This window comes from Streptomyces sp. CA189, from assembly GCF_056428985.1.
Genome location: NZ_JBWJVM010000001.1, coordinates 1 through 56897 on the forward strand (window position 1 = coordinate 1; position 56897 = coordinate 56897).

At 71.6% G+C, this 56897-nt stretch carries 51 protein-coding genes and 1 pseudogene (1 of these 52 running past the window's edge); 22 read left to right on the forward strand and 30 right to left on the reverse strand.

Annotated elements, in window-relative coordinates; genetic code table 11:
* Positions 1-206 precede the first annotated feature (206 nt).
* Both AC061S_RS00005 and AC061S_RS00010 read left to right on the forward strand, forming a co-directional pair.
* Positions 207-1331, forward strand: coding sequence for a DUF5937 family protein (locus tag AC061S_RS00005; protein ID WP_478683685.1), 1125 nt, complete (start codon positions 207-209; stop codon positions 1329-1331).
* Between the two features lie 284 nt (positions 1332-1615).
* The gene (locus AC061S_RS00010) at positions 1616-3172 is read left to right on the forward strand and encodes a M28 family metallopeptidase (RefSeq protein WP_478683686.1); all 1557 of its coding nucleotides are present in this window, start codon (positions 1616-1618) and stop codon (positions 3170-3172) included.
* A 226-nt stretch (positions 3173-3398) separates the two neighbouring features.
* Here the strand turns inward: AC061S_RS00010 and AC061S_RS00015 are convergent, their stop codons facing one another.
* Complete coding sequence (locus tag AC061S_RS00015; protein WP_478683687.1) at positions 3399-4415, reverse strand: SAM-dependent methyltransferase; 1017 nt, start codon at positions 4413-4415, stop codon at positions 3399-3401.
* A gap of 106 nt (positions 4416-4521) precedes the next feature.
* Here AC061S_RS00015 and AC061S_RS00020 point away from each other — a divergent pair, with 106 nt between their 5' ends.
* The 3 genes from AC061S_RS00020 to AC061S_RS00030 all read left to right on the forward strand — a co-directional run bounded on the left by AC061S_RS00020 (position 4522) and on the right by AC061S_RS00030 (position 7568).
* On the forward strand, positions 4522-5721 hold the full coding sequence (locus AC061S_RS00020; protein WP_478683688.1) for a sensor histidine kinase: 1200 nt from the start codon (positions 4522-4524) through the stop codon (positions 5719-5721).
* A gap of 2 nt (positions 5722-5723) precedes the next feature.
* Entirely contained in the window at positions 5724-6416 is a 693-nt protein-coding gene (locus AC061S_RS00025; protein ID WP_478683689.1) for a response regulator, read from the forward strand.
* A 93-nt stretch (positions 6417-6509) separates the two neighbouring features.
* Entirely contained in the window at positions 6510-7568 is a 1059-nt protein-coding gene (locus AC061S_RS00030; protein ID WP_478683690.1) for an endonuclease/exonuclease/phosphatase family protein, read from the forward strand.
* 47 nt (positions 7569-7615) lie between these two features.
* Here AC061S_RS00030 and AC061S_RS00035 read toward each other — a convergent pair whose 3' ends face one another.
* Entirely contained in the window at positions 7616-9046 is a 1431-nt protein-coding gene (locus tag AC061S_RS00035) for a PH domain-containing protein (protein WP_478683691.1), read from the reverse strand.
* Positions 9043-9534 carry a PH domain-containing protein gene (locus AC061S_RS00040; RefSeq protein WP_478683692.1) on the reverse strand — a complete coding sequence of 164 codons (492 nt, stop codon included), beginning with the start codon at positions 9532-9534 and terminating at the stop codon, positions 9043-9045. Before AC061S_RS00040 ends, AC061S_RS00035 begins: the two co-directional genes overlap by 4 nt.
* Before the next feature lie 124 nt (positions 9535-9658).
* Here AC061S_RS00040 and AC061S_RS00045 point away from each other — a divergent pair, with 124 nt between their 5' ends.
* The 3 genes from AC061S_RS00045 (at position 9659) to AC061S_RS00055 (ending at position 12033) form a co-directional block, all read left to right on the forward strand.
* Positions 9659-10801, forward strand: coding sequence for an NADH-quinone oxidoreductase subunit D (locus AC061S_RS00045; RefSeq protein WP_243339796.1), 1143 nt, complete (start codon positions 9659-9661; stop codon positions 10799-10801).
* A gap of 38 nt (positions 10802-10839) precedes the next feature.
* A complete protein-coding gene (locus tag AC061S_RS00050) occupies positions 10840-11739 on the forward strand; it encodes an arylamine N-acetyltransferase family protein (RefSeq protein WP_478683693.1) in 900 nt (299 codons plus the stop codon).
* Between the two features lie 78 nt (positions 11740-11817).
* Complete coding sequence (locus AC061S_RS00055) at positions 11818-12033, forward strand: hypothetical protein (RefSeq protein WP_266905946.1); 216 nt, start codon at positions 11818-11820, stop codon at positions 12031-12033.
* 57 nt (positions 12034-12090) lie between these two features.
* Here AC061S_RS00055 and AC061S_RS00060 read toward each other — a convergent pair whose 3' ends face one another.
* The 4 genes from AC061S_RS00060 to AC061S_RS00075 all read right to left on the reverse strand — a co-directional run bounded on the left by AC061S_RS00060 (position 12091) and on the right by AC061S_RS00075 (position 15781).
* Complete coding sequence (locus AC061S_RS00060; RefSeq protein WP_478683694.1) at positions 12091-13239, reverse strand: hypothetical protein; 1149 nt, start codon at positions 13237-13239, stop codon at positions 12091-12093.
* A 97-nt stretch (positions 13240-13336) separates the two neighbouring features.
* Entirely contained in the window at positions 13337-14329 is a 993-nt protein-coding gene (locus AC061S_RS00065) for an ABC transporter substrate-binding protein (protein WP_478683695.1), read from the reverse strand.
* Between the two features lie 61 nt (positions 14330-14390).
* On the reverse strand, positions 14391-15056 hold the full coding sequence (locus tag AC061S_RS00070) for an ABC transporter permease (RefSeq protein ID WP_478683696.1): 666 nt from the start codon (positions 15054-15056) through the stop codon (positions 14391-14393).
* The gene (locus AC061S_RS00075) at positions 15056-15781 is read right to left on the reverse strand and encodes an ABC transporter permease (protein WP_478683697.1); all 726 of its coding nucleotides are present in this window, start codon (positions 15779-15781) and stop codon (positions 15056-15058) included. The genes AC061S_RS00070 and AC061S_RS00075 overlap by 1 nt, the downstream gene beginning before the upstream one ends.
* Positions 15782-16085: 304 nt before the next feature.
* Here AC061S_RS00075 and AC061S_RS00080 point away from each other — a divergent pair, with 304 nt between their 5' ends.
* Together AC061S_RS00080 and AC061S_RS00085 are read left to right on the forward strand one after the other, a co-directional pair.
* Positions 16086-17741, forward strand: coding sequence for a hypothetical protein (locus AC061S_RS00080; RefSeq protein WP_478683698.1), 1656 nt, complete (start codon positions 16086-16088; stop codon positions 17739-17741).
* Between the two features lie 23 nt (positions 17742-17764).
* Positions 17765-18745, forward strand: coding sequence for an ABC transporter ATP-binding protein (locus AC061S_RS00085; RefSeq protein WP_478683699.1), 981 nt, complete (start codon positions 17765-17767; stop codon positions 18743-18745).
* A gap of 35 nt (positions 18746-18780) precedes the next feature.
* Here the strand turns inward: AC061S_RS00085 and AC061S_RS00090 are convergent, their stop codons facing one another.
* On the reverse strand, positions 18781-19887 hold the full coding sequence (locus AC061S_RS00090; protein WP_478683700.1) for an alpha/beta hydrolase: 1107 nt from the start codon (positions 19885-19887) through the stop codon (positions 18781-18783).
* Positions 19888-20039: 152 nt separating this feature from the next.
* Here AC061S_RS00090 and AC061S_RS00095 point away from each other — a divergent pair, with 152 nt between their 5' ends.
* From AC061S_RS00095 to AC061S_RS00120, 6 genes are all read left to right on the forward strand, one after another.
* Complete coding sequence (locus AC061S_RS00095) at positions 20040-21890, forward strand: phosphatidylglycerol lysyltransferase domain-containing protein (protein ID WP_478683701.1); 1851 nt, start codon at positions 20040-20042, stop codon at positions 21888-21890.
* Positions 21891-22001: 111 nt separating this feature from the next.
* Positions 22002-22907, forward strand: coding sequence for a dihydropteroate synthase (gene folP / locus AC061S_RS00100; protein ID WP_478683702.1), 906 nt, complete (start codon positions 22002-22004; stop codon positions 22905-22907).
* Positions 22904-23347 (forward strand): nuclear transport factor 2 family protein, encoded by a 444-nt coding sequence (locus AC061S_RS00105; RefSeq protein ID WP_478683703.1) that lies wholly within the window; start codon positions 22904-22906, stop codon positions 23345-23347. Before folP ends, AC061S_RS00105 begins: the two co-directional genes overlap by 4 nt.
* A gap of 131 nt (positions 23348-23478) precedes the next feature.
* The gene (gene folB, locus AC061S_RS00110) at positions 23479-23838 is read left to right on the forward strand and encodes a dihydroneopterin aldolase (RefSeq protein ID WP_030010912.1); all 360 of its coding nucleotides are present in this window, start codon (positions 23479-23481) and stop codon (positions 23836-23838) included.
* 8 nt (positions 23839-23846) lie between these two features.
* Positions 23847-24443 (forward strand): 2-amino-4-hydroxy-6-hydroxymethyldihydropteridine diphosphokinase, encoded by a 597-nt coding sequence (folK, locus tag AC061S_RS00115; RefSeq protein WP_478684074.1) that lies wholly within the window; start codon positions 23847-23849, stop codon positions 24441-24443.
* Positions 24444-24537: 94 nt separating this feature from the next.
* Positions 24538-25026, forward strand: a complete 489-nt coding sequence (locus tag AC061S_RS00120) for a DUF3180 domain-containing protein (RefSeq protein ID WP_478683704.1) — start codon at positions 24538-24540, stop codon at positions 25024-25026.
* 4 nt (positions 25027-25030) lie between these two features.
* Here the strand turns inward: AC061S_RS00120 and AC061S_RS00125 are convergent, their stop codons facing one another.
* The 8 genes from AC061S_RS00125 to dacB all read right to left on the reverse strand — a co-directional run bounded on the left by AC061S_RS00125 (position 25031) and on the right by dacB (position 33436).
* Complete coding sequence (locus AC061S_RS00125) at positions 25031-25285, reverse strand: hypothetical protein (RefSeq protein WP_478683705.1); 255 nt, start codon at positions 25283-25285, stop codon at positions 25031-25033.
* Positions 25282-25518 carry a hypothetical protein gene (locus tag AC061S_RS00130; RefSeq protein WP_478683706.1) on the reverse strand — a complete coding sequence of 79 codons (237 nt, stop codon included), beginning with the start codon at positions 25516-25518 and terminating at the stop codon, positions 25282-25284. Before AC061S_RS00130 ends, AC061S_RS00125 begins: the two co-directional genes overlap by 4 nt.
* Positions 25519-25879: 361 nt before the next feature.
* Positions 25880-26488, reverse strand: coding sequence for a GTP cyclohydrolase I FolE (gene folE, locus AC061S_RS00135; protein WP_478683707.1), 609 nt, complete (start codon positions 26486-26488; stop codon positions 25880-25882).
* A 95-nt stretch (positions 26489-26583) separates the two neighbouring features.
* Positions 26584-28617, reverse strand: a complete 2034-nt coding sequence (ftsH, locus tag AC061S_RS00140) for an ATP-dependent zinc metalloprotease FtsH (protein ID WP_478683708.1) — start codon at positions 28615-28617, stop codon at positions 26584-26586.
* Positions 28618-28799: 182 nt separating this feature from the next.
* Complete coding sequence (gene hpt, locus AC061S_RS00145; RefSeq protein WP_030158549.1) at positions 28800-29360, reverse strand: hypoxanthine phosphoribosyltransferase; 561 nt, start codon at positions 29358-29360, stop codon at positions 28800-28802.
* Between the two features lie 66 nt (positions 29361-29426).
* Positions 29427-30560: a tRNA lysidine(34) synthetase TilS gene (gene tilS / locus AC061S_RS00150; protein ID WP_478683709.1), complete on the reverse strand. Its 1134-nt coding sequence runs from the start codon at positions 30558-30560 to the stop codon at positions 29427-29429.
* Positions 30561-30793: 233 nt separating this feature from the next.
* A complete protein-coding gene (locus AC061S_RS00155; RefSeq protein ID WP_478683710.1) occupies positions 30794-31945 on the reverse strand; it encodes a zinc-dependent metalloprotease in 1152 nt (383 codons plus the stop codon).
* 48 nt (positions 31946-31993) lie between these two features.
* Positions 31994-33436, reverse strand: coding sequence for a D-alanyl-D-alanine carboxypeptidase/D-alanyl-D-alanine endopeptidase (gene dacB, locus AC061S_RS00160; RefSeq protein ID WP_478683711.1), 1443 nt, complete (start codon positions 33434-33436; stop codon positions 31994-31996).
* A 160-nt stretch (positions 33437-33596) separates the two neighbouring features.
* On the opposite strand from dacB, the gene AC061S_RS00165 reads away from it, so the two are divergent.
* Entirely contained in the window at positions 33597-34091 is a 495-nt protein-coding gene (locus tag AC061S_RS00165; protein ID WP_214947725.1) for an inorganic diphosphatase, read from the forward strand.
* A 210-nt stretch (positions 34092-34301) separates the two neighbouring features.
* Positions 34302-36011: a threonine/serine exporter family protein gene (locus AC061S_RS00170; protein WP_478683712.1), complete on the forward strand. Its 1710-nt coding sequence runs from the start codon at positions 34302-34304 to the stop codon at positions 36009-36011.
* A gap of 81 nt (positions 36012-36092) precedes the next feature.
* Here AC061S_RS00170 and AC061S_RS00175 read toward each other — a convergent pair whose 3' ends face one another.
* The 6 genes and pseudogenes from AC061S_RS00175 to AC061S_RS00200 form a co-directional block, all read right to left on the reverse strand.
* On the reverse strand, positions 36093-36800 hold the full coding sequence (locus tag AC061S_RS00175) for a DedA family protein (RefSeq protein WP_478683713.1): 708 nt from the start codon (positions 36798-36800) through the stop codon (positions 36093-36095).
* Positions 36801-36885: 85 nt separating this feature from the next.
* On the reverse strand, positions 36886-37638 hold the full coding sequence (locus AC061S_RS00180) for a MerR family transcriptional regulator (RefSeq protein WP_478683714.1): 753 nt from the start codon (positions 37636-37638) through the stop codon (positions 36886-36888).
* Between the two features lie 70 nt (positions 37639-37708).
* On the reverse strand, positions 37709-38263 hold the full coding sequence (locus tag AC061S_RS00185) for a DinB family protein (RefSeq protein ID WP_478683715.1): 555 nt from the start codon (positions 38261-38263) through the stop codon (positions 37709-37711).
* 116 nt (positions 38264-38379) lie between these two features.
* Positions 38380-40449 (reverse strand): annotated as a pseudogene (mrdA, locus tag AC061S_RS00190) (penicillin-binding protein 2); the annotation flags it as partial.
* A gap of 60 nt (positions 40450-40509) precedes the next feature.
* The gene (locus AC061S_RS00195) at positions 40510-41967 is read right to left on the reverse strand and encodes an aldehyde dehydrogenase family protein (protein WP_478683716.1); all 1458 of its coding nucleotides are present in this window, start codon (positions 41965-41967) and stop codon (positions 40510-40512) included.
* 110 nt (positions 41968-42077) lie between these two features.
* Entirely contained in the window at positions 42078-42938 is an 861-nt protein-coding gene (locus AC061S_RS00200; RefSeq protein WP_478683717.1) for a helix-turn-helix domain-containing protein, read from the reverse strand.
* A gap of 364 nt (positions 42939-43302) precedes the next feature.
* On the opposite strand from AC061S_RS00200, the gene AC061S_RS00205 reads away from it, so the two are divergent.
* Complete coding sequence (locus AC061S_RS00205; protein ID WP_478683718.1) at positions 43303-43791, forward strand: ATP-binding protein; 489 nt, start codon at positions 43303-43305, stop codon at positions 43789-43791.
* Positions 43792-43878: 87 nt separating this feature from the next.
* Here AC061S_RS00205 and AC061S_RS00210 read toward each other — a convergent pair whose 3' ends face one another.
* The 4 genes from AC061S_RS00210 to AC061S_RS00225 all read right to left on the reverse strand — a co-directional run bounded on the left by AC061S_RS00210 (position 43879) and on the right by AC061S_RS00225 (position 49409).
* Positions 43879-44115 (reverse strand): DUF397 domain-containing protein, encoded by a 237-nt coding sequence (locus AC061S_RS00210; RefSeq protein WP_215011402.1) that lies wholly within the window; start codon positions 44113-44115, stop codon positions 43879-43881.
* Positions 44116-44219: 104 nt separating this feature from the next.
* On the reverse strand, positions 44220-46301 hold the full coding sequence (locus AC061S_RS00215; protein ID WP_478683719.1) for an FUSC family protein: 2082 nt from the start codon (positions 46299-46301) through the stop codon (positions 44220-44222).
* Between the two features lie 273 nt (positions 46302-46574).
* Complete coding sequence (locus AC061S_RS00220) at positions 46575-47753, reverse strand: DUF2786 domain-containing protein (RefSeq protein ID WP_478683720.1); 1179 nt, start codon at positions 47751-47753, stop codon at positions 46575-46577.
* A 9-nt stretch (positions 47754-47762) separates the two neighbouring features.
* Complete coding sequence (locus tag AC061S_RS00225; RefSeq protein WP_478683721.1) at positions 47763-49409, reverse strand: nuclease/transposase family protein; 1647 nt, start codon at positions 49407-49409, stop codon at positions 47763-47765.
* 354 nt (positions 49410-49763) lie between these two features.
* Between AC061S_RS00225 and AC061S_RS00230 the strand changes: the two genes are divergently transcribed.
* Positions 49764-51431, forward strand: a complete 1668-nt coding sequence (locus AC061S_RS00230) for a bifunctional 3'-5' exonuclease/DNA polymerase (protein ID WP_478683722.1) — start codon at positions 49764-49766, stop codon at positions 51429-51431.
* Positions 51432-51486: 55 nt separating this feature from the next.
* On the opposite strand, the gene AC061S_RS00235 is transcribed toward AC061S_RS00230, so the two are convergent.
* The 3 genes from AC061S_RS00235 to AC061S_RS00245 form a co-directional block, all read right to left on the reverse strand.
* Positions 51487-52761, reverse strand: a complete 1275-nt coding sequence (locus AC061S_RS00235) for a hypothetical protein (protein ID WP_478683723.1) — start codon at positions 52759-52761, stop codon at positions 51487-51489.
* Between the two features lie 80 nt (positions 52762-52841).
* Positions 52842-53351: a SigE family RNA polymerase sigma factor gene (locus AC061S_RS00240; RefSeq protein WP_478684075.1), complete on the reverse strand. Its 510-nt coding sequence runs from the start codon at positions 53349-53351 to the stop codon at positions 52842-52844.
* 64 nt (positions 53352-53415) lie between these two features.
* Positions 53416-53937 carry an N-acetyltransferase family protein gene (locus tag AC061S_RS00245; protein ID WP_478683724.1) on the reverse strand — a complete coding sequence of 174 codons (522 nt, stop codon included), beginning with the start codon at positions 53935-53937 and terminating at the stop codon, positions 53416-53418.
* Between the two features lie 124 nt (positions 53938-54061).
* Here AC061S_RS00245 and AC061S_RS00250 point away from each other — a divergent pair, with 124 nt between their 5' ends.
* Complete coding sequence (locus AC061S_RS00250) at positions 54062-54625, forward strand: LemA family protein (RefSeq protein WP_478683725.1); 564 nt, start codon at positions 54062-54064, stop codon at positions 54623-54625.
* The gene (locus tag AC061S_RS00255) at positions 54626-56665 is read left to right on the forward strand and encodes a DUF2207 family protein (protein WP_478683726.1); all 2040 of its coding nucleotides are present in this window, start codon (positions 54626-54628) and stop codon (positions 56663-56665) included. It begins immediately after the preceding gene.
* Here the strand turns inward: AC061S_RS00255 and AC061S_RS00260 are convergent.
* Positions 56643-56897: the end of a serine hydrolase domain-containing protein gene (locus AC061S_RS00260; RefSeq protein ID WP_478684076.1), read on the reverse strand. It continues 909 nt past the right edge of the window; 255 of the gene's 1164 nt are visible here — the last part of the coding sequence; its start codon lies off the right edge, out of view; the stop codon is at positions 56643-56645. The two genes, AC061S_RS00255 and AC061S_RS00260, sit on opposite strands and share 23 nt — an antisense overlap.

The window sequence follows — 56897 nt, forward strand, 5'->3', positions numbered from 1 at the left end:
CCAGGCCGACACCCCACCCCGCCCCCGGCACCGTCCCCGCACGCAGCCCCCACCACCCCAGCCCCGCCGGCGTTTGAGGCGCAGGGGCCCGGGGACTGGTCCCCGGCAACGGCGCCGCGCCGCGCCGCGCCGCACCTGCTCGGCCGGGTGGGCGAAGGCCGCGTGGCCTGGCAGGCGCATGCACGTCGCGGCGGCAGAATGATCCGGTGAGCGTCACCATCGACATCAAAGGGCTCCCCGCGGAGCGGATCGGCTTCGCGCCGTCCCCGCTCGCAGAGCTCTGCATGGCGTTGCACGCGCTCTCCCAGCCCGGCCATCACCCCGGGCTCGCCTCCTGGACCTCCACCACCGCGGCCACCCTCGACCCCGGCCTCGCGGACCGGCTGCTGGAGGGCGATTTCATGTGGCGCAGCTCCTTCGCCGACCTGTTCATGGCCTTCGCCGGGATTCCCGGCGGCACCGGGCTGCCCGCCGCCACGCTGGCCGCCGAGCTCGACGTACTCGACCGGCTGGACGACGAGCGGTTCGTGACGGCGGCCCTGGAGCACTGCCGGCTGGCCCTCTACAACGACGGCGGCGGGCCGTCCCCGCTCTCGGATCCGCTCGCCCGGGCGAAGGCCCTGGAGACGGCCTCCGCGCGCGGACCGCAGCAGTTGGCCTTCGCCGTGCGCGTGCTCGACGACACCGCCGGCGTCCGAGTCTGGCTGCGCCGCCTGCTGGAGGACTGCGACGAGGCCTTCTTCGCGGAGACCTGGCGCCGCGTCGAGCCCCGCCAGAGCGCGGACGCCCGGCACAAGACGGAGGTGCTCCGGCGCAAGGGGCTGCCGGCCGTGCTGAAGGAGGTCTCCTCGGCGCTGAGCGTCGACGAGGGGCTGACCACGGTCACGGTGGACAAGATGGTCCACGGGTCCACGACCGCCACCGATCCCCGAATAGGTGACGGCCTGCTGTTCGTGCCCACGAACTTCGGCTGGCCCCACCTGCTGGTACTGCACGCCCCCGGCTGGCGCCCGGTGGTCCACTACCCGCTCGGCTCTCCCGAACTGGCCTCCTCCCCGGGGTCGTTGGAGCTGATGCAGCGGCGCATGGAGGCGCTGGCCCATCCGATGCGGATGCGGCTGTGCCGCAGTCTGGCGCGCGCTCCCTACACGACCGGCGAGTTGGCGGCCGCGTACGGGATCACCGCCCCGGAGGTGTCCCGCCAGCTGGCGGTCTTGAAGAAGGCCGGTCTGATCCAGACCCGCCGGCAAGGGCGGTACGTCCAGCACCAGCTCGATCTGGCGGCGGTCGCACGGATCGGCTCCGACTTCATCGAGGGCATCCTGCGGTAGGCCGGGCGCGGAGAGCGGGCACTGGCCCGTTTTCGACGGCTCAGATACTCCGATATACGGATTTCACAAACCGGAATCAGTGAAAAGTCTGGCCATGGCCGCCACTTGGTGTCTAACGTGCGTCCACCGCTCCCCCACTCGGCGCGCAACGCACATGACCTGCGTCTGCATCCACGCCTCCGCACGTCTGTACGCCTGCACCCCTGTACGCATATGCCTCACGCAACACGCCTCACGCCATACGCATACGCATGCGCACGCGCATCTGCCGTGGAAGGACTTTCATGCCCTCACGCCGTATAGCCGCAGCCACCGCCGCCCTGGCGGCCGCGGCCCTCGTCTCCCCGCTGCTCCTCGCCGGGCCCGCCGGAGCCACCGGCAGCCCGCAGAGCGACGCCGCCCGGGGTGACGCGCTGGCCCGAAAGCTGGTCAAGGACTCCACCGGCAAGGGTGCCAACAACCACCTGAAGGTCTTCCAGGCCATCGCCGACCACAACGACGGCAACCGCGTGGCAGGTTCCAAGGGCCACGTCCAGTCGGCCCAGTACGTCGAGCTCGTCATGCGCGCGGCCGGCTACAAGGTCACCAAGAACGAGTTCGAGTTCGTCTTCGTCAAGACGGTCGCCGAGACCCTGAAGGTCAACGGCCCGGCCGGCCGCGACGTCCCGATCAAGCTGATGACGTACACCGCCAGCGGCCCGGCGAACGGCGTGACGGCGCAGATCGCCGCCGCCCCGGTCGACGCCGACGGCACGAACGGCTGCGAGCCCGGCGACTTCGCCGCGGGCGCCTTCACCGGCAAGGTCGCGCTGATCAAGCGCGGCGGCTGCGCCTTCGCGGTCAAGCAGCAGAACGCGGCGGCGGCCGGCGCGGTCGGCGCGGTGATCTACAACAACGCCGACGGCGCCCTGAACGGCACCATAGGTTCGGCGGACGCGGGCAAGATCCCGACCGGCGGCGTCACGCTGGCCGAGGGCCAGCGGCTCGCCGCCGACGCGGCTGCGGGACCGGTCGAGGTCACCCTCGACATCCGCGAGTTCCGGGAGAACCGCAAGACGTACAACGTCGTCGCGGAGACGCGGGGAGGCGACGAGAACAACACCGTCTTCCTCGGCGCGCACCTCGACTCCGTCGCGGACGGCCCGGGCATCAACGACAACGGCTCCGGCTCGGCCGGCATCCTCCAGGTCGCGCAGAAGCTCGCGCACAGCCAGGGCAAGATCAAGAACAAGGTCAAGTTCGCCTGGTGGTCGGCGGAGGAGTTCGGCCTGCTCGGCTCCGAGGCGTACGTCGCCGGCCTGACGGAGGAGCAGAAGAAGCAGATCAAGCTCTACTTGAACTTCGACATGATCGCCTCGCCGAACGCCGCGTACTTCGTCTACGACGGCGACGACTCGGACAAGGTCGGCGCGGGCCCCGGCCCCGAGGGCTCGGCCCAGCTGGAGAAGGGGATCAACGACTTCCTCGACTCCAAGAACATCCCGCGCGAGGGCACCGACTTCTCGGGCCGCTCGGACTACGGCCCGTTCATCGAGGTCGGCATCCCCTCGGGCGGTACGTTCACGGGCGCCGAGGGCATCAAGACGGCTGAGCAGGCGGCGAAGTTCGGCGGGCAGGCCGGGGTCGCGTACGACGTGAACTACCACGGCAAGGGCGACACCATCGCGAACATCGACCAGAAGGCGCTCGACATCAACGTCGACGTCATCGCGGACGCGGTGGGGCACTACGCGTTCGACCTGGCGCCGCTGGGCCGGCCGGTCGTCTCGGAGCCGACCACCGGTGGCGGCAGTGGCGGTGGCCTCCACGAGGGCCACGACCACGTCGGCGACACGGAGTAGTCCGTCCGGGGGGCGGGTCGGGGGCAGCCGCTGCGCGGCGCCGAGTCCCCTACCCTCCCCCAGACTCCGTCCGGGGGGAACCCCGGTTCGCCCGTTCCCCGGGCTCCGCCCGGACCCGTTGCACGTGCGGCGCCGTTCCCGGGGGCCAGCCCCCGGACCCCCGCTCCTCAAACGCCGGAGGGGCTGGATTCGGCCTGGTAGGGACGACCCCGCGCAGCGGCTGCCGTTACCCCGGCCAGGGGCCCACACCGACCGGCTGGACCAGCCAGCCGAAGTCGCCGAGGCCGCCCCGCGCGGTGAGTTCCGCGGCCTCGCCCACCCCCGACAGGGCCCGGACGTACACCGCCGGATCAGTGGAGGCCAGGGCCAGCGGGGGCCGGGCCCCCGAGACGCCCAGGGCGGCCAGCGCGTCCCGCTGGGTCAGCAGCACCGCCCCCGGCCCCGCGCACGCGTCGAGCGCCACGTGCGCGGTGACGTCGCAGCTCCCGTCCGGCACCGGGGCCGTCTCCCGCCCGGCGCGGAATCCGGTCAGCGTGCCGAAGGGCGGCCGGGCGTCCCTGGTGTGGGCGTAGTCGACGGCGACCGCGAGGCCGCGCTCCACCGCCGCGACGGCTCCCGCCCAGGCCTCGTCGCGCGGCCGGCCGATCTCCGCCCGGCCCCCGCCCGCCTCCTCGTCAGCGCCCGCGTCAGCGCCCGCGTCCGGCCACCACCGCTCCAGCCAGGCCCGGTCCGGCCCGTCCAGGAGGCCGCCCGGGTGCTCCGTACCGTCCCGCGCGACCTCCACGTAGCGCCCGTCCTCGGCGAGGTCCAGCGGGACGTTGTCGAGCCATTCGTTGGCGAAGAGCAGCCCCCGGATCCCCCGGGGCGGCTCGCCCAGCCACGTGATCCGCCCGTCGAGCCCCTCGGGCCGCCCCGCGCGCTCCACCCCGTACGGCCGCACCCGCTCGGCCGTCTCCGGCGGCAGCGCCGCCAGCACCCCGGCCAGCAGCTCCCCGCGTCCGGCCCCTACGTCGACCAGGTCCAGCTCCTCCGGACGACCGAGCTCCCCGTCCACCCACAGGAGCAGCCGGGCCACGGCCCGCGCGTAGAGCGGCGAGGCATGCACGGACGTGCGGAAATGCCCTGCGGGGCCGGGCCCGCCGGGGCGTACGTAGAAGCCGTCGGGCCCGTACAGCGCCCGCTCCATCGCCGTCCGCCAGCGGACGGGCCCCTCCTGCTCCGTACCTTCACCCTGAGTGCTCATCGCTGAAAGGTTATGGCCGCCTCCACCTCCGGTAGTACTCACCGGTCACCTGGATCGCCCCTCTGGTTGACTCCAGCACCCATCGGCCTTCCCTACTCTGGGTTACGTGCAGCGCCTCTACGATTTCCTCCGCAGACACCCGACGGGCGTCGACAGCTTCTGGGCTGTCCTCTTCTTCGGGTTCTCGATGGCCATCGTCGCCTCGGAGCACCAGGGCACCGGCTCCGCGCTGCTCGCCACCCCCTGTGTGGTCGCGCTGAGCACTGCCGTGGGACTGCGCCGCAGGCGGACCGTGCAGGCGTTCTGGCTCACCGTCGCCACCGGCCTGTACCAGCTGGCCATCGGCGCGCAGGTGAGCTTCTACGACTTCGCGATGCTCGTCGTCCTCTTCACCGTCGCCGCCGCCGACGTGCCGCGCTGGGTCTCGCGCACCGCGCTCGGCTGGGGGCTGCTCGCGTCCCCGCTCTACTTCCTGCGCGTCGGCGTGGACAAGAACTCCTCCACCACGGACAGCGTGCTCTTCGTCGTGTTCATGATGATCCCGTTCGCCCTCGCCTGGGTGACGGGCGACTCCCTGCGCACCCGCCGGGCCTATTACGCCCAGCTCGTCGAGCGCAACCAGCGCCTGGAACAGGAGCGCGCGGCCCAGGCCAAGGTGGCCGTCGCCGCCGAGCGGGCCCGGATCGCCCGCGAGCTGCACGACGTCGTCGCGCACAACGTCTCGGTGATGGTGGTCCAGGCCGACGGCGCCGCCTACGTGATGGACGCGGCCCCCGACCAGGCCAAGGAGGCCCTGCAGACCATCTCCGGCACCGGGCGCCTGGCCCTCGCCGAGATGCGCCGACTGCTGGGCGTCCTGCGCACCGGCGAGCCGCAGGAGTCCGAGGACTACGTGCCGCAGCCCGACGTGGAGCAGATCGAGGTGCTGGTCGAGCAGGTGCGGGCGGCCGGGCTCACGGTGGACTTCGAGGTCGAGGGCGCCCCGCGCACACTGCCCAGCGGCGTGGAGCTGACGGCGTACCGGATCGTCCAGGAGGCGCTGACGAACACGCGCAAGCACGGCGGCCCCGACGCGAAGGCCAGCGTGCGGCTCGTCTACTTCGACGACGGGCTCGGCCTGCTCGTCGAGGACGACGGCCGGGGCGCGGCCCACGAGCTGTACACGGACGGCGGCGCGGACGGCGCCGGACACGGGCTGATCGGCATGCGCGAACGCATCGGTATGGTCGGAGGCACCCTCGACGCGGGCCCCAGGCCCGGTGGCGGCTTCCGGATCAGCGCCCTGCTCCCCCTGAAGAAAAGGTGACCATGTCCTTCCCCACCGGCCCCTCCATCCGCGTGATGCTGGTCGACGACCAAGTACTGCTGCGCACCGGTTTCCGGATGGTGCTCGCCGCACAGCCCGACATGGAGGTCGTCGCCGAGGCCGGCGACGGCCTGGAGGCGCTGGAGGTGCTGCGCGCCACCAAGGTGGACGTGGTGCTGATGGACGTCCGCATGCCCCGCCTCGACGGGGTCGAGGCGACGCGCCGCATCTGCGAGCCCGAGGAACACCCCAAGGTCATCATCCTGACCACCTTCGACCTCGACGAGTACGCCTTCTCGGGCCTGAAGGCGGGCGCGAGCGGGTTCATGCTCAAGGACGTCCCGCCGGGCGAGCTGCTGGCCGCGATCCGCTCGGTGCACAGCGGGGACGCGGTCGTCGCCCCGTCCACGACGCGCCGACTGCTGGACCGGTTCGCGCCGATGCTCCCGTCGACCTCGGCGGAACCGCGGAACAAGGACGTCGAGCGGCTGACGGAGCGCGAGCGCGAGGTCATGCTGCTGGTCGCCCAGGGCCTGTCGAACGGCGAGATCGCCGCCCGCCTGGTCCTGTCGGAGGCCACGGTCAAGACCCACGTGGGCCGCATCCTGACCAAGCTGAACCTGCGCGACCGGGTCCAGGTCGTGGTCCTGGCGTACGAGACCGGCCTGGTCCGCGCGGGCGGCGGGGCGGGGTAACCCGGCCCCGGCCGTCGCCGGAAGACCTGATCATGGAATGCTCCTCGTCGGGGCGGCGGGCATCAGGCCCCCGCCCAGGGGAGGAAAATCACCATGAGATCCATCAAGCGGGCGGCTGCCGCCGCCGCGCTGGCACTGGCCGCCGTCTTCGCCTCGGGCGCTGCTGCGCCGGCGGGTGCCGCCACGACCGCCGAGACGTACACGGTGTGGCACTGGAACGTAGCCGGACACAAGATCAACAAGGGGTCGGCCACCACCGGGATGGTCGCCGAGGCAGTCGGCTCGATCAAGTCCCAGGACCCGAGCCCGGACTTCGTCTCCTTCAACGAGATCTGCTACTCGCAGTACAAGGCGATCCGCGACCAGCTGAACGACGCCCCCAACGCCTGGACCCAGGCGACGAACTACGCCCGCTTCTCCGCCACCCACAAGCCCGACCCGGCGGCCGAGCCCGGCACCGGCGTCTGCAAGGGCGAGGAGTTCGGCAACGCCCTGTTCAGCAAGGCGCAGCTGCGCACGTCGCAGAACTTCGTCCTGCCCGCCGACTACACGCAGGCGGAGGTGGACAGCGGCGCCTACCATGAGGACCGCACCATGCTCTGCGCGCAGCTCGAGGCCCAGCAGAGCATGAAGTTCTGCACGACGCACATCACCACCTCGAACAGGCGCCTGCCCGATCCGGTCAACTCGGCGAAGATCAACACCCAGCAGCTCGGCGCCGTCCGGGACATCCTCAAGGGATTCACGGACAACGGTGAGTCGTACCTGGTGGCGGGCGACTTCAACGCCGAGCCCGACATGTCCCGCATGGCCTCGCTGATGACGACGCACACGGAGCTCGACAGCACCGATACCCGCTGCCTGAACTACGGCGAGTGGACCGCGATCGACAATCCGGCGATCAACGACCCCGACACCGGCCTGGCTCCGTGCGCCGCCAACGAGGGCAATCCGAAGATCGACCTGATCCTCGCCCGGACCGACAAGCTCGCCGACCCCGTCCAGGGCTTCACCGCCGACTCCAAGTCGATCCCGACGACCTGCGCGCCCGGCGACGGTACGACGAACCAGCTGTGCTCCGACCACCGCGTTCTGATCGGCAACGCCACCATCACGGTGACGGTACCCACCACGCTGCCCGCCGCCCCCTGACGGCTGACAGCTGACAGCTGACAGCTGACGGCGCGGCCCGCCCGGCCTCAGGTCATCCAGCGGTCCGGGCGGGCCGCGGCCCGGGAGGTGCGGGAGCGGGCCGCCTGGGCGTGCAGGAGTTCGGCGGCCTCCGCCGCGCCGCGCAGGCGGGCCGTGACCGTACCGTTCGCGCCGGTGTCCACGTGGACGTCGGCCACGCCGCGGGCGCGCTCCCACGGTCCCTGGGAGCGGCGCACGCTCTGCACCTTGGCGTGCGGGACGATCTCCGTACGCCGGCACAGGCGGCCGTGGCGGGCCGCGAACACGTCCGCGGAGACGGCCAGGCCGTACCCCTTCCACCACACCGGCACCACCCAGCGCGATCCGCTCCGGGGCGAGGGCTCGAAGACGAGGCCGCCCAGGTCGACGCCGGGCAGCACCCGGGCGACGACGGCGTGGGCCGCGGCCCGGGTGGCCACCGGAACCAGGACGTTGTTCTTCGAGCCGGCCACCGCCAGCTCCACCCGCACCCAGCCGCGCCGGCGCCACAGCAGCGGCTCGACGATCCGTACGGTCTGCACGCGCCCCGGCGGCACCGTCTCGTGGGCCCGGTCGAGCATTCCGTGGTCGAGCCGGAGCCCGTCCGGGGACTCGGCGACCCGCCAGTCGTACTCGGTGAGGAACCGGCCCGCGCTCCCCGCCCACATCGCGCCCAGCACCGGGAGCAGGGTGGCGATGGCCACCCACGGGCTGGAGCTGAACCACCACACCAGCAGGGGGCCGGCGATCCCGCCGGCCAGGATCGCCCAGGTCGTCAGGGTCAACAGCAGGGATATCGCCAGATCGCGCGGCCCCACGCGGAGCAGCTCCCGCTCGGGTGCCTCGCCCAGGAGCGGTGCCTCGGCCGGGGTGAAACCGGCCGCGCGGGCCAGCAGCTCGGCCCGGAGCGAGACGGCGTCCTTCTCCGAGAGGAAGGCCAGCTCGTCCTTGGCCTCGGTGCCGATGACGTCGAGCCGCAGCTTGGCGACACCGGCGATGCGGCCCAGCAGGGGGCGGGTGACGTCGACCGCCTGGATCCGGTCGAGGCGGATGTGCGCCGTGCGGCGGAAGAGGAGGCCGCTGCGGATGCGCAGTTCGGTGTCGGTGACGGCGTAGTGCGTGAACCACCAGCTGAGGAAGCCGTACGTGCCGAAGACGAGGACCAGCGCGATGAGCGCGAGGACCCGCAGGGCGGTGGAGACGTCCGTCACCCACTCGGCGACGTTCTCGCTCTGCTGGGCGAGGAGGCCGATGGTCGCCGCGATCGGCACCCAGGCACGGCGCAGCGGGGTGAGGACGTGCAGCCGCCGCTCCTGGGCGGGGCCGGCCACCGGCGCCGGGGGCTCCGCCCCGACCGCGGACCCGGCGGGCCCGGTTCCGGCCGCGGACGCGGCCTCGGGTGCGGCCCCGGCCTCCGACCCGGCCCCGGCCCCGGCCCCTGCTCCCACCGGCGGCGTCACAGGCCCGCCGACCTTGCCTCGCCGAGCTCCGTCAGCCGGTCGCGCAGCCGTTCCGCCTCCTCGGGCGCGAGCCCGGGGATCCTGGCGTCGGTCGCCGCCGCGGCCGTGTGGAGCTGTACGGAGGCCAGCCCGAAGCGGCGCTCCAGCGGGCCCGAGGTCACCTCGACCAGCTGCATCCGCCCGTACGGGACCACGGTCTGCTCCCGCCACATCACGCCGCGGCTGATCAGCAGGTCGTCCGCGCGCTCCGCGTACCGCCAGGAGCGCCAGTTCCGTCCGAGCATCACCCAGCCCCAGGCCAGTACCAGCAGCCAGAACCCGCCGACCGCCGCCCACTCCGGTCCGACGGCCAGCCCCAGCACGACGGCCGTCACCGCCGCGAAGAGGGACATCCACAGCGCCAGCACCAGCCTGCGCAGAGTCAGCAGCCCGCCCGGCAGGCCCACCCACTCGGGCAGAACCGTCTCACCCTCTGTCCCCGTGTCCATCCCCCCAGCGTAGGGGCGCGGCCCGTCCCGCGGGCCGGGCTCGCGACGGCTGTCGGCCGCCGCTCTCCGATCCGCGATCCGGACCGAGCGACAGGTCACCCCCGCCGGCTGAGACAATGCCGCCATGACGGAGACCACGGTCGGCATCGGCGGCGCGGCGGAGAGCACCGACATGGTGCTCAACATCGGCCCCCAGCACCCTTCCACGCACGGCGTGCTGCGCCTGCGCCTCGTCCTGGACGGCGAGCGCATCGTGAGCGCCGAGCCGGTGGTCGGCTACATGCACCGCGGCGCGGAGAAGCTCTTCGAGGCCCGCGACTACCGGCAGATCGTGATGCTCGCGAACCGCCACGACTGGCTGTCCGCGTTCTCCAACGAGCTGGGCGTCGTCATGGCCGTCGAGCGGATGCTCGGCATGGAGGTGCCCGAGCGGGCCGTGTGGATGCGGACCCTGCTCGCCGAGCTGAACCGGGTGCTGAACCACCTGATGTTCCTCGGCTCGTACCCCCTGGAGCTGGGCGGCATCACCCCGATCTTCCACGCGTTCCGCGAGCGCGAGGAGCTGCAGGCCGTCATGGAGGAGATCTCCGGCGGCCGCATGCACTACATGTTCAACCGGGTCGGCGGCCTCAAGGAGGACCTCCCGGCCGGCTGGCTCGGCCGGGCCCGCGCCGCCATCGCCGACGTCAACACCCGCATGCACGTCTACGACGACCTGGTGCGCGGCAACGAGATCTTCCGCGCCCGCACCCGCGGCGTCGGCGTCCTGTCGGCCGAGGCCGTGCACGCGTACGGGGTCTCCGGCCCGATCGCCCGCGCCTCCGGCGTCGACTTCGACCTGCGCCGCGACGAGCCGTACCTGGCCTACGGCGAGCTCCAGGACGTCCTGAAGGTCGTCACCCGCACCGAGGGCGACTGCCTGGCCCGCTTCGAGGTGCTGCTGGAGCAGACCCACAACGCGCTGGACATCGCCGTCGCCTGCCTGGACCGGATGGCGGAGCTGGCGCCCGGCCCGATCAACCAGCGGCTCCCGAAGGTGCTGAAGGCGCCCGAGGGCGAGACGTACGCGTGGACCGAGAACCCCCTCGGGATCAACGGCTACTACCTGGTCTCCAAGGGCGAGAAGACCCCGTACCGGCTCAAGCTGCGCTCGGCCTCCTACAACAACATCCAGGCGCTGGCGGTACTGCTCCCCGGGCAGCTCGTCGCGGACATGGTCGCGATCCTCGGCTCGCTGTTCTTCGTCGTCGGCGACATCGACAAGTGACCGGGCTCGCGGCGGAGGGCACGGCCTAGGCTGCCCGCATGACCTCCGGCACATCAGCAGGCCCGCACCCCGGCATATACGCCGCCTACCTGCGGCGGCTCGGCATCGAGGAGCACGGCGCGCCGTCCGTGGAGGGGCTGTTCGCCCTCCAGCGGGCGCACCTGGAGCGCGTCCCGTACGAGAACGTCGACATCCAACTCGGCCGCGCCCCCGGCATCGACCCCGAGCTGTCGGCACGCCGCTTCGCCGCCGGGCGCGGAGGCTACTGCTTCCACCTCAACGGGGCCTTCGCGGCGCTCCTCGGCCACCTCGGCTACGAGGTCACCCGCCATGTGGGCGGCGTGTACAAGGAATCCCAGTCCGAGGCCGCCGCACGCGGCGTGAGCGGCGACCACCTGGCGCTCACCGTGCGCGTGCCGGAGCCCGGGACCTCCGGCTCCACCGATTTCTACGTGGACACCGGGCTCGGCGACGGCCCGTACGAGCCGCTGCCGCTGCGCGAAGGCTCGTACCGCCAGGGGGCCTTCGCCTACTCCCTGGAGATGCTGCCCGGCACCGGCTGGCTCTACCGCCACCCGGGCAGCTCCGCCCCGCTCGTGAACTTCCGCACGGAGCCCGCCGGGACGGCCGCAGCGGCCGGCTTCGAGGCCGAGCACGTCCGGCTGTCCACCTCCGAGGACTCCGGTTTCGTACGGACCTTCGCGGCCCTGCGGCGCGACGCCGACGGCATCGACGCCCTGCGGGGACGGGTGCTGAGCCGGATCGACCCGGTGAAGGGGACCACGGAGCGCGTGCTCGACGGCCCGGAGGAGTTCTACGCCGCGCTGGAGGGCGTCTTCGGCCGCGAGCTCGACGACCTGACGCCGACCGACCGCACGTCCCTGTGGACCCGGGTGAGCCGGGCCCACGAGAGCTGGGCGGCCGCCCGGGGGGACTGACCCCGGAGCGCCCGGCCCGCCCGGCCGGGGCCGCCGGCCGGGCGGGCCGATGTCCGCGGGGCAGGGCAGACTTGGGGGATGTCCCTCTCACCCCGCCGGGCCTGCCCCTCCTGCGGCCGCGACTGCGCCGTCACCGCCGGGCGGATCGCCCGCCACGACCCGCCCGCCGGGCGGGGCCGCGGGGACCTCGTCTCCTGCCCCGGATCCCGCGCCCGCGTGACCCTCGGCGCCGCCGCCCCCACCCTGGACGGCTTCACCCTGTCCCCGCTGCCGGGCCAACTCCCGCTGTTCTAGGGCGGGGTTCCGTCAGAACGCCGCGGCCGAGATCTTCGCGGCGAATGCCCCGCTGCGCTAGGAGATCGCGGTGCGGAGCTGGACCACGTCGATCGGCTCGGTCTCGTCGTGGGCGGTGAGGTCGATGACCTGGCCCACGGCGCGTGGCTCGGCGGTGGGCGCCTTGACGGTGCCGACCAGGGCCGCCGGCTCCGTCCCGCCCTGAGCGGACTCCGCCTTGTGGACGGCGAGGGCCTCGGCGCCGACGACATCGGCGAGGTCCTCGTTCTGGACGGACTCGATGACCGCGCGGGCCTGCGCCGCGGTCTTCGTACCGAAGAAGTCGAAGCCGCCCTCGACGCGCGAGGCGGGCCGGCGGTGGGCGGCGTACGGGGCCACCGCGGCCGCGAGCCGGCGCGCGGGGACGGCGGCCGCCGGGCCCACGGGCACCGGGCCGGTGAGCGCGGGGCGGGAGTGCGACTCCAGCTCGGCGGGCTTCGCCGGGACGGCGGGCGCGGCGGAGCCGACGGGCGCGGCGGGGAGGGCGGAGGCCGCCGCGGGGAGGGCGGGAGAGCCCGTCCGCGCCTTCGGGGCGGACGGGGACGCGGCCGCGTCGGCGGCCTTGGCCGTCTTGTCCGCCAGCGCCGCCAGCGCGGCGTGGGCGCGGGCGAAGCCCACCGAGGTGGCCGCGCCGGCGCTGGTGCGCTCCTCGGAGACCGCGGGAAGTTCCTTCGGACCCGCCTCGGCCGATGCGGCCCGGGCCGCCGGGGCCGCGGCCTCGATGGCCAGCAGCCGGCGCCCCTCCAGGGCGCTCGCCCGCTCGGTCTCGGCGGTGGCGTACCGGCGCAGCAGCGACGCGTGCTCCCCGCGCAGGCCCGCGAGTTCGACCCGCTTGGCGCGCAGTTTGGCGTCGAGCTTGCCGCGCAGCACCCGGGCCTCTTCGAGGTCGGATTCGAGCTCGGCTATCCGCTCTTCCGTCCGCCACTCGTCCTTGACCCGCTCGCGCGCGAGCTCGGTGACCCGGCGGCCGGCCGCCAGGTCCCACGAGCGCATGACGACGGCGCCGGCCAGGCCGGCGGCCGCGGTGAGGGCCACGAGCAGGCGCAGCGCCATCGGTTCCGCGAGCAGCCAGGCGGCGCCGGCGCCGGCGACGGACACACCGGCGACGGCCGTCGGCGTGAGCAGCCGGTGAAGGGGTTCGGGATTGCGGTGGCGTCCACGGGGCATGGCCTGAAATTTACAGGGCGTGGACAGGGTGTGGGGTAGCCGCCCGGGAATCTGTTCCCGAGCAGTTACCGCACCTTGCTCCCGAAAGGCGCAACTCCTACTTCTTCAGCAGGCCCTTGGACTCCAGATAGGCCTTCGCGACATCCGCCGGCTTGGCCCGCTCGGCGTCGACCTTGCGGTTCAGCTCGACCAGGTCGGCCGTGGTGAGCGCCTTGGTGATCTTGTCGAGGGCGGCCGCGATCTCGGGAGCTCCGGCGTCCTTGGCGTTGACCACCGGGAGCACGTTGTCGGCGTTCTGGAGCTTCTTGTCGTCGTCCAGCAGGACCAGGCCGAAGCTGTCGAGGGTGGCGTCCGTGGTGGTGGTGAGGACGAGCTGGTCCGCGCCGTCCTTCACCGCCTGCTTGGCCTGCGGGGTTCCGACGCCCTTGGGGTCAATACCGGAAACGTCGATTCCGTATGTCGTCTTCAATCCGGGAGCGCAGAAGGGCCGCACCGCGCATTCGTCACCCGCCGCGATCTTCACCTTCAGACCGGACGTGCCCAGATCGGAAAGGGTCTTGAGATTGTTCTTCGCGGCGAATTCCTTGCTCACCGCGAAGGCGTTCTGGTCGACCGCCGAACCGGCGGGCAGCGCCTTCAGCCCCAGCGGGGCCGCCAGCTTCTCCAGGGCCGCCACGGTCGTCGTCACATCGCTCGACGCGACCGGCTTCTCGGTCGGCGCCTTGGAGCCGTTCACCTTGGCGTTGAGGAACTCCGCGAGGGTCGCCGCGTACTCCGGGACGACGTCGATCTCGCCCTTCTCCAGCGAGGGTTCGTACAGCTCGCGGTTGTTCACCGTGGTGATCGAGGTGCTGTAGCCGGCGTCCGCCAGGATCTGCGCGTACAGCTCGGCCAGCACGTTGGACTCGGTGAATCCGGCGGCGCCGATCACCAGCTTGCCGCCCTTGCCGCCCTCGGACGACCCGGAGGCGGCCGCGGAGGAGCCCCCGTCCTTGGTCTTCTCCAGGCTGTCGCCGCCGCACGCGGCGAGCGATGCGGTCAGGGCGACGGCACCCAGGGCCGCGCCGAGGGCGCGCGTGGACTTGCTCATCTCAATCTCCTTCAGGGGGTGGGGAAACGTATCGGGGGCCTCGCTCGGCGGGCAGCCTCGCTCAGCGGGCGGCCGCACCCGGCAGCAGCCGGTCGGCCGCCACCAGCGCGCCCTCCACGAGCAGCGCCAGCGCCGCGACCAGCAGGGCGCCCGCGACGACCTGCGGGGTGTTGTACGTGTTGAAGCCGGCGGTGATGATCCGGCCGAGCCCGCCCTGGCCGACCATGGCGGCGATGGTGGCCGTGGCGATGACCTGGACGGCGCCCGAGCGCAGTCCCGTCATCACCAGCCCGCGCGCGAGCGGCAGTTCCACCCGCCAGAAGAGCTGGCGGCCGGACATCCCCATGCCCCGCGCGGCCTCCACCACCGAGCGGTCGACCTCGCGCATGCCGACGTAGGCGTTGGTCAGCAGCGGCGGGATGGCGAAGAGCACCAGCGCGGCGATGGTGGGCACGTACCCGGCGTTGCGCAGCGGGGAGACCATGAACAGCGCCAGCACCGCGAAGACCGGGACGGCCCGCCCGATGTTGGAGACGTTGACGGCGAGGCCGCCGCCCTTGCCGAGGTGGCCGAGCAGCAGTCCGACCGGCAGGGCCACCGCGCAGGCCAGCGCGAGGGCGATCCCGCTGACGTACACGTGCTCTCCGAGCCGGTGCCAGACCCCGCTCTCCCCGGACCAGTTGGCCCCGTCGGCCAGCCAGTCCCCGGCCTGTCCCAGCACTCCCATCAGACGGCTCCCGCGCTGACGTCGGCGGTGCGGGCGGCGCGCGTCTTCCGGGTGGCCCGGGTCGCGCGGGTCCAGGGCGTCAGCAGCCGCTGGAGGCCGAGCAGGAGCAGGTCCGCGACGAGCGCGAGGAGCACGCACAGCACCGAGGCGGTGAGCACCTGGGCCTTGAAGGAGCTGTTCACGGCGGGTGCGATGAGGTTGCCGAGGCCGCCCTTGCCCACGATGGAGCCCACGGTGGTCAGCGCGACGGTGGAGACGGTCGCGATCCGTACGCCGGCCAGCAGGGCGGGCAGCGCCAGCGGCAGCTCGACCTGCCACAGCAGCCGGCCCGGGCCGTACCCCATCCCGCGCGCGGCTTCCCGTACCTCCTCGGGCACCGCTTCGAGACCGGCCAGCACGTTGCGCACGAGGATGGTCAGCGAATACAGCACCAGGCCGGTCACCACCAGCGCCGCCGAGAGCCCGAAGACCGGCAGCAGCAGCGAGAACATGGCGAGCGAGGGGACCGTGTAGAGCAGGGTGGTGATGCCCAGGACGGGGGCCGCCCAGTGGCGGCCGCGGCGGGCCAGCAGGGCGAGCGGGACGGACACCGCGATGCCGATCAGCACCGACACGCCCGTGATCCACACGTGTTCGAGGGTGGCGTCGGTGAGCTCCTGGGAGCGGGACGTGACGTACTCCCAGCAGACCCAGTCGTTCGCCACCAGGCAGCTCTGCCCGGCCATCACCCCTCACCCCCCGTCACCTCGCACGTAGGAGCGACCATAACCCCCGGCACCCACCATGGCCGGAATCCTTCGCACACGGGCAACACGCCCTTCACAAACGGACCCCGCGGGTAGGGAACTGTTGATTCGGTTGTGGGTCGTATTGGTCATCGAGTAGCTCTTATGGGTGAACGTGAGGTGCTGCGGGCACACGGTCTTGGCGGGGACGTCAGTGTCGGTGGGGAACGTTGGTGCCGCCGTGGGGACGGGGAGGGGGTGGCTGGTGGTGCGTGGTGGCGGTCGTCGAAGGCGTGCGCTGCGCGTGCTGGCTGTTCCGTTCACGGTGTCGGCGCCTGCGGGTGCGCGGATCCGGGATCGTCTGCGCCTGACCATCCGCGATGCCGAGGTTTTGCAGATGGTCGGTGAACATCTGGGCCGGTATGCCCGCGCTGATCTGGCTGAGCGGATCCGCATCGGCACGGTGCCGGTGAAAGAGAACAGGCGGGTGGACCGCAAACGCGTGCTGACGAGGGTGTCGTCGTCCCGGTGGGCGGGAGCGATCACACGCGCCAGCGAGGATCAGTACCAGCTGTCCGTGCGGTGCCTGTTCGACGAGCGGACCTCGCTGCGCCGGGCCATCGCAAAGATCGGCCAACGTCTGGCCGTCCCCTGCGGCCGCCGGGTGGGTGGAGTGCGCGGATATCCGAGCCGGGCTGAGCGGGCACAGAAGCAGCGTCGGTCGCAGGTCCTCACGGGGCGCCTGGCGGAGGTGGAGCGGCGTATCAAAACCGGGCATCCGGCGATCGTGGTCGGCGGCCGAAGGCTCGCCAAGACCCGGCACAACCTTGCCGACGCCGATCTCACCGAAGCCCAGTGGCGGGAACAGTGGGACGCGCAGCGCTTGTTCCTCACCGCTGATGGGGAGTCCGGGGCGCCGCACGGGAACTACACGATCACCGTCGATCCCGCTGACGGCTCGGTCACACTCGTCCTGCCCGAACCCCTCAGGCACCTCACCAACGCACCCCGGGGCCGCTACCGGCTCGCCTGCACCATCACCTTTAACCACCAGCGAGACGAGTGGCTGGACCGGATCACCGCCAACCGTTCCGTCCGCTACGACATCGTGTGCGACCCCGAACGCGGCCGCTGGTACCTCGACGCCTCCTGGTCCACCCCGACAACACCGCTCCCGACCCCTGCTGTGCTGGCCGCAACCGGTGCCCGGCTGCTGGCAGTGGACCTCAACGCCGGCCATCTCGCCGCCTGCGTCGTAGACGCCCACGGCAACCCCGTCGGCCCGCCGATCACCATCCCCACCGACCTGACCGGCCCCACCTCCCAGCGCGACGGACGTCTGCGCACCGCCATCAGCGAACTCATCCGCCTCGCCCACCAACACGGCTGCGCCGGTCTGGCGATCGAGAACCTCGGCTTCACCGACGCTCGTGCCACCGGCCGCGAGACCATGGGCCGGGGCAAACGCGGCAAGACATTCCGCCGCACCGTCTCAGGCTTTCCGACCGCACGATTCCGGGTACGGCTGTCCGGTATGGCCCACCACGCGGGCCTCATCGTCATCGCCGTCGACCCCGCCTACACCAGCCGCTGGGGAGCCCAGCACTGGAAGGATCCGCTTCAGCAGCAATCCAAGACCACGCTCGTCACCGGCCACCACGCGGCCTCGGTGGCGATCGGCAGACGCGCCCTCGGACACGGGACACGGCGTCGGCCAGGTGTGACCGCACACGACCAGAGGATCGTCGCGCGGAGAACTACCGGCCAGACCGTCACCGCACCGAGGACGCGCGGAACCGCGAGCCCGCCAAGGACCACAGGCACACCCCACCAAGGTGGCAAGACCTGCCGGGACCAAAGCGACCAACTCGCACTGTTCCCTGCTTCCCAAGACCGTTCGGGGAGACAACCGGCTAGCCCGGTTTACAGCGATTCAGCCAACAGTGGCCAACATCGCTAGGAGCGGTAGGGAAAGATGGCCGGGTGATCCGATTCGAGCACGTGACCAAGCGCTACCCCGACGGGACCACGGCCGTCGCGGACCTGTCCTTCGAGGTCGCCGAGGGCGAACTGGTCACCCTGGTGGGCCCGTCCGGCTGCGGCAAGACGACCACCATGAAGATGGTCAACCGGCTCATCGAGCCCACCTCCGGCCGGATCCTGCTGAACGGCGAGGACATCGCCGCCGCCGACCCGGTCGAACTGCGCCGCCGCATCGGCTACGTCATCCAGCAGGTCGGGCTGTTCCCGCACAAGACGGTGCTGGAGAACACGGCCACCGTGCCGCAGCTCATCGGCACCCCGAAGGCCAAGGCCCGCGCGCGGGCCGCGGAACTCCTCGACCTGGTCGGGCTGGACCCGGCCGTCTACGGGGGCCGCTACCCGGAGCAGCTCTCCGGCGGCCAGCGCCAGCGCGTCGGCGTGGCCCGGGCGCTCGCCGCGGACCCGCCGGTGCTGCTGATGGACGAGCCGTTCGGCGCGGTGGACCCGGTGGTGCGCGAACGGCTGCAGAACGAGTTCCTGACGCTCCAGCAGACCGTGCGCAAAACGATCCTGCTGGTCACGCACGACCTGGAGGAGGCGGTCCGGCTCGGGGACCGCATCGCGGTCTACGGAGCGGGCACCATCGAGCAGTTCGCCCGCCCCGCGCAGGTGCTGGGCGCCCCCGCGACCGATTACGTGGCCGGCTTCGTCGGCGCCGACCGCGGGCTGAAGCGGCTCGCGGTCACCGCGGTGGCGCGGGCCGACCTGGCCGACCTCGCCGACCCGGCCGCCGGGGACGGAAAGGCCCCCACCGCCGAAGTGGCGCTGGGGGCCAGTCTGCGCGAGGCGCTCGCGCTGCTGCTCCAGGAGGACTCGGGCCGGATCGGGGTCACGGACCCCGACTCCGGCGCGCTGATCGGCGTACTCACCCCGGAAGGGGTGCACCGGGCCCTGCGCCGGGCCCAGCTCCAGGAGGCCTGAGCGAGGAGGGCCCGGGGCTTCGGCCCCGACCCCCCTTACGCCTGGATCCGGCCGCTCATCCACACCAGCATCGGCGGGATCTCGCGGCGCCAGGTGTTGAAGTTGTGGCCGCCGCTGTCGAGGATGATCGAGGAGACCCGGTCCGGGCCCTTGACCAGCTTGATGAACTTCTTCGTGTCGGCGAGGTTCGGCTCGCCCTTCTCGCTGCTGGTGACCAGGAACGACGTCCCGGACGGCTGCTTCGCCTTCACCGACTCCAGCACGTTCGCGCGCGCCTTCAGCTTCGCGTCCCCGTGGAAGAGGTCACCGGTCGTCGGGTCGTCCGCGGCCTCGTAGTACGCGGACAGCCCCGCGGCGGCGCCGAAGGTCTGCGGGTAGTGCGCGGTGATCTTCAGGGCGCAGTAACCACCCGTGGAGTTGCCGATGAAGCCCATGTTCTCGGGCTTCTTGCCGACCCGGAAGGTGCTCTGGACGGCCTGCGGAAGGTCCTGGCCGTAGAAGGTCTCGGTCTGCGGGCCACCGGGTATGTCCACGCACTCGGTGTCGCGCGCGCCGGGGGTCGGACGGAGCATGACCAAGATCATCGGCTTCATCTTGCCCAGCTTGACCTGCTTGTAGGCCGTCATCGGGTAGTCCAGCCCCTTGACCAGGTTCTCCGCCATGCCCGGGTAGCCCGTGAGGACGATGGAGGCCGGGAAGTTCTGGTCCTTGTGCTGCGGCTGGAAGTACTCCGGCGGCAGCCACACGTAGCCCTGGGTCGTTATCTTCGACTTCTGGCCGGTTATGGCCACTTTCAGGATCTGCCCGCCGACCTGCGGCTTGGCACCGCCGGGCACGTCCAGCTCCTGCTTGTCGACGACCTTGATGTCGGCGCTGCTCATCGAATGGTCGACGACCTTGCCGATCGAGGTCTCCTGGCCGAAGAGGTCGGCCCAGGACCCGTAGAAGAGGAACGACTTGTTCGCGCCGAGACCGATCGCCGCGAACAGCGCAAGCTGCGTCGCCAGCAGGAGGCCGATCCGGCCGAGGACCGAGCGCCAGGAGCGGCCCGAGAGCTTCGGCCAGAACCACACCGTGGCCGCGAACAGCAGCACACCGGCAAGGATGGCCAGCGCCAGAACCGTATTACTGGTGAGACCCATGAGCAGTCAGTCGACTTTCTATGGCAGGACTAGTTTTTTCTCGACGGAAGAGTGAACCCGCTCCCCCTCGATGTCGTCCTAGTGGACGCACCACCCAACGGAGGCTCCAGCGGCCTTCGGCCACATGATCTCTCGCGGAGCAACGGGAAGCGATGTCTAGCAGGATAGATGGCGATAAGTCGGGACAGGTTCCGAAGCCGCTCAGCCGAATCCTCCGAGGCCCACGACCGGAGTCCGTCCCCGGGATCGTGGGCACCGCCGTCACGGTCGTCGGCCTGCTGGACATCGCCGCGGGAGTCTTCCCGCGGTTCCGGCACAGCCGCATCCACGCGGTCACCGAAGTGCTGCCCGGCTCCTTCGGCCCCTTCGCGGCCGCCCTGGCCCTCAGCGCCGGCGTCCTGCTGCTGCTGCTCGCCCACGGGCTCAAGCGCCGCAAGCGCCGCGCCTGGCGGGCCGCGGTGGTGCTGCTGCCGGCCGGCGCCGTCGCGCAGTTCACGTACCGCCACTCGATCCTCGGCGTGGTCATCGCGGCGGTGCTCCTCGCGCTGCTGCTGCGCCACCAGAGCGAGTTCAAGGCGCTGCCCGACCCGCGCAGCCGGTGGAAGGCGCTCGCCAACTTCGTGCTGATGAGCGCGGGCTCCATCGGCCTCGGTCTGGTCATCGTCAACTCGCACCCCGGCCGCGTCGTAGGCAATCCGGGTGTTTATGAGCAGATCAGCCACGTCGTCTACGGGCTCTTCGGTTTCGAGGGCCCCGTCGACTACGCCGGCCGGGTGTCCTGGACCGTCGGCTACTCGCTGGGCGCCCTCGGCATGCTCACCGCCGTCACCACCATCTACCTGGCCTTCCGCCCCGAACACCCGGCCGCCCGGCTCACCGCCGACGACGAGCTCAAGCTCCGCGAACTGCTCGCCCGGCACGGCGGCCGCGACTCGCTCGGCCACTTCGCGCTCCGGCGCGACAAGGCCGTCGTCTTCTCCCCCAGCGGCAAGGCCGCCGTCACCTACCGCGTCGTCTCCGGCGTGATGCTCGCCTCCGGCGACCCGGTCGGAGACGTCGAGGCCTGGCCCGGCGCCATCGAACGGTTCATGGAGGAGGCCAAGACCCACTCCTGGACCCCCGCCGTCATGGGCTGCAGCGAGACCGGAGGCGAGGTCTGGACCCGCGAGACCGGGCTCGACGCCCTGGAGCTCGGGGACGAGGCGATCGTCGACGTCAAAGACTTCTCCCTCTCCGGGCGGGCGATGCGCAACGTCCGGCAGATGGTGAAGCGCATCGAGCGCAACGGCTACACCACCAAGGTCCGCCGGGTCAGCGAGCTGACCGAGACCGAGCTCGAACAGGTGCGCGGCGCGGCCGAGGCCTGGCGCGGCACCGACACCGAGCGCGGCTTCTCCATGGCGCTCGGCCGCGTCGGCGACCCCGGCGACGGCGACTGCTACATCGCCACCGCGCACCGCGTCGAAGAGGGCGACACCTCCCCCTTCGGCGACCTCAAAGCCGTCCTGCACTTCGTCCCGTGGGGCAAGGACGGCATGTCGCTGGAGCTGATGCGCCGCGACCGCGCCGCCGACCCCGGCATGAACGAACTCCTCATCGTCGCCTCCCTGGAGGCCTCCCCGGCGCTCGGCATCGAGAAGGTCTCCCTGAACTTCGCGATGTTCCGCTCGGCCCTGGCCCGCGGCGAGAAGATCGGCGCCGGTCCGGTCCTGCGGATGTGGCGCAGCCTGCTGGTGTTCCTCTCGCGCTGGTTCCAGATCGAGTCGCTGTACAAGTTCAACGCGAAGTTCCGCCCCCGCTGGGAGCCCCGATTCGTGGTCTTCCGCACCACCCGGGACCTGCCCCGCATCGGCTTCGCCGCGATGCAGGCCGAGGGGTTCGTCACGCTGGCCCTGCCCCGGCTGTTCGCCGGCCGCCGACGCCCCAAGCCGGTCCGCACCTGCGCCCACCACCGGGTGCCGGCCGTCCCCGCCCAGTCGGAGCGCGAGGTCCAGGCCGCCTGAGCCGGCGTTCCCCGTACGCCCGGCCCGTACGCCCGGCCCCGTACGCCGCCCCGTACGCGGGCCCTGGACGCCGTCCAGGGCCCCTTCCGGACCAGCCCATACCCTGGAGTCATGAACAACGAGCGCGGAGCCGCCGACAGGGGCCGGGTCACAGGGCTGCCGGAATGGGACCGCTGCGGGGTCATGGGCGTCGTCAACGTCACCCCCGACTCCTTCTCCGACGGCGGCCGCTGGTTCGACACCACGGCGGCCGTCAAGCGCGGCCTCGACCTCGTCGCCCAGGGCGCCGACCTCGTGGACGTCGGCGGCGAGTCCACCCGCCCCGGCGCCTCCCGCGTCGACGAGGAGGAGGAGCTGCGCCGGGTCGTCCCCGTCGTCCGCGGCCTCGCCTCCGAGGGGGTCGTCGTCTCGGTCGACACGATGCGCGCCTCCGTGGCCGCCCGGGCCGTGGCCGCCGGCGCCACCCTGGTCAACGACGTCAGCGGCGGCCTCGCCGACCCCGGCATGATCCCGGCCGTCGCCGCCGCCGAAGTGCCCTTCGTCGTCATGCACTGGCGCGGCTTCAGCGACGGCATGAACAGCCTCGCCGTCTACGAGGACGTCCTCGCCGAGGTCACCGCCGAACTCCGCACCCGGATCGACGCCGTCGTCACCGGCGGCATCGCCCCCGAACGCCTGCTGGTCGACCCCGGTCTGGGCTTCGCCAAGAACGCCGAGCACGACCTGGCCCTGGTCGCCCACCTCTCCGAGCTGCGCGCACTGGGCTTCCCGCTGCTGGTGGCCGCGTCGAGGAAGCGTTTCCTCGGCCGGGTGCTGGCCGGCGCCGACGACGCCTCCCCGCCGCCCGCCCGCGAACGCGACGCCGCCACCGCCGCCGTCTCCGCCCTCGCCGCCGCGCGGGGCGCCTGGGCCGTACGGGTCCACGAGGTACGGGCGAGCGCCGACGCGGTTCGGGTGGCCCGCGCCGTGGAAGGGGCACTGCGTACGACCCGTAGCAACGAGGAAGGGGCACGGTGAGCCGTACCGACATCGAATCCGTCGAAGAGGTCAACACGGCCTTCTACGAGGCCATGGAGCGGGGGGACTTCGACACGCTGTCGGCGCTCTGGCTCGAAGACGAGATCTCCTGCGTGCACCCGGGCTGGCCGGTGCTGTCGGGACGCGGCGAGGTGCTGCGCTCCTACGCGCTGATCATGTCGCACACCGAGTACATCCAGTTCTTCCTCACCGACACCAAGGTCACCGTCATGGGCGACACCGCCCTGGTGACCTGCACCGAGAACATCCTCAGCGGCGGACCCGCCGAGGACGGCGGTGAACTGGGCCCGCTCGTGGGCCAGCTCGTCGTCGCCACGAATGTGTTCCGACGCACACCGGAGGGCTGGCGGCTCTGGTCGCACCACGGTTCTCCCGTCCTCACGGACTCCGACGAGGACGAGGACGAGGAGCCCTCCTGACCCCCTCCGTCGGGCTCCGAGGTATTTCGCAGGTAAATTCGAAGGTGGACGACGCCGACCGCACTCGGCTCCGGCCATGGATCCGGGGAGTCCCGGACCGGAAGCACCTACGAAAAGCAGGAGTGATTCGCGTGGATCGTGTCGCGCTGCGCGGCCTCAAGGCTCGCGGGCACCATGGCGTCTTCCCCCGGGAACGCGAGGAGGGCCAGACCTTCATCGTCGACCTCGTGCTGCACCTCGACACCCGTCCCGCGGCGGCGGGCGACGACCTGGCTAAGACCGTGCACTACGGGGTAGTCGCGGAAGAAGTCGTCGACGTGGTCCAGGGCGAGCCCGTGGACCTGATCGAGACGCTCGCCGAGCGGATCGCCCAGCAGTGCCTCAAGCACGAGGCGGTCGCCCAGGTGGAGGTCGTCGTCCACAAACCGGACGCGCCGATCACCGTCCCCTTCGACGACGTGACCATCACGATCACCCGGAGCCGCGCGTGAACAACGGAATGAACGCCCAGAGCGACCCCACCGTCCAGCCGGTACCCGCCTCCGTGGTCGAGGCCGTGGACGCGGCGGACGTCACCCTGTCCAACCCCAAGTGGGCCGTCGTCGCGCTCGGCGCGAACCTGGGCAACCGACTGGAGACCCTCCAGGGCGCCATCGACGCCCTCGGCGACACCCCGGGCCTGCGGGTCAAGGCCGTCTCCCCCGTGTACGAGACGGAGCCGTGGGGCGTGGACCCGGGCTCGCAGCCCTCGTACCTCAACGCCGTCATCTCGGTGAAGACCACCCTGCCCCCCAGCTCCCTGCTGGAGCGCGGCCACGCCATCGAGGAAGCCTTCGACCGCGTCCGCGAGGAGCGCTGGGGACCCCGGACGATCGACGTCGACATCATCTCCTACGCCGACGTGGTCTCCGCCGACCCCGTCCTCACCCTCCCGCACCCGCGCGCCCACCAGCGCGCCTTCGTGCTGGCCCCCTGGAACGACATCGACCCCGAAGCGCAGATCCCGGGCCACGGGCCCGTCGCCGCGCTCCTGGCCGCACTCGGCCACCAGGGGCTCACCCAGCGCACGGACCTGGAACTGCGCCTCCCCGAGTGAGCCGCGCCCGCGGGGCGGGGCCGTCGAACACTTAGGATCACGGGATACGCACGCACGGAGAGCGGGCGCGGCGGGAATGGCGGGAGAAGCGCACGTGAAGCAACTGAGGCCGGCGGTCCTGGCGGGCATTTTCGCGATCGCCGCGGTGCTGTCCTGGGCCGGAGCCCGGCTGTGGAACGCCTACGGCTCGCTCCCCGGCGTCCCGGTGGCCGCGCCCATCGTGCTCGGAGCGATCGCGGTGGTCCTGCTGGCGACGGCCCTGTCGCTGCGCTCCCGCCTGAAGGCCCAGCGCGACCGGGTACCCGGCGCCAAGGGCGTGGAGCCCCTGATGGCGGCCCGCGCGGTGGTCTTCGGCCAGGCGAGCGCCCTGGTGGCGGCCCTGGTCGCGGGCGCCTACGGCGGCGTCGGCGTCTTCCTGCTCACCACCGCCATGGACGTCCCCGCCCGCCGCGACCAGACCTGGTACGCCGGCTTCTCGGTCCTGGCGGGCGCGGCGGTCGTAGCGGCGGCCCTCTTCCTGGAACACGTCCTCAAACTCCCGGACGACGAAGACCCCACCCCGGAGGCCCGAGCCCGGGCCTGAGCCATCACCCGGGAGCGCGCACGAGGTGCCCGCTCACCAGGAACCCGGGGTGGGGGTCGAGGTCGTAGGTGTAGAGGGTGAAGGGCTTCGCACCGGTGGCGGTGTGAGGCCGGATCTCGGACACCGTCACCGACTGGCGCTCCACGAGGTGCATGGCGTGCTCCTCAGCCACGAAGGTGCCACGCCGCTGCCAACGGTCGGTGACGACCAGCTGCGATGCCTTCCCGCTCAGCGGCGCGAAGCGGGCTCCGATGATCACGGCCAACTCCGCCAGGAACGGAACATTGGCACTGGTGATCGTCCGCGCGCCCCAGCGTTTGATTCGGCAGCCGTCGCCGTCCGCGTATCCATCCAGGAAGCCTTCGAAAGTGGCGAGGTCGCCGCGAAGCCCTCGTCGTTCACGACCAGGGACGTGTAGTTCTTGCCGACCGTGCCGTCGGCACAGGTGGCACCCACCAGGTAGCCGAACTCGTAGCCGGGCAGGATCGTCAAGCGTCCGACAGAGTTTGCGCGGCGGGAGTCCAAGCCACGACGCTGCCAGCGGCGTCCGCGGCAGCAACCCACCCATCGCCTGTACCAAGTAGCCGGTCCGGCGCCAAGGTGAACGTCTGCCCGTCCGTGACGACGTCCACGACCTCGCGGGCCTTCACGGCCGTCACCGCCCGAACGGCCGTGTGAACTGTCCTGTCCCCATCCAGTGTCCAGAGCCGGTCGCCCACACCTACAGTTCTCGCCTGGGCCGGCCCGTCCACCCGTGCACCATCTGCTTGCTCGGCAGCCCGCCCATCCCGCCCCCTGATCAGCGCGTGAATCACCTGATCGACGACGTTATCGGGCGGGTCTGACAATCCGGCTAGCGAGCGATGATCAGGCTCATGGCCTCGTTGCGGGTCGCGGGGTCGCGGAGCTGGCCGCGGACGGCCGAGGTGATGGTCTTCGCGCCGGGCTTGCGGACGCCGCGCATGGTCATGCACATGTGCTCGCACTCGATGACCACGATGACCCCGCGCGGGTCCAGGATCTCCATCAGCGAGTCCGCGATCTGGGTGGTCAGCCTCTCCTGGACCTGGGGGCGGCGCGCGAACACGTCCACCAGCCGGGCCAGCTTCGACAGCCCGGTGATCTTGCCATCAACGGACGGAATGTACCCAACATGGGCAACTCCGACAAATGGCACCAAATGATGTTCACAGGAGCTCATGACCTCGATGTCCTTCACCAGGACCATCTCGTCGTGGCCGAGGTCGAACGTCGTGGTCAGCACCTCTTCGGGCTTCTGCCACAGGCCCCCGAATATCTCCCTGTACGCCCGCGCCACCCGCGCCGGCGTCTCCCGCAGCCCCTCGCGGTCCGGGTCCTCGCCGACCGCGATCAGGAGCTCGCGGACCGCCTCCTCGGCGCGCTTCTCGTCGAACTCGCCGATCGTGCCCTCGCCACCGGTCAGGGTCACTGGGTCGGTCATCTCTTCCTCGTTCCTGTCTGTGCAGTCGCGGGCATGTGAAAGTGCCGCGCCCCCCAGGCTAGAACCTGGGGGGCGCGGCATCCATTCCGGGAGGGTCAGGCTTCCGGGTGCTCCTCCGGGGAGGGCTCCGGGGTCTTCTCCACCGAGACGGCCGGCGAGGAGATCGCCGACGTGCCGTTCGCCGCGTTCGTCAGCTGGAGCTCCTTGGGAGAGAGCACCGGCGGACGGGTGGACGGCGTGCGGTGCGAGGAGCCGGTCCACGCCGGACGTGCCGGACGCTTCACGATCGTCGAGAAGACCTCGGCGATCTGCTCCTTGTTGAGCGTCTCCTTCTCCAGGAGGGCGAGGACCAGGTTGTCGAGAACGTCGCGGTTCTCGACCAGGATCTCCCAGGCCTCGTTGTGCGCGGTCTCGATGAGCTTCTTGACCTCTTCGTCGACCAGCGCGGCAACCTCCTCCGAGTAGTCCCTCGGGTGCGACATCTCGCGGCCCAGGAACGGCTCGGTGTTGTCCCCGCCGAACTTGATCGCGCCGAGGCGCTCGGTCATGCCGTACTGGGTGACCATCGCGCGGGCCGTTGCCGTGGCCTTCTCGATGTCGTTCGCGGCGCCCGTGGTCGGGTCGTGGAAGACCAGCTCCTCGGCCGCGCGCCCGCCCAGCATGTACGCGAGCTGGTCGAGCATCTCGTTGCGCGTGGTCGAGTACCTGTCCTCGTCGGGCAGGACCATGGTGTAACCCAGGGCCCGGCCGCGGGACAGGATCGTGATCTTGTGGACCGGGTCGGAGTTCGGGGAAGCAGCCGCGACCAGGGCGTGTCCGCCCTCGTGGTACGCGGTGATCTTCTTTTCCCGGTCCGACATGATCCGGGTCCGCTTCTGCGGACCCGCCACGACGCGGTCGATCGCCTCGTCCAGCGCGTGGTTGTCGATCAGCTTCCCGTCCGAGCGGGCCGTGAGCAGCGCGGCCTCGTTCAGGACGTTGGCGAGATCGGCACCCGTGAAGCCGGGCGTGCGGCGGGCGACGGCGCCCAGGTCGACGTCCGGTGCGGTCGGCTTGCCCTTCTGGTGAACCTTGAGGATCTCCAGACGGCCCTGCATGTCCGGACGGTCGACCGCGATCTGGCGGTCGAAGCGGCCGGGGCGCAGGAGGGCCGGGTCGAGGATGTCGGGACGGTTCGTGGCGGCGATCAGGATGACCCCGCCCTTCACGTCGAAGCCGTCCATCTCGACGAGCAGCTGGTTGAGGGTCTGCTCGCGCTCGTCGTGACCGCCGCCCAGGCCCGCACCGCGGTGCCGGCCCACTGCGTCGATCTCGTCGACGAAGACGATCGCCGGGGCGTTGGCCTTGGCCTGTTCGAACAGGTCGCGGACACGCGAGGCACCGACACCGACGAACATCTCGACGAAGTCGGATCCGGAGATCGAGTAGAAGGGGACACCGGCCTCGCCCGCGACGGCACGCGCGAGCAGGGTCTTACCGGTGCCGGGCGGGCCGTAGAGCAGCACGCCCTTGGGGATCTTGGCGCCGACGGCCTGGAACTTCGCCGGCTCCTGGAGGAACTCCTTGATCTCGTGGAGCTCCTCGACGGCCTCGTCCGAACCCGCGACATCGGCGAACGTCGTCTTCGGGGTGTCCTTGGTGATGAGCTTGGCCTTGGACTTCCCGAACTGCATGACCCGGGAACCACCGCCCTGCATCTGGTTCATCAGGAACAGGAAGACGACGACGATGAGGACGAACGGCAGCAGCGAGAGCAGCACGCTCAGGAACGGGCTGGTCTTGTCCGGCGTGACGGAGTATCCGTCAGGGATCTGACCGGCTTCGTACTTGGTCTGGAGGCTCTGGGCGAGCTGTACGCCCTGGTCCCCGATGTAGTTGGCCTGGAACTTGGTGCCGTCGTTGTCGCCGAGCTTCTGGTCCTTCTTCAGCTCGATCTTGATCATCTGGCTGTCACCGGTGGTGAGCTTGGCGCTGTCCACCTGGCCACTGTTGATCGCCTTGATGACCTCGCTGGTCTCCACCGACTTGTAGCCGCCGCCGGAGCCGACGACGTTCATCAACACGACCACGGCGAGGACGGCCAGCACGATCCACATAACCGGCCCACGGAAGTATCGCTTCACGTCCATCCATACGGGGCGCTAGGCACCCCGTCCCTCCTGCCCGTAGGTAAATGCTGCTGTGAGTAAAGACTGTTCTTCGGAATGTACCCCTGCATTGTCACCCGCGGCCTCATGGGACGGCTGACAGACCCGCCTTTCCATGCTCCAACGGCGGGAATCGCTCCAGGGTTCCCCTGTCGGGCTCTGGATCAGCCGCCGTAGACGTGGGGAGCGAGGGTGCCGACGAACGGCAGGTTGCGGTACTTCTCGGCGTAGTCGAGGCCGTAGCCGACGACGAACTCGTTCGGGATGTCGAAGCCGACCCACTTCACGTCGATGGCGACCTTGGCGGCGTCGGGCTTGCGCAGCAGCGTGACGACCTCCAGGGAGGCCGGCTGGCGGGAGCCGAGGTTCGACAGCAGCCAGGACAGGGTCAGGCCCGAGTCGATGATGTCCTCGACGATCAGGACGTGCTTGTCCTTGATGTCGGTGTCCAGGTCCTTGAGGATCCGCACCACGCCCGAGGACTGGGTTCCGGCGCCGTACGAGGACACCGCCATCCAGTCCATGGTGAGCGGGGTGGACAAGGCACGCGCCAGGTCCGCCATCACCATCACCGCGCCCTTGAGGACGCCGACGATGAGCAGGTCCTTGCCCGCGTACTCCGCGTCGATCTTCGCGGCCAGCTCGGCCAGCTTCGCGTCGATCTCTTCCTTGGTGATGAGCACCGACTGGAGGTCGCTGCCCATGTCCTTCTCGTCCACCCGCATCACTTTCGTTGTCGGCTGGGGCTCCGGGGGGTGACCCCGGAGGTCTCAGCCGTGTTTCAGCACCAATCAGCCCTGCCGGATGACCAGTCTGCCACCCTGCCGCTGGGCCTCGACCCGGCCGGGCAGGTTGATGGCTCCCTGACCGCGCCATCCGGTGATGAGCCGGTCGACTTCCTCGATGTGGCGGGCGAAGAGGGAGCCTGCGGGGGAACCGGCGGCGACGACCGCCCGGCGCAGTACGCGGCGGCGGACCGCGGGGGGCAGCGCGTACAGCTTGGCGCACTCCAGGCGGCCGTCTTCGTCGCGTACGCCGCTCTCGGCCTCGGCGGCCCAGGCGTCCAGGGCGTCGGCGTCGTCGCGGGAGAGCTGGGCGGTGCGGGCGAGCGCCTCCACGACCCCCTTGCCGAGCGCCTTCTCCAGGGCGGGCAGGCCCTCGTGGCGCAGCCGGGAGCGGGTGTAGGCGGGGTCGATGTTGTGCGGGTCGTCCCAGACGGCGAGGGACTGGACCATGCAGGCCTTGCGGGCGGTCTGCCGGTCGACCTGGAGGAAGGGCCGGCGGTACCGGTGGCTGCGCTTGCGGGTGCCGGGGTCTCCGGGGCCTCCGGAGACCTCCGCCATACCGGAGAGCGAGCGGATGCCGGAGCCGCGGGCGAGGCCCAGCAGGACGGTTTCGGCTTGGTCGTCGCGGGTGTGGCCGAGCAGCACGGCGACGGCGCCCAGCCGGTCGGCGGCCTCGTCCAGGGCGGCGTAGCGGGCGTCGCGGGCGGCGGCCTCGGGGCCTCCGTCGCGGCCGACGCGCACGGCGACGGACTCGACGGGGTCGAGGCACAGCGCGGTCATGCGGGCGACGACCTCGGCGGCGCGCAGCGCGGAGCCGTCCTGGAGGCCGTGGTCGACGGTGATGCCGCCGGCCCGGATTCCGAGTTTGGGGGCCTCGAAGGCGAGGGCGGAGGCGAGCGCCATGGAGTCCGCGCCGCCGGAGCAGGCGACGAGGACGAGCGGGGCGGTGTCGGGGAGGGGGTCGTGGGGGGCGGCACCGGCCGAGGATCCGACGGTGCGGCCGGGGCGGCCGACCCGGGGCGCGGGGGTGGTGGCGGGACGGTCGGTGAGGTCGGTGAGGTCGGTGAGGTCGGTGAGGACGTCGTGGAGTACGCGGCGGACCGCCAGGCGTATCGCCGCGACCGCAGGATGGGGACCCATGTCCGGTGCCCTTCGGTGGAGTTCGGATGCCTCGGAGGCGCTGGGGAGGCGTTGGAAGAGGTGGTGCTGGGGTGCTGCCCGGTTCCCCACCGCACGTGGGGACTGTCACTCAGAGTGCGACGATGGTGACAGAACCGAGCCGTTCCCCGAGCATCGCACGCCCTTCCACGCCCCACGGTCCCTCGGACGGGTGACGCTGTTTCCCCCAGAGGGACATCTTCACGCCTCTCCGGTCACACCTCTTCGCTCGCCTCGCTCTGCTCGCTCCCCTTGCGGTGGACCCGGGCCACCCAGTCCGCGGGCTTGGCGATCTCGGCCTTGGTCGGCAGTGTGTTCGGGGAGGTCCAGACCCGGTTGAAGCCGTCCATGCCGACCTGGCCGACGACGGCGCGCACGAAGCGCTCCCCGTCGCGGTACTGGCGCAGCTTCGCGTCGAGGCCGAGGAGTTTGCGCAGGGCGGCGTCGAGCCGGCCGGCTCCGCTGGCCCTGCGCTGCTGGAACTTCTCGCGGATCTCGGCGACCGAGGGCACGACCTCGGGGCCGACCCCGTCCATGACGAAGTCGGCGTGGCCCTCCAGCAGGGACATGACGGCGGTGAGCCGGGCCAGCACCTCGCGCTGTTCGGGGGTCTGGACGAGTTCGACGAGGGAGCGGCCCTCGTCTCCGCGCTCCGCGTCGGGGCGGGCGCCGGCGAAGGACTGGGCGGCCTCGCGGAGCCGTTCCAGGACGGTCGTCGGGTCCACTTCGGTGGCGCCGAGGAACGTCTGGATTTCGCCCTCCAGATGTTCGCGGAGCCACGGGACGGCCGTGAACTGGGTACGGTGCGTCTCCTCGTGCAGGCAGACCCAGAGCCGGAAGTCGTGCGGGTCCACCTCCAGCTCCCGCTCGACGTGGACGATGTTCGGCGCGACGAGCAGCAGCCGTCCGCCCGTGGCGGAGCCCGGGAGGTCGAGGCCGGCGGGCGCGAAGGTCTCGTACTGGCCGAGCACGCGGGAGGCCAGGAAGCTGAGCAGCATGCCCAGCTCGACGCCGGTGACCTTGCCGCCCACCGCGCCGAGGACGGCGCCTCCGGGGGTGCCGGCGCGGCGGTCCTGCATCTTGCCGAGGAGCGGGGACAGGAGCTCGCGGAAGCCCGCCACGTTGGCCTTGACCCAGCCGGCCCGGTCCACGACGAGGACGGGGGTGTCGGCCGGGGTCATGCCTTCGGGCATCATCCGGGTGAACTCGCGCACGTGCCGTTCCGAGGTCTTGGCGTGCCTGCGCAGCTCCGCGACGACGGCCCGCGCCTCGTCCCGGCGAACCTCCGGGCCGGGCCGCACGAGCCTGGTCGCGGTTGCCACCGCGAGGTTCCAGTCGACCATCTCCGCACCACCGAAGCTCGTCATGCGTCAACCGTACGTGGACCTGCGCGCGGGCGGGATCCCTAGACCGGCCTAGGAAGCGGTGGCCACGGCCGCGGCGAGTTTGTCGAGGCCCTTCTCGGCGGCGCCGGGCTCCGGGGTGTTCGCGGTCAGGAACGCGAAGGCGAGCAGTCGGCCGGTGGGGTCGACGACGGTGCCGGCGAGGGAGTTCACGCCGCTCAGGGTGCCGGTCTTGGCCCGCAGCAGGCCGGCCGCCGGGGTGGTGCCGGAGTTGCGGGTGCGCAGGGTTCCGGTGAATCCGGCGACGGGCAGTCCGGTGAGGACGGGCCGCAGTTCGGGGTGGAGCGGGTCGGCGGCCTTGGCGAGGAGGGCGGTGAGCAGGCCGGCGCTGACCTTGTCGGCGCGGTTGAGGCCGCTGCCGTCGGCGAAGCGGGAGCCCGCGGTGTCGACCCCGAGGGCGGCGAGTCTGGCGCCGACGGCCTGGGCGACGCCGTCGAAGCCGGCGGGCGCTCCGGAGGCGAGGGCGGTCTGGCGGGCCAGGGCTTCGGCGATGTCGTTGTCGCTGTGGGTCAGCATCCGCTCGACGAGCCCGGCGAGCGGGGTCGAGAGGGTGGTGGCGAGCGGCACGGCCCCGGTGGCGGCCTTGGCCCTGGCGGGCTCGGCGGTGACCTTGACCCCGCGCTCCTTGAGCAGGGCCGCGAAGGCCCGCGCGGTGTCCCGGGAGGGGTCCTGGCTGCGCTTGACGGGGCCGGAGAAGGATTCGTCGGGGCGGCCTTCGTCGGCGGTCAGGGCCGTGACGGGCGCGAGGTTGGGGTTCTCGCCGATCGGGTGGAGGACGGGGCCGGTGTAGAGCGAGTCGTCGTAGCCGAGGGTCACCGCGTCGGTGCCGGCGGCCTTGAGGGCCTGGGCGGTGTCCGCGGCGAGGGCGACGAGGCTGCCGCCGGAGCCGGCCGGGGCCTTCTTCTTGGCGGTGAGCGAGGGATCGCCGCCGCCGACCAGGATGATCTGGCCGGGTCCGGCGCCGGGGGTCACGGTGGTGCGGATGCGGTGGTCGGGGCCGAGGGCGGCGAGGGAGGCAGCCGCGGTGGCGATCTTGACCGTGGAGGCGGGGGTCATGGCTTCCCGGGCCCCGGACTCGTAGAGCACCTGCCCGGTGGCGGTGTCGATCACGGAGGCGCCGCGGACGGTCCCGAGGGCGGGGTCGGCGAGCAGCGGCCGCAGGGCGGCGGCGAGGGCGCCGGGGTCCACGGCTCCGGCCTGGCCGCCGGACCCGGCTCCGGCCGGGCGTACGCCGGCGAGCACCCCGGGGGCGCTGGGGGCGGTCCGCGGGGCCGCGGCGGCGGGGTCCGCACCGTGATCTGCGCCACCCGTACGGCCCCAGGAGGCGGCCTTGTCCCGCTCGGCCTTACGCTGGCCGGAGTCCCATGGACCCGCGGCGGCCACCGTCGCGGCCGACAGGGCGAGGCCGGCGACGGCCGACACCGCGATGAGCTGCCAGGTCTTGACCAATGGCACCTCGGACCAGCCCCTTTCGCGATCACACATATGCGTGAGGGACACTTAACCATTGCGTCTTGCCGCGAGCATGGCACCCCACCCGGCAGGGCTGGGTCTACCGCGCACGCAGGTGAACCGACGCAGCCCCGCAATGAAGCTGATCATGGAGGAGCAGGACGTGGAGTTCGACGTCACCATCGAGATCCCCAAGGGTTCGCGGAACAAGTACGAGGTGGACCACGAGACCGGCCGGATCCGCCTGGACCGTCGCCTCTTCACCTCGACCAGCTACCCGGCCGACTACGGCTTCGTCGAGAACACCCTCGGCGAGGACGGCGACCCGCTGGACGCGCTGGTCATCCTGGACGAGCCGACCTTCCCGGGCTGCCTGATCAAGTGCCGCGCGATCGGCATGTTCAACATGACGGACGAGGCGGGCGGCGACGCCAAGCTGCTGTGCGTGCCGGCGTCCGACCCGCGTGTGGAGCACCTGCGCGACATCCACCACGTGTCCGAGTTCGACCGCCTGGAGATCCAGCACTTCTTCGAGGTCTACAAGGACCTGGAGCCGGGCAAGTCGGTCGAGGGCGCGAACTGGGTCGGCCGCACCGAGGCCGAGGCCGAGATCGAGGCCTCGTACAAGCGCCTCGAGGCCCAGGGCGGCCACCACTGAGCTCCGCTCGGTGAGGGCGGGCGGGGCTGAAGCCCCGTCGGCCCCTGTGACATCGCGGGCGGTACCCCTTGAACGGGGTGCCGCCCGTTGTCGTGTCCCGGGTGCGGGTCCGTTCCCGGGGGCTCTGCCCCCGGACCCCCGCGCCTCAAACGCCGGCGGGGCTGGATTTCGCCTGGATTCGGCGGCTGTGCCGCGCGTACCGCCTGCGCGATGGATCAATGCGTTCCGCATACTGATACGGCCGGGCCAGGGACTGGAGGACGCGTGGCGGAGGGCGAAGCAACCGGGACAGAGGACCGGAAGCCGAATTCGGACGAGGCGCGCAGCGCGTTCGCCGTGCCGCACGGGGTCGGGGTGGAGCCGGAGGCGGCCGAGGAGGACCAGCCGACCTCGGAGTTCGCGGTCCCCGACGGCCTCGCCTCGGTGCCCGTGGAGTCCGAGGGGTCCGCGTTCGCCACCCCGCACACCTACAGCGCCTCGCAGTCCCCGGCGGCGTACACCGGCCCCCCGGGCTTCCCCGTCACCCGGTTGAAGGAGTCCCCCTGGCAGGACCGCATGCGCACGGTGCTGCGCATGCCGGTCGACGTCCGGCCGGTGCCGGAGCCCTCGCAGCGGCTGGCCGTCGAGACCGGGCCCGCCGTGGGCCGCGTGCTCGACCTGACGCTGCGCATCGGCGAGCTGTTGCTCTCGGGCGGCGAGGGCGCCGAGGACGTGGAAGCCGCGATGTTCGCCGTGGCCCGCAGCTACGGCTTGGACCGCTGCGAGCCCACCGTCACCTTCACCCTGCTGTCGATCACCCACCAGCCCTCTCTGGTGGACGACCCCGTGTCGGCGAACCGCACCGTCCGCCGCCGCGGCACGGACTACACCCGGCTCTCGGCCGTGTTCAGCCTCGTCAACGACATCACCGCGCACGAGGTCGACATCTCGCTGGAGGACGCCTACCGCCGGCTCGCCGAGATCCGCCGCAACCGGCACCCGTACCCCGGCTGGGTGCTCACCGGCGCCGCCGGCCTGCTCGCCGGCGCGGCCTCCACGCTGGTCGGCGGTGGCGTGCTGGTGTTCTTCGCAGCCGCACTCGGGGCGGTGCTCGGCGACCGGCTGGCCTGGCTGTGCGCCGGGCGCGGGCTGCCGGAGTTCTACCAGTTCGTGGTCGCGGCGATGCCCCCGGCCGCGATGGGCGTGGCGCTGAAGCTCACCGAATTCGACGTGCGCTCCTCCGCCGTGATCACCGGCGGGCTCTTCGCCCTGCTGCCGGGACGGGCCCTGGTCGCGGCCGTGCAGGACGGTCTGACCGGCTACTACATCACTGCCTCCGCCCGGCTGCTGGAGGTCATGTACCTCTTCATCGGCATCATCATGGGCGTGCTGGTGGTGCTCTACGTCGGCGTCCAGTTCGGCTCCAATCCGCAGCCGGAGGACGTCCTCCAGATCGAGCAGCGGCCGCTGCTCCAGATCGTCGCCTCGATGGTTCTGGTGTTCACGTTCGCGATCCTGCTCCAGCAGGAACGTTCCACCGTGTGGTTCGTGACGCTGAACGGCGGGATCGCCTGGGTGATCTACGGGGCCCTGCACTACGCCGCCAAGATGCCGGCGGTGCCGTCCACCGCGATCGCCGCCGGGCTGGTCGGCCTCTTCGGACAGCTCCTCGCCCGGCACAGGTTCTCCTCGGCCCTCCCCTTCGTCACGGCCGCCATCGGCCCGCTGCTGCCCGGCTCGGCCACGTACTACGGGCTCCTGCTGATCGCCGAGAACCGGCTGAACGAGGGGTTGGCCTCGCTGACGAACGCCGCGGCCATCGCCCTCGCCATCGCGATCGGCGTCAACCTCGGCTCCGAGACGTCCCGCCTGTTCATGCGCATCCCCGGCGCGGCCAGTGCGGCCAAGCGCAGCGCGGCGAAGCGCACCCGCGGGTTCTAGAACGCCGATGCCCCGCCGACCGGGAATCCCGGTCGGCGGGGCATCGTACGGAGCTGTGGAGCTACGGGGCTGCGAGCCGCCCTAGCGCTTCGCGTGGCGGCCGCTGCGCTGCTGGCCCGGGCCCTGCGGGTCCTCGTCGGTCCCGGGCTCCGTGCCGCCGGCCTCCGCCGCCGCCTTCTTCTGCTTGCGGGACTTGAGCACCTCGAAGACCACCGGGATGACCGAGATCAGGACGATGCCGATGAAGATCGGCTCGACGTTGTTCTTGATGACCTCGAACTGGCCGAGCTGGTAGCCCAGGATCGTGACGCCCGCACCCCAGAGGATGCCGCCGATGATGTTGAACGTCAGGAAGGTGCGGTACTTCATCGCGGTCGCGCCCGCGACCATCGGCGCGAAGGTGCGGATGATCGGCACGAAGCGCGCGAGCACGATGGCCTTGGGGCCGTGCTTCTCCATGAACTCGTGCGCCGCGTCGAGGTTCTCGCGCTTGAAGAGCTTGGAGTTCGGCTTGTTGAAGATCTTAGGGCCGAAGACCTTGCCGATCATGTATCCGACCTGGTCACCGATGATCGCGGCGGCCACGATCAGGGTGCACACCAGCCACAGCGGCTGGCTGATGGTGCCGCTCGCGACGAACAGGCCCATCGTGAAGAGCAGGGAGTCGCCGGGCAGGAAGGCGAAGAGCCCCGATTCGGCGAACACGATGACCAGGGTGCCGACCAGGCCGAATTGCCCGATCAGATACTCCGGGGAGATCCACTCGGGGCCGAGCGCAAGCGTATTCACGGGTTCCGGGCTCTCCTGGATCAGGTGGGGGTGTCCGTCCAATTATGAACGCACACCACCCCCGCCTGGTTCCAGGGAGCGGCGGCTAAGCCTTGCGGACCGCGTTGGCCAGGATCGCGTCCCGCACGAATACCGCCAGTCCGGGCCGGACGGCCTCGTAGTACGCCGTGAACCGCTCGTCCGCGACGTACATCTCACCGAGTCCGGTGTGGATCTCGTACGTGCAGAAGTAGTAGCTGCCGTTGATCCAGCCGCGGTGCTCCTCGGCCAGGTCCATGGCCTCCTCGGACTCCGCGGACGTGCCGGAGTCCAGCAGGGCGGCGAACCGCCGGTTGATGTCCTCGGCCAGGGCCTGGATCCGCAGCCAGTCCTCCTTGGTGTACGAGGCGGTCCGGCGGGCGGACTCGCGGTACGTGTCGCCCCAGCGGCGCTCGGCCTCCTCGGCGTGCTCTTCGGGGTCGAAATCCCCGAAGACCTCGAACTTCTCCTCGGGCGTGAGGTTGATGCCCATCTTCTTCGCCTCCATGGCATGCTCGACGGCCGCGGCCATCCGCTGGAGCCGGGCGATCCGGTCGGACAGGAGGGCGTGCTGCCGGCGCAGGTGCTCCCCCGGGTCCGATTCCGGGTCGTCCAGCAGGACCGCGACCTCTTCGAGCGGAAAGCCGAGCTCCCGGTAGAACAGGACCCGCTGCAGGCGGTCGAGGTCGGCGTCGTCGTACCGCCGGTGTCCCGCCCGGCTGCGGCCGCTCGGGGAGAGCAGCCCGATCTCGTCGTAGTGGTGCAGCGTGCGCACCGTCACTCCGGCGAATCCGGCGACCTGGCCCACGGAGTAGCCCATGGCTTTCCGCTCCTCTTCTCGGGTACGCGTCCCAGCCTGGCCCCTCACGCCGCGTGAGGTGCAAGCCCGCTCAGGCCGCGGGCCAGGTCTGGCCGGAGGCCAGGGCCACCAGCTCGAAGGCCGTCTTGCCGTCGAGGGACTCGCGGATGACGTCCGCGTGGCCGGCGTGCCGGGCGTCCTCCTCGACCAGGTGCAGGAGGAGCCAGCGCATCGAGACCTTGCCGTCCTTGGGGAACCAGGGCGCAGGGGGCAGCGGGAAGGTGTCCTCCAGGCTCGGCACGGAGGCGATGAACTGCGCGAGCTCCGCCGAGACCCCGTCCCAGAAGGCCAGGATCTCCTCGACGGACTCGCCGTCGACGAGCTTGAAGCTGTCGCCCCAGGTCTCCTGGGTGCGCTCCTTCTCGTTGACCCGCTGCTGCGCCAGGCGCAGCCAGCTCAGCTCGCACTCGGCGACGTGCTTGACCAGCCCGCCCAGGGACAGTTCGCTCGCGCTGGGCCGGCTCGCCGCCTGCTCGGGGCTCAGGCCGAGGACCGAGCGGCGCACGGCCCCGCGCTGGGCCTCCACGAAGCTCAGGAGCACGCCGCGCTCGTCGCCGTACGACTCCGCCGGGACGTGAGTGACCATGCTGACCTACCGCCTTCGTGGTGTGGCTCCTGCTGACGAGAACCACGTTACGAACCCTTGCGGTCAGCTTCCGTCCGCAATCACCGGAATCGCGGAATGGGCGGGAATCACTGGTTTTCCTGCCGGACCGGCGGGAGTTCCGTCTGCGGCTTGGGGAGCAGGGCCTTCGTCAGGTCCTGGGCGCCCTTCTCGTCCAGTCCGTACATCGCCTCGTAGATCTTGCGGACGGCCGGTCCCGAGGCGCCGGAGCCGGTGCCGCCCTGGGAGATGGTCATCACGATCGAGTAGTCCTCGGTGTAGGAGGCGAACCACGAGGTGGTCTGCTTGCCCTGGACCTCGGCCGTACCGGTCTTCGCGTGCATCGGGATCTGCTTCTGCGGCCAGCCGCCGAACCGCCAGGCCGCGCTGCCGGTGGTGGCCACGTCGGCGAGGGCGCCGTCGATGTCCTTGCGGAGCTTGGCGTTCATGGGGAGCTTGCCCCGCTCCTTCGGGGCGATCTCCTTCACCGAGGCGCCGTCGGCGCTGACCACGGCCTTGCCGATGCTGGGCTGGTGCAGGGTGCCGCCGTTGGCGATGGCGGCGTAGACGGAGGCCATCTGGATCGGGGTGACGAGGGTGTCGCCCTGGCCGATGGAGTAGTTGATCGCGTCGCCCTCGCGGAGCTGGTTGCCCTGGCGGCAGTTCTCGTAGGCGATCTTCTCGGCGTACGAGCCGTCCTTCTTGCCGTCGCGGCACCAGGCGGCCTTGTTCGCCTCGAAGAAGTCCTTCTTCCACTGGCGGTCGGGGACCCGGCCCGGGACCTCGCTGGGCAGGTCGATGCCGGTGCGCTTGCCGAGGCCGAACTCGTGGGCGGTCTTGAAGAACCAGTCGCCGGGCTGCGCCTTGGGCTTGATGCCGCCGTCCTTCTTCCACTCCTGGTCGGCGATGGCGTAGTAGACGGTGTCGCAGGAGACTTCCAGGGCCTTGCCGATGGTGATGTCGCCGTAGCCCTGGGACTCGAAGTTGGTGAAGACCTGGCTGCCGACCGAGTACGAGCTCGGGCAGCCGTAGAGCTTGTTGAAGGGGTAGCCGGCGTTGACCGCGGCCGTCGAGGAGACCACCTTGAAGATCGAGCCGGGGGCCGCCTGGCCCTGGATGGCGCGGTTCAGCAGCGGGTAGTTCGATGCCTTGTCGGTGAGGGAGGCGTAGTCCTTCGCGGCGATGCCGCCGACCCAGGCGTTCGGGTCGTAGGTCGGGTTGGACGCCATCGCGACGACCCGGCCGGTCTTGGACTCCATGACCACGACGGCGCCGGAGTCGGCCTCGTAGTGGCGGCCCGTGTTGTTCTTGTCGATGCCCTTGCGGGCCTCGATCATCGCGTTGTTCAGCTCGCGCTCGGCCACGGCCTGCACGCGCGAGTCGATCGAGGTCACGATGTTGGCGCCCGCCTGCGGCTTGTCGCTCACGCCCTCGCCGATGATCCGGCCGAGGTTGTCCACCTCGTAGCGGGTGATGCCCGCCTTGCCGCGGAGCTCCTTGTCGTAGGTGCGCTCCAGGCCGCTGCGGCCCACCTGGTCGGAGCGCAGGTACGGGGAGTCGGAGCCCTTCGCCTTGGTGATCTCCTCGTCGGTGACCGGGGACAGGTAGCCGAGCACCTGGGAGGTGTTGGCGCCGTCGGGGCCGGCGTAGCGGCGCAGGGCGGTGGGCTCGGCGGTGATGCCGGGGAACTGCTCGGCGTGCTCCCGTATCTCCAGGACCTGGTCGGTCGTCGCCTCGTCGGTGATGGGGATCGGCTGGTACGGGGAGCCGTTCCAGCAGGGCTTGGGGGTCTTGGCGTCGCACAGCCGGACGCCGTTGACCACGTCGTCGGGGTTGAGGCCGAGCACCCCCGCGAGGTGGGTCAGGACGCCCTTGCCACGGTCCTTCATCTTGGAGAGCTCGGTGCGGCTGGCGGAGACCACCATGCGGGTCTCGTTGTCGGCGAGCGGGATCCCGCGGGAATCGAGGATCGAGCCGCGCACGGCGGGCTGTACCACCTGCTGGGTGTGGTTGTTCTTCGCCTCGTCCGTGTACTCCTGGCCGTTGCGTATCTGGAGGTACCACAGACGCCCGCCGAGGGTCAGCAGCAGCGAGAACACCACGATCTGGATCATGACGAGCCGGTTCTGGACCCGGGGCGTGCGCCCCGTCTCCGGTATGTTGCTCAACTCGGCTCTCCCCCGGACTGGTCCTCGCCTGACCCGCCCGAGTCTAGATCCCCTCGCGGGTCAGAACGGGAACTGCGTCCGGCCGTGCTGGACCGAGATCCATTTCTGGGTGGTGAAGGCCTCGACGGTGGCCTCGCCGTTGAGGCGGCCCATGCCGGAGGCCTTCTCCCCGCCGAACGCCGCGAGCGGCTCGTCGCCGATGGTGGAGTCGTTGACGTGGATCATGCCGGTCTCGATGCGCTGCGCGAAGCGGACCCCGCGCTCCACGTCCCGGGTGTGGACGGCGCCGCTGAGTCCGTACGGGGTCGCGTTGGTGAGGCGGACCGCCTCGTCCTCGCCGTCGAAGACGACGAGGAGGGCGACGGGGCCGAAGATCTCCTGGCCGAGCAGCGGGGAGTCCTCGGGGAGCCCGGCGAGCACGGTCGGCTCGACCAGGTTGCCGCGCGTAGAGCCCCGTACGAGCGCCTGCGCGCCGGAGTCGACGGCGCGGTCGACGAGGGCGGTGAGGGCGTCGGCCTGGAAGGAGTTGATCAGCGGGCCGATGTGGGTGTCGGCGTCGTGCGGGTCGCCGGTGTTCAGGGCCCGGACGCGGGCGGTGAACTTCTCGGTGAACTCCTCGGCGACGGAGGCGTCGACCAGGATCCGGTTGGCGGCCATGCAGACCTGGCCCTGGTAGACGAAGCGGCTGAAGACGGCCGCGTCCACCGCGTAGTCGAGGTCGGCGTCGTCGAGGACGACGAGCGCGCTGTTGCCGCTGAGCTCCAGGACGGTCCGCTTGAAGTGGCGGGCGGCGACCGCGCCGACGTGCCGGCCGACCCGGTCGGAGCCGGCGAAGGAGATGACCTTGGGGACGGGGTGGGTCAGGAGCGCGTCGCCTATTTCGGCTATGTCGGTGACCAGGACGTTGAGCAGCCCGGCCGGGAGGCCGGCGTCCTCGAAGATCTTGGCGATGACCCCGCCGCCCACGACGGGCGCGTTCTGGTTCGGCTTGACGACGACGGCGTTGCCCAGCGCCAGGGCCGGGGCGACCGACTTCAGGGTGACCAGGAAGGGGAAGTTGAAGGGGCTGATCACGGCGACGACCCCGACGGGCAGGCGCTGGACCCGGTTCTCCTTGCCCTCGACCGGCGAGGGCAGGATGCGCCCCTCGGGCCGGACGGCCAGCTGCATGGCCTCGCGGATGAACTCCTTCGCGAGGTGGACCTCGTACTCGGCCTTGGGACGGGTCCCGCCGAGTTCGTCGATCATCGCCTCGACGATCTCCTTCTCGCGCTCCTCGGTGATCCGCAGGGCGCGTTCCAGGACGGCTCGTCTGGTGTAGGGGCTGGTGGCGGCCCATTCCTTCTGGGCCCGCTCGGCGGCCCGGTACGCCCGGTCGACCTGCTCGACGGTGGCCACGGTGATGGCCGCGAGCTTCTCCCCGTTGTACGGGTTGACGTCGATGATGTCCCACGAACCGGTCCCGGCCAGCCATTCGCCGTCGATGTACTGGTGAGCCAGGTCCTCGAATATGGACATGCCATCCCTTACGTCGAACGCGCGTCCTTGCGCTGCACCGGAGACCCGTGGGCCGTCGTCACGCTCCGATCAGGCTTCACGGCCTGACCAGGCGTCATAGTACGTGTGAATCAAGACAGTTGGAGCAGACCTCGCAGGAGATCGCGGGTCTTGTCGGGGTCCGGGCAGTCGCCCTGGAGGCGCAGCATCGCCCGCTCGTACTGCCCCACTTCCTCGTCTTTGTCGAGGTAGAGGGCGCTGGTGAGCTGTTCCAGATAGACGACGTCCTGGAGGTCGGACTCGGGGAAGCGCAGCAGGGTGAAGGCACCGCTCTCGCCGGCGTGGCCGCCGAAGGAGAAGGGCATGACCTGCAGGTGCACGTTCGGCCGCTGCGAGATCTCGATGAGGTGCTCCAACTGGCCCCGCATCACGTCCCGGTCGCCGTACGGGCGGCGCAGCGCGGCCTCGTCGAGGACGGCGTGGAAGACGGGGGCGTTCTCGGAGACCAGCACCTTCTGGCGCTCCAGGCGCAGCGCGACGCGGCGGTCGATCTCGGCACGGCCGGCGCCGGGCATGCCGCGGCTGACGACGGCCTGGGCGTAGGCCTCGGTCTGCAACAGACCGTGCACGAACTGGACTTCGTAGATGCGGATGAGGGAGGCGGCGCCTTCCAGGCCCACGTACGTCTGGAACCAGCCCGGCAGGACATCGCCGTAGCTGTGCCACCAGCCGGCCACGTTGGCCTCGCGGACCAGCCCCAGGAGGGACTCCCGCTCCGCGCCGTCCGTGACTCCGTAGAGCGTGAGGAGGTCCTCTACGTCTCTGGCCTTGAAGCTCACCCTTCCCAACTCCAAGCGGCTGATCTTCGATTCGGATGCGCGGATCGAGTAACCGGCCGCCTCACGGGTGATGCCGCGGGATTCCCGGAGTCGCCTGAGCTGGGAGCCCAGGAGGATGCGGCGCACCACAGAACCACTGGCTTCTGCGGTCACGAGTCCTGCCCCTCCCCATGCCGTGGATGGATACGTAACACCAAACGCGTGTGTGGCTGTGCTTGTCTGCGTATGGCTGCGTCGCAGGGGCCCCCGCGCCCCTCAAAGCCCGCAGTCTGCCACCAAAACGCATCTGCCCGTACTCGTTCTGTAACGGATTTGGCCTCGCTGTAAAAGAAGTCCGTAAGTATGCGTAGGAAGAAATGAGCAAGAACCGTCACGGGACCGGACAGGTCCGGCGCGTGCACGTGCATCTGCCCTTGCATCCGGCTTCGGCATTCGGAACCATGGTCCCGCGCACCTGCGTGCCCCGCAGTTCTTTCGAATCCCGGGAGTGCCTCGCATGGGGACGAATGGATCGACCATGCTCGAGCCGTTACGGCAGGGGCTTCCCCCGGTCGACCCCACGGCTGTCTCCGGGTCCGCGTCCTGCGCCCTTCCCGCCCGCCTCGAAGCGGTGCGCGGTGCGCGCACCTTCACGCGTTCCACCCTCGCCCAGTGGGGACTCGACGACCGGTTCGACGACGTGGCCCTGGTCGTCTCCGAACTCGTCACCAACGCGCTGCGCCACGCCCTCCCGGACGACTCCCGGCCGGCCCCGGGCGAGGGCGAGCCGCCGGTGCGCCTGCACCTGATGCGGTGGAGCACCCGGCTGGTGTGCGCGGTGCGGGACCCCAGCGAGGACCGGCCCGGCGGGAACTTCGCGCCGGAGGCCACGGAGCGCAACTGCGACCTGGAGTCGGGGCGGGGACTCTTCCTCGTCGACTCCTACAGCGACAGCTGGGGCTGGCATCCGCTCGCGGGGCGGCTGACCGGCAAGGTGGTCTGGGCGCTGTTCACGCTCCCGGACTGAATCACCACAGATACGACAAGCGGCCGGGATTGATCATGGCGATCAATCCCGGCCGCTGCACGTGCATGGCTGATCTTGGGCTGGTCTTCAGCCGATCAGGTGGTCGAACTCGCCGTCCTTGACACCCAGCAGCAGCGCTTCTATCTCGGCCGGCGTGTACACGAGTGCCGGTCCGTCCGGAAACCGCGAGTTGCGCATGGCAACGTCGCCTCCGGGCAGTTTCGCGAACTCCACACAGGAACCTTGCGAGTTGCTGTGTCTGCTCTTCTGCCAGGTCACCCCGTCAAGCTCTGCAGCTGCCATCCCGTTGTACGCGTGGTCCACAGGAAGCCCCCGATAGTGCAGATGTCAACTGCACCGGATCATAGCTCTGTTCATGAACGCCTGCATGAGCAGATGCACGTGCACGAACGGAGGGCACGGCACCACTAAGGGTGACGGCCTTCCATGGACTCGGGGCGGGCTGGGGCGCGCAGGGCCTCCGAGACCTCCTCCAGGGAGTCCAGCAGCTGCCGCGTCGCGCCGCGCAGCACGCCCGGGTCGGGGGTGTCCCCGTCGGCCAGCGCCGCGCGTACCCCCTCCCAGTCGGGCACCCGGCGCTCCCGTACCGCCTTCGCGCCCGCCTCCGTCGCCTCGCGCAGCGCCCTGGCCAGCTCGGCCGCGCCCGGGACCGGGGGCTGGGACCGGTCCGGGAAGTGCGCCTCCAGCAGCATCGCGTGACGGCCCATCGCGGCCAGGGCCCGGCCCGCGTCCTCGGCGGCGGCCTGGGAGATCCCGCGGTGGCGCACCGGCTCCCCGGCGGCCCGGTCCACCGCCTCCTGCCAGGCGACCCGGGCGTCGCGCGTCGCCAGCAGGGCCTCGCGCACGTCGCCGCGGCGCGCCCCGGCCGGGTCGGCGTACTGCTCGAGCACGGCCGCCGCGTACCGCCCGCCGGCGGCCACCCAGTCGGCCAGCCGGGTCCGCAGTCGCGGGGTCTCCCAGGCCGGGTAGACGGCGTACGAGATCATCGCGAGGACCCCGCCGACCAGGGTGAGGGTGACCCGGTCCGGGACGGTCTGGTCCCAGCGCAGGCCGCCCATGCCGAGCAGGAAGACCACGTAGGCGGAGACGAAGACCATCGAGACGGCGTACCCGGTGCGCATGAAGGTGTACATCAGGCCCGCGCTGACGACGGCGAGCAGCCCGGACACGTACATCCCCGGGTGCGCGAGCTGCACCACGGCCGTCGCGAGGGCGACCCCGACCAGGGTGCCGCCGAAGCGGGCGACGGCGCGGCTGTAGGTCTGCGTGAAATCGGGGCGCATGACCATGACGGAGGCCATCGGGGCCCAGTAGGCGTGGCCGAACGGCAGCGCGTGGCCGATGCCGTAGCCGGCGCAGGCGACGGCGGTGACCCGCACGGCGTGCCGCAGGATCGGCGACCCGGGGTGCAGCTCGGCCCGTACGGCGGCCAGCACCATCGGCGCGAGCGCCGGCAGCGTGGGCCGCAGCATCGACTCCCCCGGGTCGGCGGTGCGCCCGGAGCCCGGGTCGGCGGTGCCGAGTACGTCGTCCAGCAGGGCGGCCAGCCTGTGCGCGGCGCGCAGCGCGGCGCCCCGGAGCAGCTCGTCGGTGTCGGGGGCCTTGAGCACCGCGAGGGCCGGCCCGGGCAGCCGTACCGCCTCCCCGTGTCGGATCGCGGACGCGGCGGCGTCCAGCACCGACCCGGCCGCGGCGAGCAGGTCCCGGGCCCGGTCCCGCGCCGGGCCCTCGGCCGGGGCCCCGACCGCCGGGTCGGCCAGCAGGGCCAGCACGGGCCGGATCCGCTCCGCGAGCCCCCGCGCGCCGTGCAGCTCGGCGGGGCGGCGGCGGGCCTGGCGCGCCGTCACGGTCGCGGCGTCGCGCGCCTTCATCAGCGGCTGCGGGTCGAAGGAGGCGACCGGGTCCTGGCGCAGGCGGCGCGCGTAGTCGGCCTCGGCGGCGAGCGCGTCGGCCAGGGCGTCGCGCTGGGCGCCCCACCGCCGGACGGGGAAGAGGACGATCAGCAGGGCCTGGACCACCCCGCCGGCGGCGATCATCGCGGCGTGCCCGGCGGCCTGGGGCACGGAGGTGGGCAGGGTGACGGTGACCAGCATGATCGCGACGTTGCCGGAGGCGATGATGCCGGCGGTCGGGCCGGCCGCCCACATCAGGCCCGCCGCGAAGCTCCACACGGCGAGCAGCAGCATGAAGGCCAGGGTGTGCGAGGAGCCGACGAGGTAGCCGATGAAGGTGGACACGGCCAGGGTCAGCCCGGCGGCGAGCGCGAGTACGGGCCGGGGCCGCCAGCTCTTCTGGAAGGTGGCGATGGCCGCCATGTACGCGCCGAAGGCGGAGCTGGCGGCGGAGCCGGGCCCGAGGAAGGCGAGGCCCGCGCCGATGACGAGGGCGAGGCCGACGGCGGCGCGGAGCGCGATGAGGGGTTGCAGCCGGGTCCGCTCGACCCGCAGTCCGGACCGGGCGGTGTCCTTCAGCGCCCGGACCCAGCTCATCCCCCGAGCGTAGCCCTGGCGGGGGCGGAACCCGGGAGCCCGAGCCTGGCCGGCCCGCGCGTCGGGGCCCGGCCCCGGGGGCGTGCCGCTGCGCGGGGCGAAGTCCCCGCCCCGCCCTTCCACCGTTCCCCGGGGCTCAAACGCCGGCGAGGCTGGATGTATTCAGCCCGGCCGGCGTTTGAGGACCGGGTCCGGGCGGAGCCCGGGGAACGGTGGAAGGGCGGGTAGGGGACAGCCCCCGCAGGGCAGCTGGGGCGCCCTGCCCGGGCCGGGCTACTGCCGGAGGGAAGCTCGGCCGGCGTTCGCCACGTGCGCCCGGTCGGCGGCGGCCGTGCCGTCCTCCCAGCCCGCGAGGTCGGTCGCTCCGCGCAGCCGGGTCGTCGTGGTCCGGGGGAACATCTCCTCGGCCCGCGAGGTGACGGCCACGTCCCGGGCGACCAGGGCCGGCAGGTTGTCGGGGGCCTCGGCCACCGTGTCGGCCACCGTGTGCTCGGCCGTCTCGGCGAGACGCTGGCCGAGCCGGCTCGCGTAGGCCAGGAGGAAGGACTGCCGGAAGGTCTTGGTGCGCTTGCGCCCGCCCGCCCGCTGCCCGGCCTCCGCGCGGGTCATGGCGGCGGTGCCCTGTACGAGCAGGGAGGTGTAGAGCAGCTCCACCGCCTCCAGGTCGCTCTCGAAGCCGACGACGGTGGAGAACTCGTAGGCGCTGTTCCACACGGACCGGCAGCGGTTCGCGCTCGCCACCGCGTCGAGCAGCACCGCCTTGGCCTCCTCGTACGGGGCCTCGACGCCGATCCGGCAGGCGCCGGGTATCTGCGCGGTGCCGGACTTCACCGCGAGCAGGGCCGCGTCCACGGTGTGCCGGGCCATGAGCTCCTGCGCCTTGGCGCTGAGCGCCTCCGCCTCCTCCGGGAAGGTGGTCGCCTCGGCCTTCGCGAGCAGCGCCCGGATCCGGCCGAGCATGCGGGGCTCGATGTGCGCGTGTTCGAGTACGTCGGCGGGGTCCCCCGGCAGCGGCCCGACCGGTTCGATGGACGGCAGCCGGATCAGCAGCCGGAACACCTCCAGGACGGCCCCGGCAAGGCTGAACCGGTCGGTGCGCTCGCGCTGGACCAGCCGCTCCCCGTACTGGGGGTCGTCCCCCCACCACACCTCGGCCTCGGTCCACCGCTCGGGCAGCCGCGCGTACCGCCGGGCCTCGGCGGCGATCAGGTCCTCGGCGATCCGCAGGTGCGCCTGCTCCAGGTCCCGGCGTACGAGCCGCAGCACGTCGGCCGGCCGCCATCCGCGCTCCCAGGCCTGGCGCACGTACGCCTCCCCGCGCGCGAGGAGCGCCTGCCCGACCCCGCCCCACCGGTCCCCCTCGGCGACGAGCACCGACGCCCCGGCGTCCAGCCCGGCGTCGTCCTGGTTGTACAGCGCGGCCTCGCAGGCCCGGTCGACGATGTCTCTCACCGTTCCAATTTAAGTGAGCAGGAATGGGTCTTGTACCCATGCCTGGTCACTGCGGGTATCCCGAACGGTTTTGGATATCCGACTGGGCTCCCGCGTTCCGGTGGTCCCCGCTCGGGGACGTGCATCGTGTGCACGCTCCGTGGCGGGTGGGCGGGTTTCCTCACGCCCACGGGTACTACGGTCGGCCTGGACGGTCCGATGCCCCGCAGCATCACTCTGGTGCTGCGGGGGCGGTGCCATCCGTCGCCGGACCGGGTGCCCGAGGGCGCGTCGTCCGATCGCGATACCGGCGGCATCGTGACGGGACATTCTGCGGCGTGGGGTGACCAGCGGCTTCTGCCAGTGCTGGCCTCCCCACAGGGAGGTGTAGGCGGGATCGACCACAACAATGCTCAGGCCGGTCTCGTCGGCCATCGACACGAGGCGGGCTTTGAGTCTGCCGGTGGGGATGCCGGAGACAAGTCGCCGGAACCGCTTTCGCCGGCCGTGTTTCTCTCGGGTCTTCTCGGCGGTGAAGTCCAGGTCCTCGATGCCGAGGGCAGCGACACCGCAGCGCTTGGCCCAATGCAACACCTGGCTGATGGCGTGACGGATCTGCGCGTCCTGATGGTTCGCGGACCCGGTGAGGTCGTAGAAAAAACGGTGCGGTTCGCCGACCGGGTTGCCGTGGACATCCAGGCGGTAGGCGGCGAAGTGATCGGCGTTGGCGTCCACCCCGATCAAGCCCTTCGCCCGTGCCGTATCGAGTGGGATGGTCTGGACTGCGGGGCGTTGCCACGACGCCGTGAGGTACCAGCGACCGCGCGGGGCGTCGTAGTGGATGCGGTAGGCGACGGCCCGGTTCGCCTCGATCCGGTCGGCCCACTGCACGCCCCGGTGCTTGAAGGCGATCTCGGCAGCAAGGACGTAACGGCCGTGCTCGGCATTGGCCAGGCCGGCGAGCGGGGCGGGGAGCTTGATGCTGACCTCGCCGTCGGGAGCGACTCGGATCGTCTCGTTCCCGAAGCGTTTCCCGGATTCACCATCTGCCTGGAGAAACCAGCGCTCCGCCTCCCAGCGTTCACGCCATTCGCCCTCGGTGAGCCGCGCCGCGTCCAGGTTGTGGCGGGTGTTGAGGAGTCGTCGGCCGCCACGTACGACGTGCACGACACCCGCCTCATGGTCGCCACGGGCGGTTTCGAGGCGGTGGTCCAGGATCGCCAGGCGCCGAGTCTTCTGGAACCACTCGCTCTTGGACCGGTAGCCACCAGGTGCCCGCTTACTGCCCTTCTCCCCGATCTCCTGGGACAGCCGGTGCATGAGCGTACGGACTGCAGATTCCAGATTCTGGATGTGGGCCGACTGGCAACGACGGGCGAGCGCCCACTGATCGTGTGCAGCCTTCGTGATCGACCCGGCCCACCGCGACGACGAGGAGGCGGTCAGCCTCTGCTTCCGGGCCGCCCATCTATCCGTGGAGTGATCCAAACCATCGCGACAGCGGGCCACCAGATCGCGGGAAGCCAGCGCGCCCAGGTGCTCACCAACGAGACGCAACACGTCCTCGTCCTCAGTCGTAAGGCCCTTGAGCCGGTCACGTACCGCCACCCCGGACGGCCCGAGGGCTACGAACGGCTCGTCGATTTCGCGCAGTTGCCGTTTCGTTTTCCGCTGCACCGCTCACCTCGCTCCTCGATCGGCACCCGAACCTACCGGCCACCACTGACAACCCGCCTCCTGCTGGCCCTTTACGGCACCGACCTTGCCTCCGCTACGGACTCCGTCTACGCCCCCGCCACCCTCGCCAAGGTCCGCGCGGCTCGTGCCGCACCCCCCGCGCTCAACCTTGTAGACCTACAAGGCCTCCCTTCCTGCCCGGCCGAAATCCACCTCGTCCGGCCGGGGTCCGGGGCAGAGTCCCGGGGAACGGAGAAGGGCGGGTAGGGGGATCCACCCCACGCGGCGGCACGCACACCTGTGCCAGCGCGGCGCACCCCGGCGCTGTCGGACCCCGGTGGGACACTCGCACTCATGAGCGATCGCACCCCCCGGTGGGCCCTCGCCGAGGACGGCGACGGCCGCTGGCACGCCGTGCCCCTACCCGGGCCCGACGGGCCCACGGGCGGAGCCCGGGTCACCACCACCGACCCCGCCGAGGCGATCCGCGCCGCCCCCGCGGGCACCCGCTGGGTCTGGCGCTCCACGCAGGCCGTCTATCCCCGACTCCTCGCCGCCGGCGCCCGCGTCGAGCGCTGCCACGACATCGAGGACGCCGAGCTGCTCCTGCTCGCCCACGAGGGCCGCCTCGGCGAACCCCGTTCGGCGGCCGCCGCCTGGGCCCGGCTGACGAACGCGCCCGTCCCGCCCGATCCCCCGCAGCGCGCGGCGGAGCCCGGCAGCCAGCACTCCCTCTTCGACCCCCAGCCCGCCCCCGTCCCGCTCGACGCCCTGGTGGCCGTCCACGCCGACCAGGCGAAACGGCTCGACGCCACGGCCCACCCCGACCGGATGCGGCTGCTCGTGGCCTCCGAGTCGGCCGCCTTCCTCGTGGCCGCCGAGATGAACCGCGCGGGGCTGCCCTGGCGGGCCGACGTCCACCGGTCCCTGCTCACCGAGCTGCTGGGCGAGCGGTACGCGGGCCGCGGCCAGCCCCGCCGGCTCGCGGAGCTGGCCGACGAGGTCTCGGCGGCGTTCGGGCGGCGCGTACGGCCCGAGCTGCCCGCCGACGTCGTCAAGGCCTTCGCGGAGGCCGGGATCAAGCTCAAGTCCACCCGGCGCTGGGAGATCCAGGAGCTGGAACACCCCGCGGTGGAGCCGCTGCTCGCCTTCAAGAAGCTGTACCGGATCTACACCGCCCACGGCTGGTCCTGGCTCGGGGACTGGGTCCACGACGGCCGCTTCCGCCCCGAGTTCATCCCCGGCGGCACCTACACCGGCCGCTGGGTCACCAACGGCGGCGGGGCCCTGCAGATCCCCAAGGTGATCCGCCGGGCGGTCGTCGCCGACCCCGGCTGGCGGCTGGTGGTGGCCGACGCCGACCAGATGGAGCCCCGGGTGCTCGCCGCGATCTCCCGCGACCCCGCCTTCATGGAGGTGGCCGGCCGCCCCGAGGACCTGTACACCTCCATCTCCCGCCAGGGCTTCTCCGGCGACCGCGACATGGCGAAGATCGCCGTGCTCGGCGCGGTGTACGGGCAGACCTCCGGGGACGGCCTGAAGAACCTGGCCGCCCTGCGCCGCCGCTTCCCCCGGGCCGTGGCCTACGTGGACGACGCCGCGAAGGCGGGCGAGGAGGGGCGGCTCGTACGGACCTGGCTGGGCCGGACCTGTCCGCCGCCGGCCGATCCCGAGGAGGCCGAGGAGGCCCCCGACGGCTGGGTGCCGAGCTACGCCTCGACCGACGCCCGGGCCCGCGGCCGCTTCACCCGCAACTTCGTCGTGCAGGGCAGCGCCGCGGACTGGGCGCTGCTCCTGCTCGCGGCCCTGCGCCGGTCCCTCGCGGAGGCGGGGATGCGGGCCGAGCTGGTCTTCTTCCAGCACGACGAGGTCATCGTCCACTGCCCCGAGGAGGAGGCGCAGGCCGTGGCCGCGGCGATCCGCGAGGCGGGCGACCTGGCAGGCCGCCTCACCTTCGGCGACACCCCCGTCCGCTTCCCCTTCACCACGGCCGTCGTGGAGTGCTACGCGGACGCGAAGTAGGGCGTCGCGAAGGAGGGGGTCGCGAAGGAGGGAGCGGCCTGCCTGCCGGTTGCTTCTACTGCCCGTACTCCGAGGCCCACTTCGGGCTCGTCGCGAGCTCCTTCAGCCGCTGCAGCGGCAGCACCGGCTCCTTGCGGGTCACCGCCGACGACGACTGGGTCTCGGCGTTGAACGCGGACACGATCAGCCGGGTCCCGTTCGGCCGCAGCGCCTCGACGCGCCACTCGACCATGCCGGGCACGTCCTTGTCCCCGTTCCCCTGCCGGGTCAGGATCTTCGTTCCGTCCGGCAGCGTCTCGGCGGACGTGAAGAGGTCCGCCCAGGTCCCCGGCTCCGCCGGGTTGTCCGGCTGGATCTCGAGGCTGACCAGGGATTTGCCCTTGCCCTCGTCGAGCACCAGGTAGCCCAGATTGGGCCCCTCCTCGTCCCGGAGCACGACCGGGATCCCGTCCGTGCGCAGCAGCTCCTCCAGGATGCCCGCCGCCTTCGTCCCCCGGCGGGCGGGCGGAGCCTCCTCGGACTGGCCGGCGGCCGGCAGGTCGTTGAGGGCCGGATGCCACAGCGGGGACGTCACGACGGCCTGGAGCTGCGCGAGCGTGAGCGGAGGTGTCGGACGGCTGACGGGTGCGCCCTTCTCCTCCGCCGCGTTCTCCTCGTGGGCGTCCACCATGAACCCCTGGGGGGTCACCACGATGGCGCGCCAGGACTTGACGTCAGCCCGGTGGTCGGGGAACACGTAGCCCCTGTAGAGGAACAGCCGCGAACCGTCCGCGAGCGTCTCCGACGTGCAACTGTCGTACTTCGTGGTGGTCTTGGAGGGGCACTTGAGCATGTCCTCGGCCCTCTCGCCCTTCGGGTCGATCCGGTAGAGGCCGAAGCCGACGCTGCTCTTGCCTTCGCCGTCGTCGAAGACCGCGCTCACCATCGGACCCAGCTCGTGGTCCGTGCCCCGCGCCTCGACGGTGGTGAGCGTGCCCTGCGGCAGAAGCTGCTTGAGCACCCCGCTCAGCTGCTCGGCGGAGACCGCGCCGGTTCCGACGCTCTTGTCGCGCTGCACCGGCGCCGACGCCCCCAGCGCGGGCGGCTCCGGCGAGGACGCCACGTTCGCCCGGCCCCCGCCGGAGCCAGGTCCGAGCAGCCCGTTCGCGTAGGCCCCGGCGGTGCCGATCAGTGCCAGGGCGAGCGCCGATCCGCCGGCCATGGCGGCCCGGCGACGGGCCACCATCCGCCGCCCGCGCCGCTCCCCGGCACCCATGAGGTCGCGACCCTCGGACGTGAAGCCGTCCCCCGTACGCCGGAGGGCTTCACCAAGCTCATCTTCAAAGGACATGCGGAATCAGACCTTCCGTTCACCGGGATCGTGGGATGAGAAGAGTGGAGAAGAGGAGGTGCACACACGAGGGCGCGGGATCAGCGACCCGCGAACTCCGCGAGCGAGCCGCCCAGCTGCTCCCGCAGCCGGGCCAGCGCCCGCGAACTGCGGGTCCGTACCGCCGCCGAGCTGACGTTCATCGCGTCGGCGGTCTCCTCGACACTGCGGTCCTCCCAGTACCGCAGCACCAGGACCGCCCGGTCCTTCGGCGCCAGCCCGCCCAGCGCCTCCAACAGCGTCAGCCGCAGCGCGGGATCGCCGCCGGCAGGTGCGCCCGCGTCGGGGACATCCCCGACCGGACGCTCCCCCGCCGACCTGCGCCGCTGGTACGTCAGGAAGGCACGCACCAGTACGGTCTGCGCGTACGCCGCCGGATTGTCTATCCGGGCCACGCGCGCCCAGAGCAGGTACATCCGCCCGAGGGTCTCCTGTACGAGATCCTCCGCAAGGTGGGTGTCACCGCTCGTCAGCAGACAGGCCGACCGGTACAAATGCGCCGATCTGACCGTCGCGAACTCGCGGAACCCATCTCTGCGTCCGTACCCCATCCGCTCCCCCTCGCGTCGTCTCACCCCAATGACGCGACGGGGGCCGGGAATGTTTCAGCCGATCTCAGACTGCTTCGGAACCCGCCTCGGAGAGGCCGTGGAAGTACATGTGGAACTCCTCGCGGACGAACCCCTCCGCCTCGTACAGCCCCTGCGCGACGAGGTTGTCGTACGCCGTCTCCAGCTGCACGCCCGAGACCCCGGCCTCCCGCGCCCGGCGCAGCACCTCGCGCAGCAGCGCGCGGCCCGCGCCCGTACGGCGGCCGGCGGGGGCCACGTACAGGTCGCCCAGCAGCCACGCGGGCTTCATGGCCAGCGAGGAGAACATCGGGTAGACCTGGGTGAAGCCGACCGTGCCCGCACCCGGGACCTCGGCGAGCAGGATGAAGGAGTCCCCGCCCGCCAGCCGCTCCGCCAGGAAGGCGCGCGGGCGCTCCGGGTCCTCCACGTCCACCTCGTAGAACTCCAGGTAGCCGCGGAACAGCTCGGCGGCGGTGTCCAGGTCCGCCTCGACCGCCTCGCGCAGGACCACCTTGTCCGGGTCTCCCGCCCCCAGGACTTCGCCCTGTGTCGTCCGACCGTTCATGTCGCTCTCCCTCGTCCACTCCCGCGCGCCGATTCCATTGTGCGCGGGGGGTCCCAATCCACCGGCGTCGCCCTACGCTACGGCCGGGCCGGCAGGGGACCGGCCCCGCAACGGGGGGCCGTACATGACACCGCTCGGCACGATCGTCATCGTCTGCGTCGTGATCGTCCTGCTGGTTCCGGTCTGGCTGACCGCCACCTACAACGGACTCGTCCGCCGCCGCAACCAGGTCGACAACGCCTGGGCCCAGGTCGACGTCCAGCTCACACGCCGCTACGACCTGATTCCCAACCTCGTCGAGACCGTCAAGGGCTACGCCGGCCACGAACGCGGCACCTTCGAGGCCGTCGTGCGGGCCCGCGAGGCGGCCCTCGGGGCGAGCGGCCCCGCCGACAAGGAGCGGGCCGAGGCCGACCTGCGCACCGGTCTGACCGGGCTGTTCGCCCTCGCGGAGGCCTATCCGGCACTGCGCGCCGCCGACAACTTCGGCTCCCTCCAACAGGAGCTGGCGACCACCGAGGACCGCGCCGCGTACGCCCGGCAGTACTACAACGACGCCGTGCTGGCCTACAACACCGCCGTCTCCGCCTTCCCGGCCCTGCTGATCGCCGGGCCCCTGGGCTTCCGGGTCCGCGCGTTCTTCGGAGCGGGAGAGGGCGAAACCGGCCCGGTCCAGGTCCGGTTCTAGGTGACCTGGACCTGGTTCGTCGCGGCGGCCGCCCTGGTGGCCGTCCTGCTGTGGCTGTCCGCCGTCGGCTGGGCGGTGGCCGCCACCCGGCCCGCGCCCGTGGCCGCCGACGGGCCGACGATGGAGCTGCGGCCCGAGCCGCCCGCGCTGGTGGAGTTCCTGACCGGCGGCTGGGAGTCCGGCCGCGGCGCCCCGCGCGCGACGCTCCTGGACCTGGCCGGGCGCGGGTTCCTCGCCCTTGAGCAGACCGGCCCCGACCCGCGCGACACCCTCGTCCGGATCCGGCCTCCCCGGGGGAAGGACGCCGGTGCGACCGCCGAGGACCTGCTCCCCTACGAGGCCCTGGTGCTGGACCGGGTCACCGCCCTGGCCTCGGGCGGGGTGCTGCCCGTCGGAGCCCTGGCCCGGGGCACCGAGGACGAGGACCGGGGCTGGTGGCGGGCCTTTCGCCGGGCCGTGGCCGCCGACGCCCGGGCCCGCGGACTGGCCCGGGACCGCTACCCGGCGCGGGTGAAGGCCGGGCTGACCCTGGCGGCGGTGGCTCCCGCGGCCCTGGCGGCCGTGCTGTTCCTGTCCCTCGCCGGGGCCGGCGCCTGGTCCGTGTCCCTGGGCATCGGCGTGGTCGGGTGGGCCTGCGGCTCGGTGCTGGTCTCCCGTCTCACCGGGGAGCGCGAGACGCCCGCCGGCGTCGAGGCCTGCGCGCACTGGCTCGGCGTACGGGAGTGGCTGGCCCGCGACGAGTCCTTTCCCGGGCTTCCCCCGGCGGCGGTGACCCTCTGGGACCGCTACCTCGCCTACGCCGCCGCCACCGGGGTGGCCCGCTCCGCACTGGCCGTGCTCCCGCTCGGCCCGCGCGACGAGCGGCGCGCCTGGTCGACGTACGGCGGCGGCTGGCACGAGGTCCGGCTGCGGTACGCCCCCGCCCCGGCGCGCGCCCTGCGCCCGCCGCGCGAGAGCGTGCGGCTCGCCCTGCGGCGGGCCGGGTCGGCCTCGATCGTGCTGCTGCTGGTGGCCTGGTGGCACACGGGTCCGCCGACCGAGGTCCGGCTCCCGGTCGAGAGCGTCCCGCTGCTGGTCGTGGAGCTGGTCCTGCTGATCGGCGTGCTCATGGGCTCGCGCTGGCTGTGGACCGGCCGGCGGCCCGTGATCCCGCTCGCGGCGTACGTCTACGGCGGCCTCCTCGCCTTCGTCGCCTTCACCGGGGGGCTCCGGGCCTCCGGGCACTGGGCGGTGCCCCCGCAGGCGGCGTGGGCACAGCTGCCTCCGGTGCTGATCACCGGCCCGGCGCTGCTCGGGTACCTCTTCCTCCTCGCCACCGCCCTGCTGGACCTGTCCCGACGGGCCTGGAGCGAGGGCGAGGTGGTGCGGCTGCGCGCCGCGAAGGAGGTCCGCCACCTGGCGCTCGACCCGGGCGGGCGGACCTCGGTCACCGCCTGGCCCGTACGGCCCGAGCTGTACGGGGCGCTGCGCGAGGGGGCCGTCGTACGGGTGCTGCGGGGACCGGTGCTCGGGCACGTCTACGAGGTGGTGCTGGTGACGCCTTCGCCACAGGGCGAGCTGTTCCCGGCGGGGTACTCGCAGGACGAGTACGACAACGAGTCCTCGGACGAGGAGGCGACCGAAGAGGGGCCCGGGGCCCCCTGGGCCGGGGTGGCCGCACTGTTCGCGCGGGGCGACCCGAAGGAGTTCCTCCCGCTCGCCGAGGCCGCCCGGATCCTCCGGACGGATCTGCGCGAGTCGGACCACTCCCCCCAGCTCGGAATCCGGACCTACGACACCCCGGACGGAGAGGGGTTCCTGCTCATGCAGACGGCTTCGAGTGCCCTGGGCCGTCGGCTGCTCGCCACGCACAAGCGCGGGGCGACCCCGGTCGGCGCGGGAGCGGCCGACGAGGCGTACCTGCGGGGCCGACGCGTGGTCCTGCGCCGCGGCGAGCACGTCCTGATGCTGCAACTCCCCTCCGACTCCGACCATTCGGCGCTGCCGGCGCTCGCCGAGGCGGCGGCCCGCCGGATGGTCAGTGGTCCTCGTCCCCCGTGACGGGCTGGGCCGGGAGGGTGTAGACGTGCTGCGGGGTCACGATCTTGGTGATGGCCTCGCCGAACAGGGTGCTCGGCTCCTCGCCCTCGGCGGCGATGTCGGTGTTGAGCAGCACCACCAGGGTGGCCTTCGACTGCGCGTCGTAGACGACCAGCGACTGGTAGCCGGGCAGCGAGCCGTTGTGCCCGATCCACCCCTGGACGTTGAAGATCCCCAGTCCGTAGCCGGTGCC

Excerpts from the sequence above, each read along its gene's own strand:
- AC061S_RS00195 (WP_478683716.1), bottom strand. The coding sequence starts at position 41,967 with ATGTCCATATTCGAGGACCTGGCTCACCAGTACATCGACGGCGAATGG.
- AC061S_RS00180 (WP_478683714.1), bottom strand. The coding sequence starts at position 37,638 with ATGGGCTACTCCGTGGGCCAGGTCGCCGGATTCGCCGGAGTGACGGTG.
- AC061S_RS00245 (WP_478683724.1), bottom strand. The coding sequence starts at position 53,937 with ATGAACGGTCGGACGACACAGGGCGAAGTCCTGGGGGCGGGAGACCCG.
- ftsH (WP_478683708.1), bottom strand. The coding sequence starts at position 28,617 with ATGGACGTGAAGCGATACTTCCGTGGGCCGGTTATGTGGATCGTGCTG.
- folE (WP_478683707.1), bottom strand. The coding sequence starts at position 26,488 with ATGACCGACCCAGTGACCCTGACCGGTGGCGAGGGCACGATCGGCGAG.
- tilS (WP_478683709.1), bottom strand. The coding sequence starts at position 30,560 with ATGGGTCCCCATCCTGCGGTCGCGGCGATACGCCTGGCGGTCCGCCGC.
- AC061S_RS00055 (WP_266905946.1), top strand. The coding sequence starts at position 11,818 with ATGTCCCTCTCACCCCGCCGGGCCTGCCCCTCCTGCGGCCGCGACTGC.
- AC061S_RS00230 (WP_478683722.1), top strand. The coding sequence starts at position 49,764 with ATGAGCGATCGCACCCCCCGGTGGGCCCTCGCCGAGGACGGCGACGGC.
- AC061S_RS00050 (WP_478683693.1), top strand. The coding sequence starts at position 10,840 with ATGACCTCCGGCACATCAGCAGGCCCGCACCCCGGCATATACGCCGCC.
- AC061S_RS00155 (WP_478683710.1), bottom strand. The coding sequence starts at position 31,945 with ATGACGAGCTTCGGTGGTGCGGAGATGGTCGACTGGAACCTCGCGGTG.
- AC061S_RS00205 (WP_478683718.1), top strand. The coding sequence starts at position 43,303 with ATGCTCGAGCCGTTACGGCAGGGGCTTCCCCCGGTCGACCCCACGGCT.
- AC061S_RS00010 (WP_478683686.1), top strand. The coding sequence starts at position 1,616 with ATGCCCTCACGCCGTATAGCCGCAGCCACCGCCGCCCTGGCGGCCGCG.
- folP (WP_478683702.1), top strand. The coding sequence starts at position 22,002 with ATGAACAACGAGCGCGGAGCCGCCGACAGGGGCCGGGTCACAGGGCTG.
- AC061S_RS00185 (WP_478683715.1), bottom strand. The coding sequence starts at position 38,263 with ATGGTCACTCACGTCCCGGCGGAGTCGTACGGCGACGAGCGCGGCGTG.
- AC061S_RS00070 (WP_478683696.1), bottom strand. The coding sequence starts at position 15,056 with ATGGGAGTGCTGGGACAGGCCGGGGACTGGCTGGCCGACGGGGCCAAC.
- AC061S_RS00235 (WP_478683723.1), bottom strand. The coding sequence starts at position 52,761 with ATGTCCTTTGAAGATGAGCTTGGTGAAGCCCTCCGGCGTACGGGGGAC.
- AC061S_RS00095 (WP_478683701.1), top strand. The coding sequence starts at position 20,040 with ATGTCTAGCAGGATAGATGGCGATAAGTCGGGACAGGTTCCGAAGCCG.
- AC061S_RS00215 (WP_478683719.1), bottom strand. The coding sequence starts at position 46,301 with ATGAGCTGGGTCCGGGCGCTGAAGGACACCGCCCGGTCCGGACTGCGG.
- AC061S_RS00040 (WP_478683692.1), bottom strand. The coding sequence starts at position 9,534 with ATGGACACGGGGACAGAGGGTGAGACGGTTCTGCCCGAGTGGGTGGGC.
- AC061S_RS00025 (WP_478683689.1), top strand. The coding sequence starts at position 5,724 with ATGTCCTTCCCCACCGGCCCCTCCATCCGCGTGATGCTGGTCGACGAC.
- AC061S_RS00090 (WP_478683700.1), bottom strand. The coding sequence starts at position 19,887 with ATGGGTCTCACCAGTAATACGGTTCTGGCGCTGGCCATCCTTGCCGGT.
- AC061S_RS00060 (WP_478683694.1), bottom strand. The coding sequence starts at position 13,239 with ATGCCCCGTGGACGCCACCGCAATCCCGAACCCCTTCACCGGCTGCTC.
- hpt (WP_030158549.1), bottom strand. The coding sequence starts at position 29,360 with ATGCGGGTGGACGAGAAGGACATGGGCAGCGACCTCCAGTCGGTGCTC.
- AC061S_RS00170 (WP_478683712.1), top strand. The coding sequence starts at position 34,302 with ATGGATCAATGCGTTCCGCATACTGATACGGCCGGGCCAGGGACTGGA.
- folK (WP_478684074.1), top strand. The coding sequence starts at position 23,847 with ATGAACGCCCAGAGCGACCCCACCGTCCAGCCGGTACCCGCCTCCGTG.
- AC061S_RS00065 (WP_478683695.1), bottom strand. The coding sequence starts at position 14,329 with ATGAGCAAGTCCACGCGCGCCCTCGGCGCGGCCCTGGGTGCCGTCGCC.
- AC061S_RS00240 (WP_478684075.1), bottom strand. The coding sequence starts at position 53,351 with ATGGGGTACGGACGCAGAGATGGGTTCCGCGAGTTCGCGACGGTCAGA.
- AC061S_RS00045 (WP_243339796.1), top strand. The coding sequence starts at position 9,659 with ATGACGGAGACCACGGTCGGCATCGGCGGCGCGGCGGAGAGCACCGAC.
- AC061S_RS00030 (WP_478683690.1), top strand. The coding sequence starts at position 6,510 with ATGAGATCCATCAAGCGGGCGGCTGCCGCCGCCGCGCTGGCACTGGCC.
- AC061S_RS00250 (WP_478683725.1), top strand. The coding sequence starts at position 54,062 with ATGACACCGCTCGGCACGATCGTCATCGTCTGCGTCGTGATCGTCCTG.
- AC061S_RS00075 (WP_478683697.1), bottom strand. The coding sequence starts at position 15,781 with ATGGCCGGGCAGAGCTGCCTGGTGGCGAACGACTGGGTCTGCTGGGAG.
- AC061S_RS00015 (WP_478683687.1), bottom strand. The coding sequence starts at position 4,415 with ATGAGCACTCAGGGTGAAGGTACGGAGCAGGAGGGGCCCGTCCGCTGG.